This is a genomic window from Streptomyces sp. SAJ15, assembly GCF_007595705.1.
Taxonomy (GTDB): domain Bacteria; phylum Actinomycetota; class Actinomycetes; order Streptomycetales; family Streptomycetaceae; genus Streptomyces.
Genome location: NZ_NISY01000004.1, coordinates 461373 through 519043 on the forward strand (window position 1 = coordinate 461373; position 57671 = coordinate 519043).

The window sequence follows — 57671 nt, forward strand, 5'->3', positions numbered from 1 at the left end:
GAGGACGGGGTGCTGGCCGCCTGCCGCGGCTACACCCTGGAGGCGCGCCGGCTCTCCCACCCGGTGGAGTCCTACGGCTACCGCCTGGTCGAGCCCGACGGCCGCCGGATGCTGCCCGAGGCGCTGGCCGAGTACGGCATCGCCGGGCCGCGGATCGGACAGCTCCAGCGGGAGGGGGAGGTCCAGGGCGCCGACGGCCGTCTGGTCCGGCTGGAGAAGGTCAGCGAGGAGCGCCCCGGTCAGCGCTTCGCGTTCGTCATGGACACCCGGCTGTGCGCGGGGGTCCACGCGCTCGCCGAGGGGTGCGACATGCTCGTCATCGAGTCCACCTTCCTGGACGAGGACGAGTCGCTGGCCGTCGAGCACGGCCATCTGACGGCCGGCCAGGCGGCCGCGGTCGCCGTCGGGGCGGGGGTGCGGCACCTGGTGCTGACCCACTTCTCCCAGCGGTACGGCGACCCCGCCGAGTTCGAGCGTCAGGCGCGGGCCGCGGGCTTCGCGGGAGAGCTCACCGTGGCCCGTGATCTGATGCGGGTGCCGCTGCCCAAGCGTCGTCAGCCGCGTCCCGCGTCCGGTGGGTGACGAGGAAGGACACCACCTTCCCCGTCGGCGTGGGCTCCGACCGGAGCTCGGCCACCATCGCCTGGAGCAGGGAGAGTCCGCGCCCCGTCTCGGAGTCCCACGCCGCCTCGGCCGGCACCGCCATGCGCGGGCTGGTGTCGTGCACCATGACGACGACCCCCTCGGGGCGCTGGGCCAGCGTCAGGGTGCACGGCGCGCCGTGGCCGACGTGCTTGTGCACGTTGGTCAGCAGCTCGCTGATGCCCTGGGCGACCACCTGCCGGAGCTCCTTCGCATGACCCCAGTGACGCAGCCGCTCGTTCGCCAGCCGCCGCACATGCTGGATCTCCTCCGGGTGGGCGGTCACCGCCGTCACGCTGACGCGCAGACCGGAGGAGCTCTCAACCACGTGATCTGTCATGGGGGGGGACCCTTCGCACCGGGCACACGCGACCACCACCCGCCATGCGGTGTGCGCGGTCTTCGGCGGACGGGGGCCACAGCCTGACCCGCAAGGGCTGCCCCGCGCAAGCGTGTTGAGCACCACATGCGCGCCTTTATCACGCGGGGCCGGCGCGCGGGCCGGGTCGCGGGCCGGGACCGCCGGCCGGGGGGCCGCGACGGGGCGTTGTCAGTGACATGAGGCACACTGGCCAGACCACAGCACATCGGTGGCGTGACGCCTCGCTGACCCCTCACCGCGGCGCCATGCCGGCGCGGAGCGCGGAGCGACCCGGGGAGCGCACGGTGACGACACACAGCAGTGATCAGTTCGGGGCGGACAGCCCGCTGCTCGACCCGCTCGCCGCCCTGCGCACGCCCGCCGATCCGCCCCGGGACGTCTACCTCACCGGCACCGTCTTCCTCGACATCATCTTCACCGGCCTGGACTCCGCCCCGGTGCGCGGGACCGAGTCCTGGGCGCGCGGCATGGGGTCCAGCCCCGGCGGGGTCGCCAACATGGCCACCGCGCTGGCCAGGCTGGGCCTGCGCACCTCGCTGGCCGCGGCCTTCGGCGACGACCACTACGGGGAGTACTGCTGGGACGCCCTCGCCCAGGGGGAGGGCATCGACCTCTCGCTGTCCCGCACCGTCCCCGGCTGGCATTCCCCGGTCACCGTCTCCATGGCGTACGAGGGCGAGCGCACCATGGTCTCCCACGGCCATGAGGCACCCCCGCCGGAGCCCGCGCCGGACACCCCGCCGACGGCGCGGGCCGCCATCGCCTCGCTGGTGCCCGGCTGCCGCGAGGAGTGGATCGCCCAGGCCGCCCGCCAGGGCAGCCGGATCTTCGCCGACGTCGGCTGGGACGACACCGGCCGCTGGGACCCGGCCGACCTGTCCGACCTGGAGCACTGCGAGGCGTTCCTGCCCAACGCGGCCGAGGCGATGCGCTACACCGGCACCGACTGCCCGCGCGCCGCCGCCCGGGCGCTGGCGGACCTGGTGCCGCTGGCCGTGGTCACCCTCGGCGCCGAGGGGGCGTACGCGGTGGACGGGCGCACCGGCGAGACCGCCGAGGTCCCCGCCATCGCGGTCGAGGCGCTGGACCCCACCGGCGCCGGGGACGTCTTCATGGCGGGCTTCGTGACCGGCACCCTCGCAGACTGGCCGCTGGCCGACCGGCTGGCGTTCGCGGGGCTCACCGCCGCGCTCTCGGTTCAGGAGTTCGGCGGCTCCCTGTCCGCGCCCGGATGGGCGGAGATCGCGGCCTGGTGGGAGCGGGCGAAGGCGCTGCGCTCGGCGCGACCGATGGGCTCCGCGCCGTGCGCGCTGTCCCGCTACGACTTCCTGGACCGGATACTGCCCGCCACCCACCGCCCCTGGCCGCTCCGCAGGGCCGTGCCGACGATCGGCTTCCGCTCGTCCTGACCCCCCGGCCCCGCGGGTGCGCGGGAGGCGGAGACGGCGGGGCGGGGCCACGGGCGGCGGTGGCCCTGTTATGGCCAAAGCCCGGCGGGTGGGGAGCGGTGCTTGCCATCATGGGACGCCTTCGGGCATCGGGAGGCCCGAGCGGGGCCGTACGCGCCTGCGGATGTCGGCGCACTCATGGGGCGAGGTGGTCATACGGCATGGATGCGGCATGCGCACCGCCGGGTGGAGCGAGAGAAGGGGAGGAGGGGGCCGAAGGGGGAGCGGCGGGCGCGGGGGATCCGAGCGGCAGGGCCGAACAGGACGACGACCGAAAGCCCGGTGGCCGCGACGCGCGGCACACGATGGCCGAGCACTCGCCGGTCGCGCCGGCCGAGCATCCGCGGCTCGCGCTGGCCGAGCGGGTGGCCCTGCTCGCGGACCGCGCGGGAGCCGACGGCGCCGCCGAGCTCATCCGCCGGGCGGGTCGCCGCGCCGGTACGCCGGTGGCCCGGGTGTGCGTCGTCGGCAGCACCAATGCCGGCAAGTCGCAGCTGGTCAACCGGCTCGCGGGCGCGGCGCGGGTACCGGTCTCGGCGCTGCCGGTGGCGCGCCCGCCGACCGTGGTGCGATCGGAGGGCGGGGACGACTGGCTGGCCCGGTCCGGGCTGGAGCTGGTCGACACGCCGGGCTGGGACCTGACCGCGGAGGCGCCCGCCCACTGGGCGGACGGGGGCGAGCCGGCGCGGGTCGTCGCGGACTCCGACGTGGTCGTGGTGGCCACCGAGGCGCGTAGGGCCCTGCTGGGCACCGAGCAGGCCCGGATCAGGGGGCTGGCCGGCCAGCCGCACGCGCCGGCCATCGTCGTGGTCGTCACCAAGCTCGACGAGGTCGAAGACGAGCGGGACGAGGTGATGCGGCGGGTCAGACACCTGATGCGCACCCTCGCCCCCGAGGCGCATCTGCTGCCGGGCCCGCTCCCGGAGCGGGCACCGGACGCCTCCCCGGCGGACCGGCCCTCGCCGGCGGGCTCTCCGGCGGGCGGCGACCGCGAGAGCCGTGGGCACGAGTCGGGGGCGAGCCGGCCCGCGCGGGACGACGAGCACCTGGAGCTGTGCCGGTCGGTCCTCACCGCGCTCACCGGGGCCCGGCAGCGGATCGCGCTGCGCACCGTGCGCCGACTGCTGCTGCTCGCCGACGCCTGCGAGCTGGTGGCGGGCGCGGCCGAGCGGGGGCCGGCCGACGCGCGGCGCGACACCGAGCGGCAGGCGCGGGCGCTGGAGGTGTGGCACGCCGCCCACGAGAGCGCCCGGTTCGGCTGGATCGTGCTCGGGTCGGAGCTCGACCGGCGCCGGGGCGCGCTCATCGGGCGGGTGCGCGCCGAGGCGGGCCTGCGCCGGGCCCGCTGTGCCGCCGAGCTGTCCGCCACCCTGTCCGAGGCGCCCGAGCTCCCAGCCTTCCTGCGGCTGAGGGCCCTGCCCCGCGTCGAGCTGGCGCTCCAGGAGTTCGAGGGCTGGATCATCGGGACCGTCGAGGCCGCACTGGCCGAGGACACCGGCTGGCTGCGGGAGCGGCTGGCCGCCGGCCGGCCGGGTGAGGACCTCTTCGCGGAGCTCACGCCCGCCCCGCCGGCGACGCCGTACGAGGCTCCTCCGCCGCCGTGCTCCGGGGCCGGCGGAGGAGCCTTCGAGGGAGCGGCCGCCTGGCTCCCGGAGGCGGTCGGCGGCACCGTCGAACAGGCCCTCGCCCCGGTCGCCTCCGAGGCGATCGCGGCCGTGCTCGGGGCCGTGGTCACCGGGCTGGTGGAGGGCGCCCTGGCCCGCGGCCAGGAGCGGCGGCTGCTCGACACCGTCGACCAGGTCGACCACGCGGTCGACACCGCCTTCGAGGAGCACCTGGCCGCCGTCGAGCGCCGCGTCGCCGGGCTGTACGAGCGGCTTGAGGCCGGGGCCCGGGACCGGGACGAGCAGTGGTGGCGGCTGCACACCGCGGCCCTGGCCGCGCCCCCGGCCTCCCGCGAGCACTGGCGGAGCCTGCGCGACGAGGCGGCGCGGCTGCGTCGGGAGGTCGAAACCCATATGTCCGCACTGGGGATGGAAATGCCGCGACCAGGAGGGTCTTCGTGAGCCAGGAAATCCAGCAGGAATCCGGTCCGGCGGCCGCGAGGTTCGACGACTGGGCGAGCCGCGTCCGAGAACTGCGGGAGCTTTTCCACCGTCTCCAGGTCATCGCGGAGAACGCCGACGAGATCATCGGCGAAACCCGGGAGCTCGGCGCCGCCCAGCGACTGGAGAAGACCGAAAGCGTCTTCGAGCGCGAGACCTTCCGCATCATGGTCGTCGGCGAGTTCAGCAGCGGAAAGAGCACGCTGATCAACGCGATGCTGGGGAAGAAGCTGCTGCCGACCAAGGCGAACCCGGCCACCGCCTTCACCACCCTGCTGCAGTGGGGCGAGGCGGAGAAGGCCCGGCTCTACCGCGGCGTGGAGCGCCGGGGCTCCTCCACCGTGGTGAGCATCGACAAGTTCCAGGAGGAGGTCTCGCTGAAGATCGACGCCGAGGGGGCGCCGCGCGAGCCCTCCTTCGGCCTGGCCGTCGTCTCCCAACCGCTCGACCTGCTGCGCCAGTCGGTGGAGATCGTCGACTCCGCGGGCATCAACGAGAGCCCGGAGCGGGAGCTGATCACCCTCAGCTTCCTGGAGCAGGTGGACGCGGTCGTCTTCGTCACGGACGCCGGCCGCCCCTTCACCCTCAACGAGACCAAGAACTACCTCGACCACGTCCGGGAGCTCGGCCACCGGGACATCTTCTTCGTGGTCAACCAGTTCGACCGGATCGGCGAGGAGGACCGGGCCGAGGTCCAGAGCCGGTGTCGTAACGTCGTCACCCAGTTCAGTCGCGCATCGGGGTCCTCAAGCGGCACGAACATCTTCTTCGTGAGCGCCCTGACCGCCCTCAAGGCCCGGATCTCGCATGACGGCGCGGCGGAGCGGGAATCCGGGATCCTCGAGTTCGAGAAGGCCCTGGAGCTGTTCTGCCAGCGTGATATCGCCCGGGTGAAGTTCGTGCGCCTGGCGGAGTTCCTCCGCCACAACGTGGTGCTGCTCCGGCGGCGGCTCCAGGGCGAAAGCGCCATGCTGGCGAAGTCCGCCGAGGAGCTGCGCGCCATCCTGGACCGCAGCCAGGGCACCCGCGACCACCTCCAGCAGTCCCTGACCCAGATCCGGGACTGCGTCGACCGCTGGATCTCGGAGGTGGAGTCGGAGGTGAAGATGTCGTTCGCCGAGTTCCTGCGGGAGCTGGGCGAACAGGTCCCGCAGTGGGACGCCAAGGGCAAGGGGTCGCTCGGGCGGCTCTCCCGGGCCTTCACCCGGGACGGCCGGGTCGCCCTCTCCCGGGAGATCCAGCAGGGCTACGTCAGCGTCCTCCAGCGGGAGATGCAGATCTTCTGCACCCGCACCGTGGACCCGTTCATACGGCAGAAGCAGACGGAGCTGCTCCAGCGCATCGAACCGCTGCTGCAGTCGTACGCGAACACGCTGGAGGAGCTGCGCAGCGAGCTGACCGGCCTCCCGGCGGTGGCGGACCACGACTACCTCCAGCAGGCCCTGGCCCTGTCGGCGGACCGGGGCCGGGCCCCGGGGGAGGACCCCGACATCCCGCTCCACCTGCGGGCGGTGCCGATGATGGCGTTCGGGGCGGGCGCGGGCGCGGGGGCGGGCGGTGGCTTCGCCGCCGCGGCCAGCGCCGGAGCCGTGAGCCTGGGCGTGGCCATGCCGCCGCTCGGAGCCGCCATGGCCTTCGGGGCGGCACTCGGCGCGCTCAGCGCCGGCTTCGTGGCCGTCTTCTCGGTCGGCAAGCTGCGCGGCAAGGTGGCGGAGGACTTCGCGGCGCACCTGGTGCGCACCGCCGACGCCTCGGGCCAGCAGTACGCGCGCAACCGCGCCGCCGATCTGCGCGGCCACTGGCGCGGGGTCGCCGACGCCCTCGCGGACCGGCTCCAGGAGCTGATCGTCAGCGTGAAGCGGAACATCGACGGGGCGCGTGTGGACGAGCAGGAGAAGGTGCACCGGCGCAACGAGATCTCCCACCACGAGCGGTCCCTGACGGACATCGAGGACCTCATCGGCGCGTTCCTCAAGCCCTACGTCTCGGAGGTCCCGCGGGACTGAGCGGGCCGCCCCGGCCGGGCCGGGCCCCGGAAAAGGGCTCGGGCGATCTCGGCATACCGTCGTACCCTTGATATCCCAAGGAGGTCGAGCAGGGGCACCCTGCACGAGGAGGTAGCAGCAGGCCCGAGTGCCGGCCCATGACGCAGACACCCACAGAACGGCAGGCGCACGCCCAGTTCACCGTCCCGACCAAGCACCCCATGGTCATGGTCCTGGGCTCCGGTGACGTGCTGCTGCGCGTGATCGAGCAGGCGTTCCCGTCGACAGACATCCACGTCCGGGGCAACGAGGTCAGCGCGACCGGCGAGCCCGGCGAAGTGGCTCTGATCCAGCGGCTGTTCGACGAGATGATGCTGGTGCTCCGCACCGGTCAACCCATGACGGAGGACGCGGTGGAGCGCTCGATCGCCATGCTGCGAGCGGCGGACAACGGCGAGACGGGCGTTCCCGAGAGCCCGGCCGAGGTGCTCACACAGAACATCCTCTCCAACCGCGGTCGCACCATCCGGCCGAAGACGCTCAACCAGAAGCGTTACGTCGACGCCATCGACAAGCACACCATCGTGTTCGGCATCGGCCCGGCGGGCACCGGCAAGACCTATCTGGCCATGGCCAAGGCGGTCCAGGCGCTGCAGTCCAAGCAGGTCAACCGGATCATCCTGACCCGGCCGGCGGTCGAGGCGGGGGAGCGGCTGGGCTTCCTGCCCGGCACGCTCTACGAGAAGATCGACCCGTATCTGCGCCCGCTCTACGACGCCCTGCACGACATGCTCGACCCCGACTCCATCCCGCGGCTGATGGCCGCCGGGACGATCGAGGTCGCCCCGCTGGCGTATATGCGCGGTCGGACGCTGAACGACGCGTTCATCATTCTGGACGAGGCGCAGAACACCAACCCCGAGCAGATGAAGATGTTCCTCACCCGGCTCGGCTTCGACTCGAAGATCGTGATCACGGGGGACATCACCCAGGTCGACCTCCCCGGTGGCACCAAGAGCGGGCTGCGCCAGGTGCGGGAGATCCTCGACGGGGTGCAGGACGTCCACTTCTCGATACTCACCAGCACCGACGTGGTCCGGCACAAGCTGGTCGGCCGTATTGTCGACGCGTACGAGCAGTACGACAGCCGCAACGGGAAGCAGTAGTCACAGCACCATGGCGATCGACGTCAACAACGAGTCCGGCACCGACATCGACGAGCAGGCGATCCTGGACGTCGCCCGCTACGCCCTCGCCCGGATGCGTATCCACCCGCTCTCCGAGCTCTCGGTGATCGTCGTCGACGCCGACGCCATGGAGCAGCTCCACATCCAGTGGATGGACCTGCCCGGCCCCACCGATGTCATGTCCTTCCCGATGGACGAGCTGCGCCCGCCGGCCAAGGACGACGAGGAGCCCCCGCAGGGGCTCCTCGGCGACATCGTGCTCTGCCCGGAGGTCGCCAGGCGACAGGGCGAGGAGGCGCCGACCAACCACTCGATGGACGAGGAGCTCCAGCTGCTCACCGTGCACGGCGTGCTCCACCTGCTGGGATACGACCACGAGGAGCCGGACGAGCGGGCCGAGATGTTCGGGCTCCAGGCCGCCATCGTGGACGGCTGGCGCGCCGAGCGCGGTATCACCGGTCCCTCGCCGGCCCCCACCACCCGATGACCGCACAGCTGATCGCGGCGACCGTCCTGCTGGTGGTCGTCGCGTGGCTGGCGGCCTGCGCCGAGGCCGGCCTGGCGCGCACCACCCGCTTCCGCGCCGAGGAGGCGCTGCGCTCCGGACAGCGCGGCAGCGCCCGGCTGATGGCGGTGGCCGAGGACCCGACCCGCTATCTGAACGTCGCGCTGCTGGTCCGGGTGGCCTGCGAGGTGGCGGCCGGCGCCCTGGTGACCTACGCCTGTCTGCGCGAGTTCGACCAGACCTGGCAGGCGCTGACCGTGGCCATCGGCGTGATGGTCCTGGTCAGCTATGTCGCCGTCGGCGTCTCCCCGCGCACCATCGGTGCCCAGCACCCGCTGGGCACCGCCACCGCGGCCGCCTATGTGCTGCAGCCGCTGGCCCGGGTGATGGGCCCGGTGCCCGCGCTGCTGATCCTCCTGGGTAACGCGCTCACCCCCGGCAAGGGCTTCCGCAAGGGCCCGTTCGCCTCCGAGGCCGAGCTGCGCGCGATGGTCGACCTGGCGGAGAAGGAGTCGCTCATCGAGGACGATGAGCGGCGCATGGTGCACTCCGTCTTCGAGCTGGGCGACACGCTGGTGCGCGAGGTGATGGTGCCGCGCACCGACCTCGTCGTCATCGAGCGCTACAAGACCATCCGCCAGGCGCTCACCCTCGCGCTGCGCTCCGGTTTCTCCCGCATCCCGGTGACCGGGGAGAACGAGGACGACATCGTCGGTGTCGTCTACCTCAAGGACCTGGCCCGCAAGACGCACATCAGCCGGGACGCCGAGACGGAGCTGGTGTCCACGGCGATGCGGCCGGCGACCTTCGTCCCCGACACCAAGAACGCGGGCGACCTCCTGCGCGAGATGCAGCAGGAGCGCAACCACGTCGCCGTCGTCATCGACGAGTACGGCGGCACCGCCGGCATCGTCACCATCGAGGACATCCTGGAGGAGATCGTCGGCGAGATCACCGACGAGTACGACCGGGAGCTGCCGCCCGTGGAGGAGCTGGGCGCCGACCGCTACCGGGTGACCGCCCGGCTGGACATCGGCGACCTGGGCGAGCTCTACGGGCTGGAGCTGGACGACGAGGACGTGGAGACGGTCGGCGGGCTGCTCGCCAAGTCCCTGGGCCGGGTGCCGATCGCCGGCGCCTCCGGCCTGGTGGACCTCCCGGACGGCCGGTCGCTGCGGCTGACCGCGGAGGCCGCCGCGGGACGTCGGAACAAGATCGTCACGGTGCTGGTGGAGCCCATGCGCTCCGCCGAGCTGAGCGAGGAGGCGGGGCTGCCCGCACCGTCGTGACCTGGTGGTCCGCGGTGGGGGGACGGTCCCGTCCACCCACCCCGGACGCCCGCTTGAGACGCGAGCCGGCTCGTCAGGACCGGGCCGGCTTCCGCAGCCCCAGCGCCACCAGCAGACCCGCCGCCACGACGATCGCCGCGTCGACGCCCAGCACCAGACGGACGCCCGGCAGCAGCTCGGAGCCGGTGGTGGCCAGGACGCCCAGCAGCGGGATGCCGACGGTGAGGCCGACCTGCTGGGTGCTGGTGACCAGCCCGGTCGCCAGCCCCTGCTCCTCGTCCGGCACCCCGGAGGTGACGGTGAGCCCGTAGGAGATGATCGCGCCGAGGTGGCACATGCTGGCCAGCGAGACGGCGGCGGTCGCCAGCCACACCGACCGGCCGCCGGAGTCCAGGCCCAGCAGCGCGGCGACGAACAGGCCCTGCCCCAGCAGCGAGAAGACCAGCGTGCGCCGCGCGCCGAAGCGGCCGATCACCCTGGGCGCGTAGCCGCCGGCCACCGCCGAGAGCGCGCCCTGGACGCCGAAGACCAGACCGGTCTGGAAGGCCGACAGCTCCAGTACCTCCTGGAGGTACAGGGTCAGCACGAAGATCACCGTGCTCATCATGGAGAAGGTGACCAGCCCGCCCAGGTTGCCCCAGGCGATGGTGCGGCGTCGCAGCATCGGCAGCGAGACCAGCGGCTGCTCGGCGCGGGACTCCACGATCACGAAAGCCACCAGCAGGGCGATGCCCACCACCAGCGTGACGAGGACGTCGGCGCCGCCGAAGCCGCGCTCGCCCGCCGTCGACAGGGCGTAGATGACGGCCAGCAGACCACCGGTGACGGTCACGGCGCCCGGCACGTCCAGCCGCGGCCGGTCCGGGGTGCGCGACTCGGCCAGCAGGCCCGGCGCCGCCACCAGCACCAGCAGCGTGCACACCGCCAGCAGCCCCATGGTGGAGCGCCAGCCCAGGGTGTCGGTCATGGAGCCGCCGAGCACCATGCCGATGGTGAAGCCCAGCGACAGCAGGGTGCCGCTGATGCCCAACGCCCGCTCGCGCTCCGGGCCCTCGGCGAAGGTGGTGGTCAGCAGCGACATGCCGGTCGGCACGATGGCGGCCGCGGCCAGGCCCTGGAGCGCGCGCCCGGCCAGGAGGGCCGCCGGGTTCCAGGCCAGGGTGGCCACCACCGAGGCGGCGGTGAACAGCGCCAGCCCGGCGAGGAACAACTTCCGCCGCCCGTACAGGTCGCCGATCCGGCCGAACAGCAGCAGGAAGCCGCCGGACGGCAGCGCGAACGCGGTCACCGCCCATTGCAGATCGGCCTGGCTCATCCCCAGGTCGGCGCCCATCACCGGGAGCGCCACGTTCAGGATCGAGAAGTCCAGGGCCACGATGAACTGCGCGGCGCACAGCACCATCAGCACGAGCCTGGCGCGGCCGGACATGCGGGCGGGGGCGGGGGCGGGAGAGGTCGGCGCCTCGGGGTGGGTGGGGGTGTCGGACGGGGTGGGGCGTGTCGGGGAATCGATCGGCATGATCAAGAGGTTCATGCGAACCGAAGGGGTGTGGGGAGCGGGAGAATATCCTGTTGGCCCGACCACCAGGCAGTGCGAGAGCAGGGGGAAGCGTGGCACCGGCCACCGAGAGCAGCGCGAAGACCCGTCGTCGGCAGGAGCTGCGTGACTTCCTGATGAGCCGTCGGGCCCGGATCAGCCCCACCGACGCGGGTCTCCCGGACGGCGGGGCGCGGCGCCGCACGCCGGGGCTGCGCCGCGAGGAGGTCGCGGTGCTCGCCGGGGTCGGCGCCTCCTGGTACCAATGGCTGGAGCAGGGCCGGGACATCACGGTCTCTCCGCAGGTGCTGGACGCGGTCGCGCGGGTGCTCCGGCTGAGCGCCACCGAGCGCCGCCACCTGTACGTCCTGGCGGGGCTCAACCCGCCGCAGCCCGAGACCGACCTCCCCGACCCGGACTACCTGCGCGAGGGGCTGCACCGGCTGATCGACGCCTGGATGCCGTTCCCCGCGCACATCATGGACGCGTACTGGAACACCATCGTCCATAACGAGGCCGCCCGCCTGGTCATGGGCTACGGTCAGCCGGGCGTCTCGTCGAACTGCGTCGTCGCCTTCTTCACCGACCCCGTCTACCGTGCGCGCGCCAAGAGCTGGGAGCGGATCGCCCCCTGGGTCGTCGCCCAGTACCGAGCGGCCTGGTCGGAGCGGCCGCACGACGAGGGATACGCCGAGGTCGTACGGGAGGCGACCGAGCTCAGCGAGGAGTTCGCCGAGCTGTGGGCGCTCGGTGACGTACGGGCCGGTGGCCAGCTGGTCAAGGAGATGGAACATCCGCGGGTCGGAGCGCTGTTCTTCGAGTCCACCCAACTGCGGGTGCCGGCCCGTCCGGATCTGACGATCGTGCTGCACAACCCCGTGCCGGAGACCGACACGGCGGCGAAGTTGGAGCGGCTGATGTCCCCCGAGGACCGTCGCGACGGGATGTACTCGGTCGCGGGCTGAGCGGGGCGTGCGCATATCCTCGTCCCCATGAGCGACGCTGCACCGCTGGACCCCGAAGACCGCAAGATCATCACGCTCGCCCGCTCCGCGCGCGCCCGCAACGGGGTGCCGGAGGGCGCGGCCGTACGCGACGAGACCGGCCGGACCTATGTGGCCGGCACCGTCGCCCTCGACTCGCTGCGGCTGACCGCCCTGCAGACCGCGGTCGCCATGGCCGTGGCCAGCGGCGCCAGGTCCCTGGAGGCGGCTGCCGTGGTCACCGAGGCGACGGACGCCGCCGACCTCGACCTCGCCGCGGTGCGCGACCTCGGCGGCCCCGGCACGCCGGTGCTCCTGGCGGGGCCGGACGGTGAACTGCGGGTGACCGCCCGAACCTGAACGCCTGGCGGCGTGCGCGGTTGAGGGCTTCGCCCTCGTCTTCCTGGGTGTGGCTGGGGCTTTCCCCCTGTCCCCGCTCCCGGGGCGTCGACGGTGCCGTCGGTTGTGTTGGTGTCGTCGGTGTCGTCGGTGTCGTCGGTGTCGTTGGTTCTGTCGGTTCGGCACCGCCGGTCCGCGTCGTGGTGGTTGCGCGCCGTCGTGGCGGCATCGGAGTGCCGGTCCGGGGCGGGCTGAAGGTGCTGGTCCGCGGCGGGGCGAAGGTGCTGGTCCGCGGCGGCGTGAGGGCGCTGGGCCGTGGGGGAAACAAGCGCGCCGGTCCGTTCGGTGCCCGCCCCTTGGGGTGGGGTCAGCTGGGTGAGGCGACCCGGGGGTGTTCCGTGAGGGGCGGTTCGACGGCGGGCGTACGGGACTCCGCGCGGGACTCGGCGAGCCGGGCCCAGAGGGCGATGGCGGCGCCGGTCAGGCAGAGCGCGGCGGCGACGAGGAACGCGTTGTTCGCTCCGTCGGCCATGGCCTGGCCGGGGCCGGCGGCCGACTCGGGCTGGCTGACGACGGTGATCATGACGGCGACGCCGAGGGCGGAGCCCAGGTAGCGGGCGCTGTTGTTGGCGCCGGAGCCCATCGCGGCCCGGTGCGGGGGCACGCTGCTGACGGCGAGTCGGGCCAGGGCGGCGTTCAGGACGCCGCTGCCGATGCCGGCGATGACCAGGCCGGGCACCAGGTGGGCCCAGGAGTCGCCGGCGTCCAGCCCGTACAGCGCCGCCTCGCCGATGCCGCACAGCAGCAGCGAACCGGCGACCTGGGTGGCGGCGGCCACCTTGGCGGCCAGCCGGCGGGCCTGGAGCGCCGAGACCACCGAGAGGCCGGACCAGATGGCCAGCACGCCGGAGGCGGTCAGCGGGGACTCGCCGAGCGACTTCTGCACCACGGTGGGCAGATAGCTCATCAGGCCCACGATGGACATCCCGGTGAAGAAGGCGCCGCTGGTGGAGGCGATGAAGCCGGGCGTCCGGAACAGCCCCAGCTCCAGCATGGGTTCCGCCACCCGCGACTCGACCAGCACGAACGCGGCGAGCAGCAGCACCCCGGCGCCGAGCAGCGTCAGCACCTGGGTGCGCCCCCAGCCGTAGCGGCCCTCGGCGAGTCCGGCGATCAGACAGGAGGAGCCGGCGCCCAGGGTGAGCACGCCGAGCGGGTCGAGCCGGCGCGGGCGGTCGTTCTTGGACTCGTTCAGGGTCCACGCGGTGAGCGCGATCAGCAGGAGGGAGAGCGCGGACAGCACCCAGTAGATGGCGCGCCAGCCGCCGGCCCGCTCCACCAGGGCCGCGTAGACCGGGCCCAGCGCGATGCCCAGGCCGACCGAGGCGCCCCACATGCCCAGCGCCTTCACCCGCGCCGGGCCGACCGGGTAGGCGTTGCCGATCAGCCCGAGGCTCGGCGCCAGGACGGCCGCGGCGGCGCAGCCCTGGAGGATCCGCCCGGTCAGGAAGAGGCCCGTGTTCGAGGCGGCGGCGGAGAGCGCGGTCGACACCAGCAGCAGCCCGGCCCCGGCGCCGAACACCCGCTTGCGGCCATGGTCGTCGGCGACGCTGCCCATGGTGAGCAATAAGGCGGCCAGACCCACCAGGGTGCCGGTGAGCACCCAGGTCTGGGCGGAGGGGGTCATGTCCAGCGCGGTGGCGGTGGGGGAGAGCGTGGTCAGCGGCGAGGTGTAGTCGATCAGCACCAGCAGGGTGCCGAAGCTGGCGGTCAGCAGCGTGAGGCCGGGGCTGCGGAGCGCGGAGGGTGAGGCGTTGGGCGCCATGGCGGGTCCTCTGTCGGTCCTCGTACGCCGGTCGGGCCGACGGCGTAGCTCTGGGCAGGTAAGTCTGTTCAACGAACTTAGGTGAACGTACCACGGTTAATTCGTTCACCGAACCTGTTCGTTAGACTCATGTCATGGCGCTGGGTACGGATTACGCACAGCAGGACTGCTCGCTCGCACGCGCCCTGGAGGTGGTCGGCGAGCGCTGGAGCATGCTGATCGTGCGCGACGCCTTCTACGGGGTGCGGCGCTTCAACGACTTCCTCGCGCACCTGGACATCCCGCGCGCGGTGCTCACCCAGCGGCTCCAGTCGCTGGTCGCCGCGGGGGTGCTGCGCAAGGAGCCGTACCAGCGGGCGCCGGTGCGCCACGGCTATGTGCTCACCGACGCGGGGCGGGCGCTGTGGCTGCCGATCTACGCCCTGGCCCAGTGGGGCGAGCGGCACGCCTCCGACGGCCGGTCGCGGACCGTCTTCAGCCATGTCCCCTGCGGGACCCGGCTGGATCCGCTCGGCAACTGCCCCTCCTGCGCCGTACCGGTGGCCCCCGGGGACATCTCGATGCGGCCGGGCCCCGGCGCCGACGACGAACTGCGGCAGGACCCGGTCTCCCGAGCCCTGGCCCGGCCGCACCGCTTGCTGAGCCCCATCGAGCCGCAGGCCGGACGGGCCTGAGCCGCCCGCCGCGGCGCCCCGGCATCCCGGGGCGCCGTACGGCGGCGTCCGGACCCGCCCGGCCCCGCGGCGGACGGAGACGTCGGCTAGGCGTTCGCGGACCGCGTCCGCGGCACCGCCACCAACAGCTCGGTGTCCAGCGGCAGCCCGTGGACGACGGAGAGCGCGAAGCCCGACTGCTCCAGCAGCGCCGCGTACTCCGAGGCGGTGCGCTCCGAGCCGCCCGCGATCGCCAGCATGTGCACGTCGAACCAGGCGGCCAGCGACGGCGAACCGTCCTCCGGCACCACCCGCTCCACGATCAACAGCGCGCCGTCCTCCGGGATCACCTCCCGGATGCGCCGCAGCACCTCCAGGCACCGCTCGTCGTCGCGCCCGTGCAGCACCCGCGAGAGCAGGTAGACGTCCCCGCCCGCCGGGACCTTCTCGTAGTAGTCGCCCCAGGCGTAGTCCAGCCGGCCCGCCAGCTCGGTCCGCGCCAGCTCCGTGCGGGCCGCGTCCACCACGTGCTCGGTGTCGAACAGCACGCCCCGCAGGTGCGGATGGGCCCGCAACACGGTGGTCAGCAGCGAGCCGTTGCCGCCCGCGATGTCCACCACGGTCCGCGCCTCGCTGAAGTCGAAGAGGGTCGGGATCGGGTCGAAGAACGCCGAGCTGGCCGCCATCGCCCGGTCGAACTTGGCGGTCAGCTCCGGGGTCCGGCCGAAGTACGGGTACATCGCCGCCCCGTGCAGCGCGGTGAAGGCGTTCTCCCCCGTGCGCACGGTGTGCGTCAGATGGCCCCAGCCGGCGTAGAACTCCTCGCCGTACAGCAGCGCCAGATCGCGCATCGAGCCCTGCTCCTCGGTGCGCAGGGTCCGGCCCACCTCGGTGGTGCGGTAGGTGCCGCGCGCCGGGTCCCGTTCGACGACGCCCAACTCGGCCAGGAAGCGGAGCAGTCGGGCGAGGGAGGGCTCATGGGTGCCGGTGCGGTCGGCCAGTTGCGCGGGGGTGGCCGGACCGTCCGCCAGCTCGTCCGCGAGGCCCAGCTTGGCGGCGGTGTAGACGGCCTGGGAGGCCCAGTAGCCGATCATCAGGTCCATCAGTCTGCGCGAGGCCGCTGCGCCGTCGGTCATCCTGCGTCTCCTTGCGTGCGGAAGTCAGAAGGGAAGGGGGCCAAAGGGAAAGGGAGGGAAAGCGAAGGCGAAGGGGGCTCAGGCGACGGCCATGCGGCGCTGCCCGAGGTTCTCCAGCCCCGTGCGCAGACAGCCGCGGGTGATCGCGTCGCCCTGGAGCAGCGTGCGGGAGCCCACGTGCGGCCGGGCACCGATCGCGGTCACCCACTGCACCGACTCCACCGGGGGCCCGTACGAGAAGCGGCCGCGGTGCTGGGTGCCGGCGACGTCGATCAGCCGGAAGCTGGTCTCGGCGACATCCAGGCCGCCGGTCTCGTAGCCCGGGCCCTCCGCGTCGGGGATGGTGTGCGGCCGGCAGCCGCCCGTGGTGAGCAGGTGGCGTAGCAGCGGATCGGTGGCGCGGCGCACGTCGGTCAGCGCCAGGTGCGCCTCCAGCAGCGCCGTCACCTCCAGCGGCGCCTCGTCGACCTCGGGTGAGGAGACCAGGAAGCGGCCGCGCTCCGGGGCGCACTCCACCCGCATCCGGGGGCCGACCATGCGCACCACCCCGGCCGCGACCAGAGCCTCCAGCTCCTCGATCCGGGCCACCGGCGGACCGGAGGCCACATAGTTGTTCAACCCGCTGAACCAGCGGTCCACGTGCTCCCGGTACGACGCCCCGCGCAGCCCCTGGTGGGAGATGACCTGCCGGATCTCGTCGCGCAGGTCGCGCATGATGGCCGCGGTGGCCTTGAACGGGCTTGTCGCGGGGCCGGCCGCCGACTGCTCCAGGTCCCAGCGCAGCCGGCCGGCCACCCAGGCGTCGTACTCCGCGCGGTCGGCGAACCGTCGGCCGAGGCCGGGCCGGTCCACCCGCGCCCAGTCCCACCGCTCGGCGGGGTCCGGGACATGGCGCTCGATCAGCTCCCGCATCGCGGCGCTGTCCCAGTCGAGCCGGGAGTACTCCGCCAGGAACGCCTCCCGCTCCGCCTCCGGGGCCCGGCTCAGCAGGGCCCGGTAGTAGACGAACCCGACCTCCTTGGCCACGTACGGCCACAGGTGGTTCATGAAGTCGGTCTCGCCGCGCCCGGCCCCGTGCCGCAGCTCGGTGATCACCTCGGCGGTCAGGAAGCGCGGCTGGTAGCGCGGCACGACCTCCAGGTGGATCTCGGCCCGCGCGGTGTACGGCACGCCCCGGCCCGAGCCCGCGTAGATCAGCGGCTCCTTGCCGGAGGGCTCGTAGCGCAGCCGGCCGGCCTCGTCCCGGCGCAGCCGGCCGCCACGGCCCTGCGTCAGCAGCGTGACGTAGTCGAAGAAGCTCAGCCCCAGGCCGCGCAGCACCACCGGCTCGCCGGCGGGGAAGTCGGACAGATCGGCCTCGGCGGGGCTGACCGGCTCCTGGTAGACCAGGCCGTGCTCGGCCGCGAAGCGCCGCAGCCGCTGCTGGCCCTCGGTCGGCGCGACGTCGAAGTGGCCCTGGGCCAGCACCACCGCGTCCAGCAGCAGCTCCGTCTCCTCTCCCTCGCCGCGCTCCTCCAGCCGCAGCACCTGCCGGCCGCCGGGCACGTCGTCGAGCGCCACCGCGCGCGTGGCGTGGGTGCGCACGGAGATCTCCGCCGGCGCGGTGCGGACGATGTGGCCCAGCGCCCAGCGCAGATAGCCGCCGTTGAGCGCCCGGCTCCCGTACGACCAGGGCAGCATCCCGGCGCACTCGGCCCGGTCCGCCGCGCTCACGTCGTCGATCAGTCCCTCGGCCACCATCCGGGCCCACTGGTACTGGGTGGGCCCGGGGATGATCGGCCCCTCACAGGGCACGGAGTCGTCGGTGAACACGGTGACGTCCGAGGCGACGGTGTTCATCAGCAGCGAGCGGTCCTGGTCCTGCTGCCAGACCCGGCCGCCGCCCGGCGGGCAGGGATCGATCAGATGGACCTCCACCGTCACGCCGGGAGCCAGCAGCGGCGCGTTGGCACACAGCCGTTCGAGCGCGACGACGCCGCGCGGGCCGGCGCCCACTATGCCCACTCGTATGGTCGACTGGCTGGTAGCCACGGGTGCGTTCCTCTCGGTTGCGGGGTCTTTCGCGGGGCCGGGGCGGGTCACCGCGCCGACCCGCCGTCTCCGGCTTCGCTGAACAGGTGGGGGAAGTAGTCGATGTCGAACCGCAGCGCCTCGAAGAGGTCGCCGCCGGGGGTGCCGCCCGGGGCGGCGCCGGGCCCGGCCGCCAGCAGCCTCTGGTTGCGCGCCACGCTGGCCGGCGACAGCGGCAGCCGACCGTGCGAGTGGTAGCGGATCGCCCCGCTCGGGTCCCGCCGCGGGATGATCGCCGAGTGGGCGTGTCGGCTGGCGCTGAACGGGATGTCGAGGCGGCCCTCGGCGAACGCGGTGACGATGGCGCTGTGCAGCCGCGGGGCGGCCAGCACCGGCTCGACGATCTCCGCGACCTCCCGGCAGATCCACCGCTGCTCCTCGGACACCGCCTCCTCGTCGACCGTGACGAAGTCCAACAGCCGGGAGTTGGCGATGTCCGCCAGCCGCAGCCCGGCCACGTTGGCCGCCGCGTCCGGGATGCCGTGCGCCTCCTGGTACGTCTTGGTGATCATCTTTGAGGCGCCGCCGAGCCGGGCGGTCAACGCCCCGTAGAAGATCAGCTCCTCGGCGTGGTGCCGTTCCCTGGGGAAGACCCCCATGAACTCGTGGAGCACCGCGTGGGTGCGCACCCCGGCCGGCAGATAGCGGCCGGCCAACTCGGGGATGGCGCGCAGCGCCGCCACGTCCTGGGCGAGATGGCCGCTCTGCGGATACGAGACGGAGACGCAGCGCACGCCCTCGGCCGTCGCCGCGACCGCCTCCAACACGCTGATCGCCAGCGAGATCGACGGCGGCACGAGCACCGCGGTCAGCGTCCCGAACAGCTCCCGGTCCACCACGGTGCCCAGCCGCGCCAACTCCCCGCAGACCGCGTCCACCTCGGCCCAGGCGGTCAGCGAGTGCGCCAGCGGCACGTCCTTGGAGTACGGCAGGTTGTACGAGATCCCGCCGCCCTCGAAGGAGGTGATGCCGGCGGCCACCGAGGTGGCGAACAGGGCGCGCGGGTCCGGCGAGCCGTGTCGGATCTCCAACGGCACCGACACGCTCTCGTTCAGCTCCCGGCCCCGCCGCCAGCCGTGGGTGACCAGCGGATAGCCGTTCAGCCCGAGCGGGTCGGCGCGCAGCGCCCGCGCGGCGTGCTCCCAGCGGAGCAGCCGGGTGTGCGCGTCGATGGTCAGGGTCAGGATGTCCGGGCGGCCCTCGCGTTCCAACTCGGCCAGGAGCGCCGCCATCTCCCGGTGGCCGCCGACGCCGCAGCGCGGCTGGAGCGCCACCCGGCCCGTCGCCTGCGCGAGGTCCAGCACCTCGGCGGCGGTCGGCTTGCCCAACCGGCCGATGTAGGCGACCGACTCCCGGAGGGAGGGCAGCTCTTCCGGCCCGGCCGGTGCGTCGGTCATCGGGCCGCGGCACCGGCCAGCGCGCGGACGGCGGCGTCGGCACCGGCGCCCGCCCCGACCGGGGCGACGGCGGGCCGCAGGGTGTCCAGCAGCGGGGTCAGCCGCGCCGGACTGTCCAGCACATGGTCGACGCCCAGCGCGTACAGCCGGTCGATCGCCGAATCGTGCTTGACGCTGCCGACCGAGAGGTTGCCGCCGACGATCACGGGGCAGGGGATCCGCCCCGCCCGCTTGGCGTCCGCCAGGTCGTGCAGATCCGCGTGGATCTGACCGTTGAGGCTGCCGATGATGACGGCCTCCGCCCCGGGGTGGCGCGCGCAGGCGTCCGCGAACTCGGCGACCGGGGTGCAGGTGCCCAGGTTGATGACGGTGAAGCCGTCGGCGCGCAGCGAGTGGGCGATCAGATGGTTGGCGACGGCGTGCGCGTCGCTGGCCGCGACGCCCAGGATCACCAGGCGTTCGGGGGAGTCGGGGGTGGCGGACATGGTCATCCTGCGGAACCTCTCTGGCGGTACGGAGGGGGTGGGCGAGGCCGGCCGTCAGTCGTCGAAGGCGGCGAACAGCTCGCGGCGGCTGACCGACCGGAGCCGGGTGATGTCGAACTCCTCGGGGTCGGCCACCGACAGCGAGTCGAAGACCCGGTTGACGGCGGCCACCAGGCCCCACTCCGCGGTGTACGGGGGCCAGCCGCGATGGCCGTCGGCGATGTCCTGCTGGCGCACGAAGAGGTAGTCGTACCACTGGCGGCTGGCCGGATAGCGGTGGTGGTAGTCGTGCACCACGGTGTCCCCGGTGAGCACCAGGTAGCGGGTGGGGAAGTGGACCAGGGCCATGCGCAGCGTCCAGCGCGTCCAGGCGGCCGTCGCGCGTCCCGCCGAGAGCCCGGGCGCGGGGGCGGGCTCGCCGATGAAGATGGCGTTGGTGAGGCCGGCGAAGTACTCCTTGCCGCGCCGGACGGTGGCGTCGGGCGCGGGAAAGGTGTGCTTGACGCACAGCCGGAGGGTGTTGCTGATCTGGTAGAAGAAGATCAGCGGCAGAAACCAGACCACCAGCACCGGTACGACGAGACCGGTCCATACGGCGGTGACGGCGAGCGCTCCGTAGAGCAGGGGCGCCAGGACCTTCTCGGCGCGGGCGGAGTTCTTCCAGAAGGAGCGCACGCGCGCCACCGCGAAGGCCAGGTGGAAGCGGGGCGAGACCAGCTTGAGCAACACCCTGCGCCACATCTGGCGGCGCGTCATCCCGGGACGCAGGTCCAGGCTGACCAGGAACGCCTGCACGGTCGGGTCGCGCAGGGTCATGTGGTGCACGGCGTGGTGGTCGGCCACGTGCTCCTTGCTGTAGCGCTTGAAGTTCTGGATGACCAGCAGGCTGGAGACGGCGTAGCCGAGGGCGGCGTCCAGTCGACGGCGGCCGAACATGTTCCGGTGCGAGCACTGGTGATAGATCATCATGCGCAGATTGCGCTGGCCGTGCAGGGTCATCGCCCAGCCGGGGACCAGGAGTGTCAGCCAGCCGCCGCCGAGCAGGAGCGCGGAGCTGGAGAGCGCAATGCCGGCCAGCATGCTCAGGACGGCCGTTGTCAGGTGGAATCCGGGCGACAGGTTGACAGGACGCTGGCCCGCCAGCGGTTTGCCGGTCAGGAAGGTGAGGGGTAACTGGAGCGGGCCGGGTAAGACCCGCATGGACTCGCGTGTGGCATCCGCGGTCGACATGGACGCATTGCTGGCACTCATGGTGGGCGGGGGCCTTTTCTGCGTTGGCGGCATGGCCGAAGGGGGCGAACAGGCAGAACCAGGTGCGGAGAGCAGGGGGCCGTACAGCGGTGAAACCGGCGGAGCGGGGTACGGAACAGGCGCCGGAGATGGCGGGCCACGGCCAGCGGCACGGCGCTCTGGAGGCGCGACCTTGTGACGTGCCATCTGACTGGCGGGCGGTGCCAAGCTACTCAGGTCTGCCAGAGGTAGTCAAGCAGTGGTCATATGAAGTCACGACTAGTCAGTTGTCGCGCACATGGGCTAGGCTATTTAGGACTGTTGAACGAACCTGTGTACGTCACACATTGGTCCTGGACAGTGGGGGGAGTACCGGGATGCCGGAGGAGCGGGGCGTGACTGCGGCCGCGTTACGGCCGGGTGTCACCGCCGCGGCGCGAGGCGGTTCGGGAGGGCCGCGCCGGACGTCGCGGCAACAGCTTCCGCGGCAACAGCTTCCGCAAGGCGGGCAGGTGCCCCGTCGACCACCGCTCCGAGGATCCTCGGGCGCCCCGCGCCCCCGACGCCGGTGGTACGCCCCGCGCCCCGGAGCTCCATGGCGCGTCCCGCGCTCGCGGGGTCAGTCGCGCGCCGCGGGGCCCTCCGGCCGCCTGCCGCTGCCCCCGCTGCCGTTGACACCTCTGACAACGCCCTCCCTGGCCGAGGGTCGGGGCCCGTCCAGCGGCGTCCCCGCCCACTGGGTCTCGTCCAGCCGGGTCGCGTCCAACAGCGCCCCCTCCAGCGGAGTCATGTCCGTCTCGCCGGTGAGGTTCCCCCCGCGCGGGGCGCCGATCCTCCGGTCGCCCTCCGTCTGTGCCCCGTCCAGCGCCGAGGCCAGCGACTTCCACGCCTCGGTGGCCAGGTCGAGGTACCCCGAGTCCTCCGCCTGCATGGCCACGGACCGCATCTGCGTCCGCGCCTCGGCCTCGGAGCCGATCCGCAACAGGCACCGGCTGCGCAGCAGCCGGTTGCGCAGACCGTCATGAAACGCGAGCAGTCCGGTCTCCTCGGCCTGGTCGGCCGCCGCGATCGCCGCCCGGTAGTCGCGCTCGATCCACAGCAGCCAGGCCGTCAGGGACAGCAGCGCCGCGCTCTGACCGGGGCCGCCCACCAGATCGACCGCGCGGCGCGCCTCCTTGATCCAGCCCCGGACGTCGTCGGTGCGTCCACTGCGCAGCCGCAGCGCGCTGGCCGCCATCCGCAGCCGTGCCCAGGCCAGCAGGTCGTCCCGGCTGTCCAGGATGGCCAGGGCCTTGAGCATCAGCCGGTCGCTCTCCTCGGCCCGCCCCTGACGGCTGCGCACCCCGGCGCAGGTCCAGTAGATCTGGGCGGCCGTGCGGGGGGTGGTGGCGTCGGCCAGCGCCAGCAGCTCGGGCACCCGCTTGTCCGCGAGCCGCACCGCGCCCAGCTCGGTCTCGGCCGCGGCCACCGCCATCAGCGCGCGCGCCTGCTCGGGCGCTCCGGCTCCGCGGGCGGCCGCGACCGCCTGCTCGCCCGCCTCCAGAGCGGCCGGCAGATGGCCCAGGGCCCGCTCGTCGGCGGACAGGTCGGCCAGGATGCCGGCCCGGACCGCGGCCGCGTCCGGCCAGATGGCGCTGGTGTCGAGCATGGTGCGCAGCACGCGGACCCGCGCGGGCAGCTCCTGTCGGCGGCCGTACGCCTCGGCCAGCGTCCACAGCAGATGCCAGTGCCAGCCGAACGGGGCGGCCGCCTCCGCCCGGTCCAACTGCGGCTCCAGCAACTCGATGACGCGGGCGGTGTCGCCGTCGCGCAGCGCGGTGGCCGCCTCGGCCAGCAGCAGGCTGCGGGCGGAGTGCGGGTCGTCCGCGCCGCCGGCGCCCACGCCGCCCGGGCCGGCTTCCGCCCCCTTCGACGGCGCGCAGGTCGTCAGGGCCTCACTGGGCACGCCCAGCTTGTCCGCGAGGTAGCTGAGGGCGGCGGGAGAGGGAAGGCGGTTGCCCATCTCGAGCCGTGAGATGTAGCTGGCGGACACCGGTCCACCGGCCAACTCCGTCTGCTTGATCCCGCGCTCCAGCCGCAGTTGTCTCAGCCGCTGACCGAACTCGGGCTGGTTGACCACCGTCATGGCAAGCCCATTACTTCCTTGGAGAGAAATCCGGACATGTTAAGGCTTCTTGCTGCATTAGTCATGTCGCTCACGGTCCAGGCGGCGGCCCAGACCTGCGCCGTGCCGACCTTGACCGAGGATGAGCGATCGGGTGGCCGGTTCGTGGCCCGAGCGGTGTCGCGCCCGACGGGTCCGGGGAGCTCCACCGACCTGGAGTGGCCGTAGTCCGGGTGGTGGCGTCGACACCGCCCGTATGACAACGCTATGACACCGCCAGTCAACTGGCAAGCAACTCAGGTGCATCGGTATGGCGGCGCCGGCGGGCGCTCGGTGAGGACCAGGTCGAGCAGGCCGGGGAAGGCGGCGTCGAACTCCTCCCGGCGCAGCCGGTTGAGCCGCCGGGCGCCTTCGTCGCGCTGTTCGAGTAGTCCGGCGTGGCGCAGCACCGCGAAGTGGTGGCTCCGGGTGGCCTTGCTGACGCCCAGGTCGAAGGTGCCGCAGGCGCGGCTCCAGTCCGGGCAGTCGGCCAGCTCTCGGATGATGGCGCGGCGCACCGGGTCGCCCAGCGCGCCCAGCGCGTCCTGCAGCGTGGCCTGGGCCGGGTCCGTGTGGGTGAGGCGGCGGGTGCGCTGTGAGACGCGGGCGCGGGCGTCGCTCGGCCGAGGGTCGGCGGCCGGGAGGTGCTCGCACGGCCGTGCGTCGAGAGAGGGGTCGCCGAGAGAGGGGTCGCCGAGAGAGGGGCCGTCGGGAGAGGGGTCGTCGAGGGAGGCAGCCGTACTTGACTCGGTGTCAGGAGAACGGCTTTTATTCATGGTGATCGACCTCCATCGAACACTATAGACCGTGCGGGCGTCGCCGTGTCCGGCGATCGTCCCGGAAGTGGATGCGAGTTGTCAGGTGAGTGAAGCCATGGAGAGCGGCCCGGCGGCTCCGGCGCCGCGCGGCCAGGCGCCCTCGAAGGTACCGGACCCCGCGGACCCGGTCGGCGGAACTGCCCTGGCGGCGGTCTGTCTCGGCTTCTTCATGGTGCTCATGGACGCCAGCGCGCTCAATGTCGCACTGCCGCGACTCCGCGCGGAACTCGGCGGTGGACTGGCGCCGTTGGAGTGGACGGTCAACAGCTACACCATCGCCATGGCGGCCTGCCTGCTCGGCGGCGGCGCACTCGCCGACCGGCTGGGCGCCCGCCGCCTCTTCGAACTGTCCCTGCTGCTCTTCGTCGCCGCCTCGGCCGCCTGCGCCGCCAGCCCCGGACTCGGCACGCTGATCGCCGCGCGCACGGTGCAGGGCGTGGCGGCCGGCGGGCTGCTGCCCGCCTCGCTCGCGGTCATCGCGCACATGCACCCCGAACCGGCGCGGCGCGCCAAGGCGTTCACCATCTGGGGCGGTGTCAGCTCCCTCGCCCTGGTCATCGGCCCGGTGGCGGGCGGCGCCCTGACCGCGGCCGTCGGCTGGCGCGCCATCTTCCTCATCAACGTGCCCATCGGGCTGCTCGCCGTGGCCGGCTGCCGGCGGCGGCTGGCCCCCTCGCCGACCCGCGCGGTGCCCCTGGACCCGTGGGGCCAGTTGGCGGCCGCGGTGGTGGTGGGCTGCGGTATCGGGGCGCTGGTCGAGGGCGGCAGTCACGGTTGGTCCGCCCCGCTTCCGCTGACGCTGCTCGGCGCGGCGGCCCTGGCGGCCGTCGCCTTCGGGCTCGCCGAACGCGCGGCCCCCCACCCGGCGCTGCCGCTGGACGTGCTGCGCCGGCCCGGGTTCGCGGCCGGACTGGGGCTCGGGGCGCTGTTCCAGTTCGGTGCGTACGGCGGCCAGTTCGCCATCTCACTCCATCTGCAACACCGCTGGGGGCTGGGCGCGCTGGGCGCCGGGCTGGCCTTCGTGCCGTTCGCGAGCTGCTGGGCCTTCGCGTCGTTCGTGCTGGCCCGCGCGGTGACCCGTACCGGCCCCCGGCTGTTGCTGATCGCCGGCTCCGCCGGGGCCGCCGCCGGCGCCCTCGCGCTGCTCCCGCTCTCCGGCGGTCGGGACTGGCCGCTCTTCGCGGTCGGCAGCTGTCTGCTGGGGCTCGGCGCCGGGCTGATGGGTCCCAGCCTGCCCACGGTGGTGCTGCGCTCGCTCCCCCCGGACCAGTCGGGGCTGGCCTCCGGCTCGCTGAACGCGCTGCGGCAGGTGGGCGGCGCGATCGGCGTGGCGCTCTTCGGACCGCTGCTGGACGGGCGGGGCGACGCCGGCCTACGGGTGTGTCTGGCCCTGGTGGCCCTGGGGTTCGCGGCGGCCGCGCTGGTGGTGCGCCACAGCATGCCGGCCGTCACCCGCGCGAGGCCGGCGGACATCCGAGCGACCTGAGAACGCCGCGAACGCGCGAACCCGCGGACACCGAGAAAGCCGAGAACAACACCGAGAACGCCGAGAAGGCCGAGAACGACACGTCATGCGAGAAACACGAGAAACACCAGGAAGGGGAGGCGCCTGATGCGCGCTGTAGTGGTGGAGCGGGCCGGCGGCCCGGAGGTACTGGTCCCGACGGAGCTGCCGGACCCGGTGCCCGGCCCGGGTGAGCTGCTGGTGCGGCTCGCGGTGGCCGGCGTGAACTACAAGGACGTCTACGAGCGCCAGGCCGGCAACCGCGCGACGCCGCCCTTCGTCCCCGGCAGCGAGGGGGCCGGCACCGTCCTGGCGCTGGGCCCCGGGGCCGAGGGCTTCGCGGTCGGCGACCGGGTGGCGTGGTGGGCGGCACCCGGAAGCTATGCGGAACAGGTGATCGTCCCCGCCGCCGCGGCCGTGTCGGTGCCGGAGGACATCACCGCGGCGGACGCGGCGGCCGTGCTGCTCCAGGGCCTCACCGCGCACTACCTCACCACCTCCGTCCACCCGGCGGTCAAGGGCGAGACCGCCCTGGTCCACTCGGCGGCCGGCGGCCTCGGCCGACACCTCACCCGGCTGCTCACCGCGCAAGGTGTACGGGTCCTGGCCACCGTCTCCGCCCCGGAGAAGGTCGAGGCGGCCCGCGCGGCCGGCGCCCAGGAGGTCCTCATACGGGCCGAGGGCGGCGCGCTCGCCGACGGCGGTGAGCTGGCCGCCCGGGTCCGTGAGCTCACCGACGGTCGGGGCGTCGACGTGGTCTACGACGGCATCGGCCGCGACACCTTCGAGGCCGGCCTGGGCGCGGTGCGCCGACGCGGCCTCTTCGTCCTGGTCGGCTCCGCCTCCGGGCCCGCCCCCGCGTTCGACCCGCAGTCCCTGGCCTCCCGCGGCTCGCTCTTCCTCACCCGCCCCACCCTGGTCGACTACGCCACCGACCCCGACGAGCTGCGCTTCCGCGCGGCCGAGGTCTTCGACTGGCTCCGCGACGGCCGGCTGGAGCTCGCCGTCGGCGGCCGCTACCCCCTGGCGGAGGCCGCCCGCGCCCACACCGACCTCCAGTCCCGCCGCACCACGGGCAAGCTGCTGCTGCTCCCCTCCTGAGGGGACAGGGCCTGAGGCGGGGAAGCGTCCCGGTGTGGACCGCCCGGCCTTCCCCGCCCGGGCCCGCGGCCCGCCCCGCCCGACACCCCGGCCTTGCCCGCTCTCGGCCCCGCTGCCCCGGGCTGGTCGGCGTAGGGCGGCGCATCGGGGACAATGAGCGACATGAGCGATCGTTCCCCGTCCCCCGAGACCGCGCCGAAGACCACCCAGCAGTCGGCCCCGCACCGCGCGGGCTTCGCCTGCTTCGTCGGCCGGCCCAACGCGGGCAAGTCCACCCTCACGAACGCTCTGGTCGGCACCAAGGTGGCCATCACCTCGAACCGGCCGCAGACCACCCGGCACACCGTGCGCGGCATCGTGCACCGCCCCGACGCCCAGCTGGTGCTCGTCGACACCCCCGGCCTGCACAAGCCGCGCACCCTGCTCGGCGAGCGGCTCAACGACGTGGTCCGCACCACCTGGGCCGAGGTCGACGTGATCGGCTTCTGCCTGCCCGCCGACCAGAAGATCGGTCCCGGCGACCGCTACATCGCCACCGAGCTGGCCGGGATCAAGAAGACCCCCAAGGTCGCCATCGTCACCAAGACCGACCTGGTCGACTCCAAGCGGCTGGCCGAGCAGTTGATCGCGATCGACAAGCTGGGCCAGGACCTGGGCATCGTGTGGCAGGAGATCATCCCGGTCTCCGCGGTGGACGCGGACAAGCAGGGCGGCCGCGGCCCGGCGGTCGTGGGCGGCGGCGGACGCGGGGCCGGCCAGGTGGCGCTGCTCGCGGACCTGCTGGTGCCGCTGCTGCCGGAGAGCCCGCCGCTGTACCCGGAGGGCGACCTCACCGACGAGCCCGAGCAGGTCATGGTCGCGGAGCTGATCCGCGAGGCCGCGCTGGAGGGCGTGCGCGACGAACTGCCGCACTCCATCGCCGTCGTCGTCGAGGAGATGCTGCCCCGCGAGGGCCGCCCGGCCGACCGCCCGCTGCTGGACATCCACGCCAACGTCTACATCGAGCGGCCCAGCCAGAAGGGCATCATCATCGGCCCCAAGGGCGCCCGCCTGAAGGAGGTCGGCACCAAGTCCCGCAAGCACATCGAGGCCCTGCTGGGCACGCCGGTCTTCCTGGACCTGCATGTGAAGGTCGCCAAGGACTGGCAGCGGGACCCCAAGCAGCTGCGCAAGCTCGGATTCTGAGCGCCTTGCCGGGAGCGCCTTGCCGGGAACGACCTCCCGGGAACGACCTCCGGGCGCGCTCCCGCGCGGGCCCTCCCGGGGACCTTCCCGGGGCGCTCCGTCACGGGCCCCGGCCGGGCCCGGGCACACCCTTCAGGGCACTCCCTCAGGCCCCTTCCCTGAGCACCGCGCGGACCAGCTCGCGCTGGGCGTCGCTCAGGTGCGGGTCGGCGCAGTGCGCGGTGCGCCCGTCGACCGTGATCTCGTAGGAGAAGCCGTCCGGCACCCCCCGGACCGCGGTGGCCTCGGCCGGGCTCGCCGACACGGCCTGATGGGCCAGGGCCTCCAGGTGTCGGGCGTCGGGCCGGCCGGAGGTGTCCAGCTCGGCCCGGCGCTCGATGCCGGCGAAGCCGCCGGAGCGGATCACAGAGATGCGCATGGCTCCATCCTTACGACCCGCGGCCCGGAGTGCTACCCCGATCCGCCCCCGGCGCGCCGCCTGCCGGCGTGCCGTCCCCCGGCGTGCCGTCCCCCGGGCTGACGCTCCGCGGCGGTCGCTCGCTACTCCACCGGGACGCCGACCTGGCTCCACGCCTTGTCGACCGCCTCCAGCTCCGCCCCCTCGCCGAAGCGGGCGCGGGTCGCGGCCACCGACAGCCGGGCGAAGTCCGCGAAGGTGGCGTCGGTGGACAGCTCGCCGCCGGTCAGCGTGTCGTACCAGATCCGGCCCGCCCGCTCCCAGGCGTTGCCGCCGAGGGCCGTGGCGACCAGGTAGAAGGCGTGGTTGGGGATACCGGAGTTGATGTGCACGCCGCCGTTGTCGCGGCTGGTCTTGACGTAGTCGTCCATGGTCGCGGGCTGCGGGTCCTTGCCGAGGACGTCGTCGTCGTAGGCGGTGCCCGGGGCCTTCAGCGAGCGCAGCGCCTCGCCGGTGACGCCGGGCGCCAGCAGCCCCGCGCCGATCAGCCAGTCGGCCTGGTCGGCGGTCTGACCGAGGGTGTACTGCTTGATCAGCGAGCCGAAGACGTCGGACATGGACTCGTTGAGCGCCCCGGACTGGCCCCAGTACTCCAGGTTGGCGGTGTACTGGGTGACACCGTGGGTCAGCTCGTGGCCGATGATGTCGACCGAGACGGTGAAGTCGAGGAAGATCTCGCCGTCGCCGTCCCCGAAGACCATCTGTTGGCCGTCCCAGAAGGCGTTCCCGTAGTCCTGGCCGAAGTGGACGCTGGCGTCGAGCGGCAGCCCCGAGTCGTCGATCGAGTGCCGGCCGTACGCCTTCAGGAACAGCTCGAAGGTGGCGCCGAGCCCGTCGTAGGCGCGGTTGACCGTGGTGTCGGCGGTGGCCTGGTCGCCCTCGCCGCGGACCTTCCTGCCCGGCAGCCGCTCGGCGCCCTGGGCGTCGAAGATGGTGCGGTTCGGCTTGTCGGAGGGGGTGCCGGCGGGCGTGGCGAGGGCGCGCACGGTGGTGATGCGGCGGCGGGTGCGCTGGAGGGCGTCGTGTTCCAGGGTGCGGCTGGCCTTGTCGGCGATCCGGGAGTCGCCGTGGCGGGCGAGTTTGTCCAGGATGTGCGGTGGCACGATCGTGCAGAAGAGGTTTTCAGCCATGCCGGGCAATGTGGCAGCGCGTCACGGGCTTGTCACTACTTGGCGCCATGATTGATGAAATCGAGTGGTTGATTCCCATTCGCACGCGACGGCGGCGCCGACCCCCACTCGTCCCGCATAGTGAAACGGGGGCTACACATCCGGTACGCCTCCGTTATGGTCGTTTCCATCATGCGTTTCGGGCTGCTTCTTCTTAGCTGCCGCGGCGAGGGCCTGTTGTCGTAGGTCGACCCCCTCCCCGCGGAGTGCGGTGTCGCGCCATACGCGCCCCGTCGGCCGTCCCAGTGCATCCCATGAATCCACGCGGACACCACAGGAGCCCCACGCAGATGTCGGTCCCTTCCACTCCCGAGCATTCCGTCGGCCGTCCCACGCCCGTCACGGCGGCGACCGTCACCCAGCGGCCGTCCGGGATGCCGATCCACAAGTACGGCCCCTACGAGGCGGTGGACCTGGCCGACCGCACCTGGCCGAACCAGCGCATCACCGCCGCGCCGCGCTGGCTCTCCACCGACCTGCGGGACGGCAACCAGGCGCTGATCGACCCGATGTCCCCGGCCCGCAAGCGGGAGATGTTCGACCTGCTGGTCCGGATGGGCTACAAGGAGATCGAGGTCGGCTTCCCCTCCTCGGGCCAGACGGACTTCGACTTCGTACGGTCGATCATCGAGGAAGGCGCCATCCCGGAGGACGTGACGATCTCCGTGCTGACCCAGGCGCGCGAGGAGCTGATCGAGCGCACCGTGGAGTCGCTGCGCGGCGCGCACAAGGCGACCGTGCACCTGTACAACGCCACCGCGCCGGTCTTCCGCCGCGTCGTCTTCCGCGGCTCGCGCGAGCAGGTCAAGCAGATCGCCGTCGACGGCACCCGGCTGGTGATGGAGTACGCCGAGAAGATCCTGGGTGACGAGACCGTCTTCGGCTACCAGTACAGCCCGGAGATCTTCACCGACACCGAGCTGGACTTCGCGCTGGAGGTCTGCGAGGGCGTCATGGACGTCTGGCAGCCGGAGGCCGGGCGGGAGATCATCCTGAACCTGCCCGCCACCGTCGAGCGGTCGACCCCCTCCACCCACGCCGACCGCTTCGAGTGGATGTCGCGGAACCTGTCGCGGCGCGAGCACGTGTGCCTGTCGGTCCACCCGCACAACGACCGGGGCACCGCCGTCGCCGCCGCCGAGCTGGCGATCATGGCGGGCGCGGACCGGATCGAGGGCTGCCTGTTCGGCCAGGGCGAGCGCACCGGCAACGTCGACCTGGTGACGCTGGGCATGAACCTGTTCTCCCAGGGCGTGGACCCGCAGATCGACTTCTCGCAGATCGACGAGATCCGTCGCACCGCTGAGTACTGCAGCCAGATGGAGGTCCACCCGCGCCACCCGTACGCGGGCGACCTGGTCTACACCGCCTTCTCCGGCTCCCACCAGGACGCCATCAAGAAGGGCTTCGAGGCGATGGAGGCCACCGCCTCGGCCGCCGGCAAGACGGTGGACGAGATCGAGTGGGCGGTTCCGTACCTGCCCATCGACCCCAAGGACGTGGGCCGCTCCTACGAGGCGGTCATCCGGGTGAACTCGCAGTCCGGCAAGGGCGGAATCGCCTACGTCCTGAAGAACGACCACAAGCTGGACCTGCCGCGCCGGATGCAGATCGAGTTCTCCAGGACGATTCAGGCCAAGACCGACGCCGAGGGCGGCGAGGTCACGCCCAAGGACATCTGGGCCGTCTTCCAGGACGAGTACCTGCCCAATCCGGCCGACCCGTGGGGCCGCATCCAGCTGCGCGCGGGCCAGACCACGACCGACAAGGACGGCATCGACACCCTCACCGTCGACGCGGTCGTGGACGGCGCGGAGACCGTGCTGACCGGCTCCGGCAACGGTCCGATCTCCGCGTTCTTCGAGGCCTTGGCCGCGATCGGGGTGGACGCCCGACTGCTGGACTACCAGGAGCACACGATGAGCGAGGGCGCGAGCGCCCAGGCCGCCTCGTACATCGAGTGCGCGATCGACGGCAAGGTGCTGTGGGGCATCGGCATCGACGCCAACACCACCCGTGCCTCCCTGAAGGCCGTCGTCTCGGCGGTCAACCGGGCGCACCGCTGATCCAGGCCCCGCCCGGTGCCCCGCTCACCCGTGTGGTGGGTGGGCCACCGGGTTTGGCCTGTTGTCTCCGTACGGGGTACTGACGACACATTGGCGATGTGGCTAACATCACGTCAACGCGGCGAGGTTGCCGGAGCGTGATGGAGGTGTGACGTGGTGCACACGGAGAGCCGCGGCGGCGGCGACGGCCGGAGCGGCCGGGAGCTGTGCGTCGTGGGTGTGCGCACGCTCTGGAAGACCGTCGGCGACGGCGAGTTCTTCTGCACCGAGTGCGGCGGCGACCGCAACTACCGCCGGCGCACCGGCCGCCGGCGCGTCGTGCTGTTCGGCCTCCCGCTCCCGCTGCTGCCGCGCAGCCAGGTCGCGCCCGTCCTCGAATGCGCCTCCTGCCGGGGCCGCTTCGGCATGGAGGCCCTGGACCACCCCACCACCACCCGCCTCTCGGCGATGCTGCGCGACGCCGTGCACACCGTCACCCTCGCCGTCCTCGCCGCCGGCGGCACCGAGGCCCGCCCGGTCCGCGACGCCGCCGTCGGCACGGTCCGCAACGCCGGCTTCGACGACTGCGACGAGGAGCAGCTGCTCACCCTGATCGAGGCCCTGGCCGCGGACACCGGCCGCCTCCCCGACACCTGCGCCTCCCGCGACGGACTGGACCCCTGCGGCACCGCGCTCGCCATAGAGCTCCACGAGGCGCTCGAACCCCTCGCCCCCCACCTCGCCCCCGCCGGTCGCGAGGCGATCCTGCTCCAGGGCGCCCGCATCGCCGTCGCCGACGGCCCCTACCGCCCCGCCGAGCGCGCCGTCCTCGAAACCGTCGGCCGTGCCCTGATGATCGGCCCGGACGACACGGCGCGGCTGCTGGCGACCACACGCACCTCGCCCTGACGCGCCCTTCGTCCTGACGCGCCCCTCGGCCCGAGCGCACCTCGTCCTGACGCGCCCCTCGTCCCGAGCGCACCTCGTCCTGACGCGCCCGCGGGCCGGAGCGTGAGGGCTCCGGGTGTCGGGGTGCTCGAAGGAGGGGCGGTGGCACGCGGGCCGACGCGGCCGTCCAGGGGCGCTCCAGGGCGCGGACGCGCTGCGTCAAGGGAGGCGAGCGGCCGTCCACGGGCCGGCGCGGCGTCCACGGGCCGACGCGGCCGCCTGTGGTGCGCGGGCGTGGCCGTGGCGCGAGAGTAGGGTGCGACACGGAGGCACCTCCCCCCGTTGAACAACCGGTACCTCCGTGCCGCGTAACCAGACTGGATGGCAGGCGAGGCCACGTCGACGTGTTTCGGCGAGGCCCGAAGGACGGCGAATCGGGAGGATCAGCCCATGGTGCTGCGCATCCACTTCACGGCCGAGGATCTGGCGCGCACCCGGCTGGCCGACCGGCCGCGGCCGCTGCTCGAACTGGGCAGCGCGATCCGGCTGTTGCAGAAGCCCACGCACACCTCGACGCATCCGGTCTGCTTCGACGCCTGGCGGAACCGGGCGTTCACCCGGCTGAGCCCGCGGGTGCGGACGCTCTTCGAGCTGATCCCGGCGTCCGGCTGGTCGTTGGACTTCCTCACCCCCGAGGCGTACGGCGACCCCGCGGAGCTGCTGGAGGAGGTGCGCCGCACCCCGAGCGCCCGATTACGCGCCGACCTGGCCGAGTGGGCGGAGCAGCGACCGCGAATACCGCGGTGGACCCGCCGGCTCATGGACGAACCCCGGCAGCTGCAACGGCTGGTCGACACCATGGAGCACGCCTACGACCAGGTGATCGCGCCGTACTGGACGCAGATCGAGCAGCATGCCCGCACCGACCGGGCCGTCCGCATGCGCCAGCTCACCGAGGAGGGGCTCGCGGGGCTGCTGGGCGGGCTCAACCCGCGCTACATCCGGTGGGACCCGCCCGTCCTGGAGGTGACCCTGGCCTCGGGCCTCAGCGGCGACCTCCCGCTGTGCGGCCGTGGGCTGCTGCTCGTCCCCTCCTACTTCGAGTCGACCTTCCCGGTGGTCAACGACGCCGATCCGCAGCCCTGGATCGTCTTCCCCATCTGCGTCGACGAGAACATCCTGGTCCCGCTCGCCGCCACCACCGAGTCCGCCCGCGCGGGGGTGCCCCAGTCCCTGACCGCCCTCCTCGGCCGCACCCGCGCCACCGTCCTCCGCGCCATCGCCGACCACCCCGGCTGCACCACCAGCGAACTCGCCGACCACGCGCGGATCGCCACCGCCAGCGCCAGCGAGCACGCCACGATCCTGCGCGGCGCCGGCCTCACCACCAGCAGCCGCCACCGCAACTCCGTGCTGCACACCCCCACCGCGGCCGGGATCTCCCTGCTCAACGCGGCCACGTACTGACGTGCGAGGATCATGGGCCGGACCCACGCCACCACCCCACCGAAGCGAGGAGACGGCATGCCCGCGCGCACCGTACTGATCCTGCAGCATGTCGAGGCCGAGAAGCCGGGCATGATCCTTGACGCGCTGGCCGGCTGCGACGCCGAGGTCGACATCCGCAACCTGCTCACGGCGGCTCCGGGCGCCCCGGTCGGTGAGCTGCCCGCGGTGGCCGAGTTGGCCGGGCTGGTCGTCATGGGCGGCCCCATGAACGCCGACGACACGGCCGCACACCCCGGGCTCGCCCGGGAGCGGGAGCTCCTGGCGGACGCCGTGGCGGCCGGTGTGCCGACGCTCGGCGTCTGCCTGGGCGCCCAACTGCTCGCCCGCTCGCAGGACATGAAGGTGCTGCCCGGTGCCGCCCTGGGCCAGGGCCCCGAGATCGGCTGGGCCCCACTCCACGACGTCGACCGCCGTGACCCGGTCGTCGGTCCGCTCGCCGACGCCCCCGGCGTGCTCCACTGGCACGGCGACCGCATCGTCGTGGACGGGCCCGCCCTGGCCCGCACGGAGACCACCTCCTGCCAGGCGTTCCGCGTCGGGCCCGCGGCCTGGGGGCTCCAGTTCCACCTGGAGGTCACCCCCGCCCTGCTGGACGAGTGGCTGGCCGAGCCCGGCTTCGTCGCGGAGGCGCGGGACGCCCTCGGCCCCGGCGCCCTGGACCGACTGCGGGCCGACGCCCGCACCGTCGCCCCGGCGCTGCGCCCCCTGGCCGAACAGAGCCTGAGCCACCTGCGCCGGCTGGTCCAGGAGCGGTCGGCACGCTGACGGCGAGCACCGCCGCCGAACCCCGAAAGGGGAGGTCGCCCCGGCCGGGTGCGTGGCACGCCGGGGCGTCGCCGTACGGAACAATGGCTCCATGAGTCTGTTCCGCGACGACGGCATCGTGCTGCGCACCCAGAAGCTCGGTGAGGCGGACCGGATCATCACGCTGTTGACCCGGGGCCATGGGCGGGTGCGGGCCGTCGCCCGGGGGGTGCGACGGACCAAGTCGAAGTTCGGGGCCCGGCTGGAGCCGTTCTCACATGTGGACGTGCAGTTCTTCGCGCGCGGCAGCGACCTGGTCGGCCGCAGCCTGCCGCTGTGCACCCAGAGCGAGACCATCGCTCCGTACGGCAGCGGTATCGTGACCGACTACGCGCGCTACACCGCCGGGACCGCGATGCTGGAGACAGCGGAGCGGTTCACGGACCAGGAGGGCGAGCCCGCCGTACAGCAGTATCTGCTGCTGGTCGGCGGGCTTCGCACGCTTGCGGCGGGGGAGCACGCTCCGCATCTGGTGCTCGACGCGTTCCTGCTGCGCTCGCTCGCCGTCAACGGCTACGCGCCGAGCTTCGGCGACTGCGCGAAGTGCGGCATGCCGGGGCCGAACCGGTTCTTCTCGGTCGGCGCCGGCGGTGTGATCTGCGGTGAGTGCCGGGTGCCCGGAAGCGTCGTACCCTCCTCGGAGACGCTGACGCTGCTCGGGGCGCTGCTCACGGGGGACTGGGAGACGGCGGACGCGTGCGAGGCGCGGCACGCCCGCGAAGGCAGCGGGCTCGTCGCGGCGTACCTGCACTGGCACCTCGAGCGGGGACTCCGGTCCCTGCGGTACGTAGAGAAGTAAGCAGCACCAGCCACGAAGGAGACGTGACACCGCATGGCACGACGCGGGATTCTGGGCCGGAGGCGACGTGACTACCGGGCCCCGGACCCACACCCCTCCGGTGCCCGGCCGCCGAAGATCCCCGGCGAGCTGGTCCCCAACCACGTGGCGATCGTCATGGACGGCAACGGCCGCTGGGCCAAGGAGCGCGGGCTGCCGCGCACCGAAGGGCACAAGGTGGGCGAGGGCGTGGTGCTCGACGTCCTCAAGGGCTGCCTGGAGATGGGCGTCAAGAACCTCTCCCTCTACGCCTTCTCCACCGAGAACTGGAAGCGCTCGCCCGACGAGGTCCGCTTCCTGATGAACTTCAACCGCGACGTCATCCGCCGCCGCCGCGACGAGATGGACGAGCTGGGCATCCGCATAAGGTGGACCGGCCGGATGCCCAAGCTGTGGAAGTCCGTGGTGCAGGAGCTCCAGATAGCGCAGGAGCAGACCAAGGACAACGACGCCATGACGCTGTACTTCTGCGTCAACTACGGCGGTCGCGCGGAGCTCGCCGACGCCGCGCAGGCGCTGGCCCGGGACGTCGCGGCGGGGCGGCTCGACCCGGACAAGGTCAACGAGAAGACGCTGGCGAAGTACCTGTACTACCCGGACATGCCGGACGTGGACCTGTTCCTGCGGCCGTCCGGAGAGCAGCGGACCTCGAACTACCTGATATGGCAGAGCGCCTACGCCGAGATGGTCTACCAGGACGTGCTGTGGCCCGATTTCGACCGCCGCGACCTGTGGCGGGCCTGCCTGGAGTACGCCTCCCGGGACCGCCGCTTCGGCGGAGCGATCCCCAATGAGGAGATCCTCCGCAAGGAGGGGTGACAGGGCGGACAAGGGTGCGGGGCCGGCTGTGACAGCCGGCCCCGCACCCTTGTGTCGTTCTCGCCGCCCGTGACCGGCGCTACGCCTCGGCCGCCGCGGCGCAGTCGCCGCAGGTGCCGAAGATCTCGATCGTGTGGGCCACGTCCACGAAGCCGTGCTCCGCGGCGATGGAGTCCGCCCACCGCTCCACGGCCGGACCCTCCACCTCGACGGCCTTGCCGCAGGAGCGGCAGACCAGGTGATGGTGGTGGTCGCCGCTGCTGCACCGGCGGTAGACGGCCTCGCCTTCGGTCGTGCGCAGCACGTCGACCTCGCCCGCGTCGGCGAGCGACTGCAGCGTGCGGTAGACCGTGGTCAGCCCGACCGAGTCACCGCGGTGCTTGAGCATGTCGTGGAGTTCCTGCGCACTACGGAACTCGTCCACCTCGTCCAGCGCTGCCGCCACCGCCGCGCGCTGCCTGGTGGACCGGCCGCGTACTGGGGGACCCGCGGTCGCCACAGTTTGCCTCCTCAAGCTCGGCTGCTCGAACTCACCCGTCCGGACTCGCATGGTCATTGTGCCAGGTAACACATGGCGGCCGGGCGAGGCCCGTACAGCAGGGCGAGAGCCGGGAGGGCGGCGCCGGGGCTAGACCTGGACGTCGTCCCGCTTCGTCGGCTCCAGAGTGCACTCCGCGCCGGCCTCCTCGGCCCGCCGGGCGCGCTTTCTGGCCAGCGGCGCGGCGAGGACGGTGATCGCGGCGAAGACGGCGATGGCGAAGACGACGATGGTGGCGCCGGGGGGCACGTCCTCGTAGTAGGAGTAGACGGTGCCGGAGAGGGTGACGGTGACGCCGATGCCCATCGCGGCCGCCAGCGTCATGGCGAAGCCGCGGGTGGCCTGCTGGGCGGCGGCCACCGGGACCACCATCAGCGCGCTGACCAGCAGCAGGCCGACGACCCGCATGGCGACGGTGACGGTGATGGCGGCGGTGACGGCCAGCAGCAGGTTCAGCAGCCGCACCGGCAGCCCGGTGACGCGGGCGAACTCCTCGTCCTGGCAGACCGCGAACAGCTGGCGGCGCAGCCCGACGGTGACCAGCACCACGAAGCCGGCCAGGCAGCTGATCGCGGTGACGTCCTCCGGCGAGACCGTGGTGATCGAGCCGAAGAGGTAGGTCATCAGCTTGCCGTTGCCGCCGTCGGGGGCGAGGTTGATCAGCAGCACGCCGCCGGCCATGCCGCCGTAGAAGAGCATGGCCAGCGCGATGTCGCCGCGGGTCTTGCCGTACCAGCGGATCAGCTCCATCACGATCGCGCCGAGCGCGGACACGGCGACCGCCGTCCACACCGGGTTGGCGCCGGTCAGGAAGCCGAGGGCGACGCCGGTGAGGGCGACATGGCCGATGCCGTCGCCCATGATCGCCTGGCGGCGCTGGACGAGGTAGATGCCGACGGCGGGGGCGGTGACGCCGATGAGGAGGGCGGCGATCAGCGCCCGCTGCATGAACGCGTAGTTCAGGAATTCCATCAGCTCAGCAGCCCCGTCCGGATCGGCTCGGCGTCGGGCGCCGCATGCGGGTGTACGTGGTCGTGGCCGGGCAGCGCGTGCTGGCCGACGGCCTCCGGCGGGGGCCCGTCGTGCACCACGCAGCCGTCACGCAGCACCACGGCGCGGTCGATGAGCGGCTCCAGCGGGCCCAGCTCGTGCAGCACCAGCAGCACGGTGGTGCCGGCGTCGACCTGCTCGCGCAGGGTGGCGGCCAGCACCTGCTGGCTGGCCAGGTCCACCCCGGCCATCGGCTCATCCATGATCAGCAGCTCCGGCTCGCCGGCCAGGGCGCGGGCGATCAGCACCCGCTGGTGCTGGCCGCCGGAGAGCGCGTTGACCGAGTCCCGGGCCCGGTCGGCCATGCCGACCAGCTCCAGGGCGCGGTCCACCGCGGCCCGGTCGGCGCGGCCCAGCAGCCCCAGCCGGGAGCGGCCCAGCCGGCCCGCGGAGACGACCTCCCGGACGGTCGCGGGGACGCCGCTGGCGGCGGTGGTGCGCTGCGGCACATAGCCGATCCGCGCCCAGTCGCGGAAGCGGCGGCGCGGGGTGCCGAAGAGCGTGAGCTCACCCTCGGTGAGCGGCACCTGGCCGACGACGGCGCGCACGGCCGTCGACTTGCCCGAGCCGTTCGCGCCGAGCAGGGCCACCACCTCGCCGCGGTGCACGGTGAGGTCGACGCCGCGCAGCACGGGGCGCGAGCCCAGCGAGGCCCTGGCCCCGCTGAGGGATATGACCGGCTCCTGCATCTCTGTCGCCTCCGTCACTGTGCGCCCAGGGCTCCCTGCAGGGCCCGCAGGTTCGCCCGCTGGACCGCGAAGTAGTCGTCGCCCCGGGAATCGTCGGCGATGCTCTCCAGCGGGTCCAGCACATCGGTCTTGAGCCCGAGGTCCCCGGCCAGCGTCTTGGCCGTCTTGTCGCTCGCGAGCGTCTCGAAGAAGACGGTATTCACCTTGTCCTCTTCCGCCACCTGGTGCAGCTTCTTCATCCGGGCCGGGCTGGGCTCGGCCTCCGGGTCGAGCCCGGCGATGGCCTCCTGCTCCAGGCCGTAGCGCTCGGCGAGGTAGCCGAAGGCGGCGTGGGCGGTGATGAAGGTGTCGGTGGTGCGGTTCTTCAGTCCGGTGCGGAACTCGCGGTCGAGCGCGTGCAGCTCCTCGACCAGCTTGGCGGTGTTGGCGCGGTAGTCGGCCGCGTGCTTCGGGTCGGCCTTCTCCAGGGCCTTCCCGACGCCCTTGGCGACCTCGGCGTACTTCACCGGGTCCAGCCAGACATGGGGGTCGGCGCCGGCGTCCTCGCCGTGGTCGTGGCCCTCGTGGTCGCCCTGCGGCTCGTCGTGGTCCTCGGCGTGGTCGCCGTGGCCCTCGTCGGCGTGGTCCTCGTCGGCGTGGTCCTCGCTGCCCTCGCCGTGGCTCTCGGCGCCGTGGTCGTGGCCGTCGACCTCGGCCCCGTGGTCTTCGAGGGGGGTGTACGAGGCGGCGTCGGCGATGTGCTCGGGGCCGTTCTGGTCGATGGCCTCGTCGACGGCGGGCTGCAGGCCCTTGAGGTAGATCACCAGGCCCGACTCGGAGAGCTGGGCGGTCTGCTTGGGGCTGATGTCCAGGTCGTGCGGCTCGGCGCCCGGCTTGGCGAGCGTGGTCACCCGTATGTGGTCGCCGCCGATCCGCTCGGCCAGGAACTCCATCGGATAGAACGACGCCATCACCCGGAGTCTGCCGTCCCCGTCCCTGCCGTCCGAGTCGGTGGCGGAACAGGCGGTGAGGGCCGCCAGGCCGAGAGCGAGGGCCCCCGCCACGGCGGCCGAGGGTATGAGGCGACGTGCGACGTTCATGACTCTCATTTTCAACAAAACTGGAAACCATTGTCAACAACGGTGGTCGCGGTGCTCAGGGGCCGATCGATTTGATCGAAGGGGTGCACGCGCCGGTAATCTGAGGCATTCGCTTCGTCGTCTTCAATGAAGAGAGCACCGTGGCCGCCGACAAGATCGAAACCATCGTCAGCCTGAGCAAGCGCCGTGGCTTCGTTTACCCCTGCAGCGAGATCTACGGCGGCCAGCGCGCCGCCTGGGACTACGGACCGCTCGGTGTCGAGCTGAAGGAGAACATCAAGCGCCAGTGGTGGCGCTCCATGGTCACCTCGCGTGACGATGTCGTCGGTCTCGACTCCTCGGTGATCCTGGCCCGTGAGGTCTGGGAGGCGTCCGGCCACGTCGCCACCTTCACCGACCCGCTGACCGAGTGCACCTCCTGCCACAAGCGGTTCCGCGCGGACCACCTGGAGGAGGCGTACGAGGCCAAGCACGGCCACGCCCCGGCGAGCCTGACCGAGCTGAACTGCCCGCACTGCGGCACCAAGGGTTCCTTCACCGAGCCCAAGCAGTTCTCCGGCCTGCTCTCCACCCACCTCGGCCCGACCCAGGACACCGGCTCGGTCGCCTACCTGCGCCCCGAGACCGCCCAGGGCATCTTCACCAACTTCATGCAGGTCCAGCAGACCTCGCGGCGCAAGCCGCCGTTCGGCATCGCCCAGATGGGCAAGTCGTTCCGCAACGAGATCACGCCGGGCAACTTCATCTTCCGCACCCGTGAGTTCGAGCAGATGGAGATGGAGTTCTTCGTCAAGCCGGGCGAGGACGAGCAGTGGCACGAGTACTGGATGGAGCAGCGCTGGAACTGGTACCGCGACCTCGGCATCCGCGAGGAGAACATCCGCTGGTACGAGCACCCGAAGGAGAAGCTGTCCCACTACTCGAAGCGCACCGCTGACATCGAGTACCGCTTCAACTTCGGCGGCACCGAGTTCTCCGAGCTGGAGGGCGTGGCCAACCGCACCGACTACGACCTCAAGGCGCACTCCGCCGCCTCCGGCCAGGACCTGTCGTACTTCGACCAGGAGGCCGGCGAGCGCTGGACCCCGTACGTCATCGAGCCGGCGGCCGGCGTCAACCGCGCCATGCTCGCCTTCATGCTCGACGCCTACATCGAGGACGAGGCGCCCAACGCCAAGGGCAAGATGGAGAAGCGCACCGTGATGCGCCTCGACCCGCGCCTGGCGCCGGTCAAGGTCGCGGTGCTGCCGCTGTCCCGCAACCCGCAGCTGTCCCCGAAGGCCAAGGGCCTCGCCTCGGACCTGCGCAAGCACTGGAACATCGAGTTCGACGACGCCGGCGCCATCGGCCGCCGCTACCGTCGCCAGGACGAGATCGGCACGCCGTTCTGCGTCACCGTCGACTTCGACACCCTTGAGGACAACGCGGTCACCGTGCGCGAGCGCGACACGATGAAGCAGGAGCGCGTCTCGCTGGACCAGATCCAGAGCTACCTGGGCGGCCGCCTGATCGGCTGCTGACGGCTCGGCCTGCCGGCCCGGCCTGAGCGCGGCGAGGCCCCGGTTTCCGTACGGAGCGTACGGAGGCCGGGGCCTCGTGCGTGTGGCGCGGTGCGGTGGCCTACGCCTCCCAGCCGGCGGTGTCGAGCTCGAAGTCGAAGGGGGCGGGGATGTGGACGGTCTCGCCGAACTTGACCTGGGTGTGCATGCGATAGCCGCGGTCAGGTGTCGGGTCGTGGTACACCGTGACATCGCCCTGGAGCATGTCCACCAGGACGTATACCGGCACTCCCGCCACGCCGTAGACCTTGACCTTGTCGTCACGGTCGAAGTCCGCGGTGGACTCCGAGGTCAGCTCCGTGACGAGGGACAGCGCCTCGCCGGGGAGCCGGATGCCACGGACTCGGGTGGCATCGGCATCGGCGACATGGAGATCCGGGCCATAAGCGCGGCTCTGGCCGGGGAAGACGAAGAGGCAGGGGGCCTGGCTCACCCGGTGGCCTTCGGGAGCATGAGGTTTGAGTTGCTCGGACAGCGACTCCATGATGTCGAGGTAGTACCCCCGCGACCACGGCGACATGACGATGTTCCCCCCGATGATTTCCGCGCTGAAACCCGTGGGCACGGCTTCGTTGATCGCTTCCAGCGCGCGGCACAGCTCTTCGAACGTGCTGACAGCGCCTATCGTGTGGGGTTTCTCGACCATGAGTGTCATGATGCTCCTCCGCGTCGCCGTAGGCGTTTCACCACTCAGCGTAGCCATCTGTCCCTGGCGCCGTGGGGCTACGCCCGAAGCCCCCGCAGCGCCAGCTCGCACACCGCCTCGAACGCTTCCTCGATCCCCTGCCCCGACCACTCCGCCGCGTACGCCGGGTCGTGGAAGCGGTTGGTGGCGTCCCAGACCGCGCGGGCGGCGCGGCGGGGGTCGGTCGCGGCGAACTCGCCGCGCTCCACGCCGCTCTCCACGATGGCCGCGAGCTGCCCGACCATCGTGTCGATGTGGTGCTCCACCGTGGCGCTGTTCTCGCCGACCAGCGCCATGTAGGTGGCGAAGAGCTCCGGGTCGTCGCCGGCCTTGCGCCGCTTGGCGGCGAACAGGGCGGCGAGCCAGGCGCGCAGTCGGTCCGCCGCCGGCTCGGACCCCGCGGCGATCGCGGACAGCTCCGCGTGCGACTGGTCCAACCACCGCTCGGTGACCGCCTCGCGCAGCGCCGCCTTGGTGCGGAAGTGGCGGTAGACGCTGCCGTGGCTGACCCCCAGCGCCCGGGCGACGTCCACCACGGTGGCCTTCGCCGGGCCGAAGCGTCGCAGCACCTCCTCGGTGGCTTCGAGGATGCGGTCGGGGGTCAGCTGCTCGGGCGGCATCGGGTCCCTTACTTCTCGCTGTCGAGGTGCGCCATCTGGGCCTCCGGGTAGCGCGCGCCCGCGGCGGCGCCCGCCGGAACGGCCGCTTCGATCGCGGCCAGGTCGTCGCCGTCGAGCGTAACGTCCAGCGCGCCCACCGCCTCGGCCAGGCGGTCCCGACGCCGCGCGCCGACCAGCGGCACGATGTCCTCGCCGCGGGACAGCACCCAGGCGATGGCGATCTGAGCGACGGTCACGCCCTTCTGCTCGGCGATCTCGCGCAGCGCGTCCACCAGGTCCAGGTTGCGGCCGAGGTTCTCCCCCTGGAACCGCGGGCTCATGCCGCGGAAGTCGTTCGCGGCGAGCTTGCGGTCGCGGGTGAAGTGGCCGCTGATCAGGCCGCGGGAGAGCACGCCGTACGCGGTGACGCCGATGCCCAGCTCGCGCGCGGTGGGCAGGATCTCCCGCTCGATCTCCCGCGAGATCAGCGAGTACTCGATCTGGAGGTCGGCGATCGGGGCCACGGCGGCGGCCCGGCGCAGGCTCTCCGCGCCCACCTCCGACAGCCCGATGTGCCTCACATAGCCGGCCTCCACCAGCTCGGCGATGGCGCCGACGGTCTCCTCGACCGGGACGGAGTGGTCGAGCCGGGCGATCCGGTAGATGTCGATGTGGTCCGTGCCCAGGCGCTGCAGCGAGTACGCGGCGAAGTTCTTCACCGCCGCCGGGCGGCCGTCGTAGCCGAGCCAGCTGCCGTCGGGGCCGCGCAGGGCGCCGAACTTGACGCTGATCAGGGCCTGCTCGCGCAGCGCCGCGGGGGCGGTGCGCAGCGCCTCGTTGAGCAGCAGCTCGTTGTGGCCCATGCCGTAGAAGTCGCCGGTGTCCAGCAGCGTGATGCCGGCGTCGAGGGCGGCGTGGACGGTGGCGATGGACTCCGAGCGGTCGGCTTCGCCGTAGAGGGCGGACATGCCCATCGCGCCGAGACCGAGGGAGGAGACCTGGGGGCCGGTGGTGCCGAGGGTGCGGGTCTGCACGGGGTGCTCCTGGGGGTGGGAGAGCGGCTGACGTCATCGAGCATGACATGTGCGATGACAGATTTCAATATTTGTCATCGAGATTATGTTCGGCGCTGCTCAAGCTCGCGCCGCCGCTCCTGCCGTGCCGTTCGGAGCCGTGCCGTCCGGATGCCGGGGCGGCGCTCTCCGGCCGCAGGCCGCTCCCCCCGTCAGCCCACCGCGCGCGGCAGCCGCAGGCTCAGCAGCGCCGTCAGCGCGATGGCCGCCACCTGCACCGCGAGCGTCGTCACCAGCGCGTCCCGCATCCCCGCCACGGACTCCACGGAGAGGAAGAGCGTGCCGAGGGTGGCCACGCCCAGGGCCATCGCGGACTGCTGCGTGGTGACCATGACCCCGCTGCCCACCCCGGCCCGCTCGGCCGGCACCTCCGCCAGCACGATCCGGAACAGCAGCGGCAGCTGGAGCCCCTGGCCGAAGCCGGCCAGCGCGATGCCCGGCGGCAGCGCCCACACGTCCAGGTCCGGCCAGCCGCGCAGCACCGTCACGGCGAGCACCGTCAGGCCCAGGCCCTGCACCACCGCGCCGACCGTGATCAGCCGGCTGCCGAACCGGGCCGCCAGCCGCGGGCCCGCGAGCGAGACGCAGAAGAAGGCCACCGCCATCGGCACCAGCGCCACCCCGGCGGCCACCGGCCCGAACCGCAGGCCCTCCTGGAGCGCCACCGCCACCACGAACATGAAGCCGCCGAAGCCGGTGGAGAACGGCACCACCAGCGCCAGGCCGCGCCGCAGCCCCGGCAGCGCGAACAGGCTCGGCGGCACCAGGGGGACCCGGTCGGGCCGGCCCGCGGCGTCGAGGCGCCGCTCCACCACGAAGAACGCGGCCGCGGCCGGCGGGAACAGCGCAAGCAGCACCCAGGTCCACAGCGGCCATCCCGCGGCCCGCCCCTCCGTCAGCGGCAGCAGCAGTGTGACCAGCGACAGCGCCAGCAGCACCGTGCCGGCCACGTCGACCGGCGCCGGGCGGTCGGAGCGGGTCTCCGGGACGGTACGGGCGGCGAGCGCCAGCCCCAACAGCGCGACCGGCACGTTGACCAGGAACACCGCGCGCCAGCCGGTGCCCGCCAGGTCCGCCGCGACCAGCACCCCGCCCAGGATCTGGCCGGCGACCATCGACAGACCGCCGGTGGCGCCGTACAGGCTCAGCGCCCGGGCCCGGTGTGGGCCGGAGGTGGTGGCCTGGATGGTGGCCAGCACCTGGGGGAGCAACAGCGCGGCGGCCGCGCCCTGCGCCACCCGCGCCCCGACCAGCGTCCAGGCGTCCGGTGCCAGCCCGCAGGCCAGCGAGGTCACGCCGAAGGCGGCCATGCCGACGAGGAACAGCCGGCGTCGCCCGAAGGTGTCGCCGAGCCGGCCGCCGAGCACCAGCAGCACGGCGTACGCCACGCCGTACCCGGCCACCACCAGCTCCAACACGGCCGGGCTCGCGTCGAGGTCGCGGCCCATCGCGGGCAGGGCGACGTTGACGATGAAGAAGTCGATCATCGGCAGGGCGGAGCCCAGCAGGATGGTGATCAACCCGGGCGCGGTCAGCCCGGCCGGGTCCTTGCCCGGGGCCTGGCCCCGGACGGTGGTCGAGGTCGAGGTCGAGGTCGAGGCCGTGGTCGTGGTCGTGGTCGTGGCCGTGGTGGGTGGGGTCGAGGTCGTGGTGGGTGGGGTCGAGGTGGGGAGAGCCTGCGCTCGTATCCGGGTATCGCTCACGCCGACGAGCCTGGCCGCCGCCCCAGCCTGGTACCAGAGTCTCTTTATCCTGGTACAAGAGGTACCTGGCAACCGGCTGGGCGCTCCGGCAGGCTGAGATCATGAGCACGACGATCATGCGGCCCGCGGGCACCGACACCGAGACCCGGCGCTCCGAACTCGCCGCCTTCCTGCGCAGCCGCCGTGAGCGGATCACCCCCGAGCAGGTCGGGCTGCCCCGCGGCGCCCGGCGCCGCACCCCCGGTCTGCGCCGCGAGGAGGTCGCCCAGCTCTCCGCCGTCGGCGTGACCTGGTACACGTGGCTGGAGCAGGGCCGCGACATCAAGGTCTCCGCCCAGGTGCTGGACGCCATCGCCCGCGCGCTGCTGCTCGACCGCAGCGAGCGCGCCCATCTCTTCGCCCTGGGCGGGGCCACCGACCCGGCCCCGAGCGGCGAGTGCAGCGGGGTGCCGCGGTCGCTGCGGCTGCTGATGGACGAGTTGGAGCCCTTGCCGGCCTGCGTGCAGAACAGCCGGTCCGACATCCTCGCCTACAACCGCGTCTACGGGCGGATGATGTGCGACCTCGACGCCCTGCCGCCGGAGGACCGCAACTGCCTCTGGCTGGCCTTCACCAACGCCGCCTGGCGCGCCAGCCTGGTCGACCCGCATGAGGCGGTCCGCGCGATGACCGCCAAGTTCCGCGCCGCCATGGCCGAGCACGTCGCCGATCCGGCCTGGAAGGCCCTGGTCAGGCGGCTGCACGAGGCATCGCCGGAGTTCCGGGAGATCTGGCGGCGGCACGAGGTGCTGCGGCCCGGCGAGAAGACCAAGGTCTTCCGCCAGTCGAGGGTCGGCCTGTTGCGCCTGAACTACACCCCTCTCTGGACCGCCCAGACCCCGGGCGTCGGGACCAGGCTGCTGACGTACGTCCCCGCCGACGCGGAGTCCCGCGAGCGCCTGGAGCGGCTGCACGCCCTGAGCCTGACCCCGGCCTGATCCGGCCGGCGCCGGGCCTGACCGGCAACGCGGGGCCGTCGTGACCTCCCGCGGAGCGCTGAGGTCACGACGGCCCCCCGCCGGGCGGCGGACAGGTGACGGCGTTGGCCGGGGGTCGGCCCGGTGGGGCGGGCTCGTCGAAGAGGGTGGCGGCGCGGCGGGCGGTGCGGTCGGCCCAGGGGGTGGTGGTGAGGGCGCCCAGCAGCAGGATGACGGCGCCGCAGCCGGCGATGATCCACCAGGCGGGGCGGCTGGCGGCGGCGAAGTCGGCGGCGGAGGCGGCGCCGTGCAGGGAGGCGACGCCGCCGACGATGCCCGCCGCCAGGACCGAGCCGATCACGGCGACGCCCAGCGAGGTGCCGATCTGCCGGCTGGTGGAGGCGACGGCGGCGGCCACCCCCGCCTGGGCGCGGGGCATACCCGAGACGGCGGTGTTGGTGATCGGGGCGTTGACCAGGCCGAAGCCGATGCCGAAGAGCACATAGCCGGTGATCAGCGTGGCGTTGTGGGCATGGGCGTCGAAGCCGGCGAAGAGGACCCCGCAGCCGCCCATCGCCAACCCCGCCAGCAGCAGCGGCAGCCGTGGCCCGCGCCCGCCGACCATCCGGCCCGACAGCGGCGCGAAGACCAGGCACATGGTCGCCATCGGCAGCATCCACAGCCCGGCGTCCAGGGGGGACAGCCCGCGCACCTCCTGGAGGTACAGGGCGTTGACGAACAGGAAGCCGCTGAGCGAGGCGAAGGCGCACACCGCGTTGACGGTCGCCCCGCTGAACGGGACGCTGCGGAAGAAGCGCAGTTCGATCAGCGGGTCCACCCGGCGCCGCTCGTAGCGGAGCAGCGCCACCAGCGCCAGCACGGCGATCGCGGCGCAGATCGGGATCAGCGGCCCGTCCAGCCCCACGCCCGGCGCCTCGATGATCGCGTAGGTGACGGAGCCGAGCAGCGCGATGACCAGGAGCTGGCCGACCACGTCGACCCGGCGCGGGCGAGGGGCCCGGGACTCCGGCACGTACCGCTCGGTGAGCGCCATCGCGAGGACGCCGACCGGGAGGTTGACCCAGAAGATCGAGCGCCAGCCGACCGACTCCACCAGCACCCCGCCGATCACCGGCCCGGCCGCCATGCTGATGCCGACCACCCCGCCCCACACCCCGATGGCGCGGGCGCGCTCGCGGGGGTCGGTGAAGGTGTTGGTGATGATCGACATCGCCACCGGGTTGAGCATCGAGCCGCCGACGGCCTGCACCATCCGGAAGACCACCAGGAGCTCCAGGTTCGGGGCGAGGCCGCACAGCCCGGAGCCCACCGTGAAGATCACCAGTCCGAGTTGGAAGACCCGCTTGCGGCCGATCCGGTCGGCGGTCGACCCGGCCAGCATCAGCAGGGAGGCCAGCACCAGGGCGTAGGCGTCGATGGTCCACTGCATGCCGGAGACCGAGGTGTCCAGGTCCCGTCGCATCACCGGCAGTGCGACGTTGAGAACGGTGTTGTCCAGGCTGACGAGCAGCAGGCTCATACAGCAGACGGCGAGCACGAGCAGGCGCCGCCGTTGGCTCAGCTCAGGCATGATCTGAACGCTACAGCGGCCGCGCCGCTCCGGCGCTGGCGATGCGTCCGCGTGGGTGCGGGACAATGGGAGGTCGTCCCTCCTGCCCGCGCATCCCGAGGAAGCCGCCCATGACCCTGACGCAGCAGTTGCAGATCGGCCCGCACACGGTCCAGCCGCCGGTGGTGCTGGCGCCGATGGCCGGGATCACCAACGCGCCGTTCCGCACCCTGTGCCGCGAGTTCTCGGGCGGTAAGGGCTTGTTCGTCAGCGAGATGATCACGACGCGGGCGCTGGTCGAGCGGGACGCCAAGACCATGCGGCTGGTCCACTTCGACGGGACCGAGAAACCGCGTTCCATCCAGCTGTACGGGGTGGACCCGGTCACCGTCGGCAAGGCCGTCCGGATGATCGTGGAAGAGGACCTCGCCGACCACATCGATCTGAACTTCGGCTGCCCGGTGCCGAAGGTGACCCGTAAGGGCGGCGGCTCGGCGCTGCCGTTCAAGCGCCATCTGCTGCGCGCGATCCTGCGTGAGGCGGTGACCGGCGCGGGCGATCTGCCGGTGACCATGAAGATGCGCAAGGGCATCGACGACGACCACCTCACCTACCTGGACGCGGGCCGGATCGCGGTCGAGGAGGGGGTGACGGCCATCGCCCTGCACGGTCGCACCGCGGCGCAGCACTACGGCGGCACGGCCGACTGGGAGGCCATCGCGCGGCTGAAGGAGGCCGTGCCGGAGATCCCGGTGCTGGGCAACGGCGACATCTGGTCGGCGGACGACGCCGTGCGGATGATGCGCGAGACCGGCTGCGACGGGGTGGTCGTGGGGCGCGGCTGCCTGGGGCGCCCCTGGCTCTTCGGCGACCTGGTCGCCGCGTTCGAGGGCGGCGGGAGCCCCGCGCGACCCACGCTGCGCGAGGTGGCGGCGGTGATGCGGCGCCACGCCGAGCTGCTGGGGGAGTGGCTGGAGGACGAGGCGCGCGGTGTCATCGACTTCCGCAAGCACGTCGCCTGGTACACCAAGGGCTTCTCGATCGGCTCCGAGCTTCGGAAGAAACTGGCGATCGCCTCATCGCTGGACGAAATGGACGCTCTTATGAGCGAGCTCGACCTCGACCAGCCCTGGCCGATGGGCGCCGACGGCCCGCGTGGACGCACGTCGGGGAGGAACCGGGTCGTCCTGCCGGACGGCTGGCTCAATGATCCGTATGAGCAGGCATCCGTCGACGTCGACGCGGAGTTGGACACCTCGGGGGGATGACGCCCTCGCGGCGCGGCCGTAACGGGTCCGGATGATGGGATCCGGCCACTGGGCGGTGCGTGATTCTCGCCACGCTTGATGCAGGGTTTGCTCATATGAGCGTTTTCGAGGCGGGTCTACCTTTCCAAGGGGTGGCACTGGGTGCCACCCCTTTGGCGTTCGTTCCCTTCGGGCTGTCCTCACGTTCCGTATATATGACCCCGCGTGGTGCTGGCGTACGGTAGTCATGTGTTCGACTCTTGAAGACGGCCTTCGGTGAGGCAACCCAGGGCGAGGACTTTCGATCTAGTGGCGGACGGGTGGTTACGGCCGCATGACGGCCAAGTGGACGTACCCAGGAACCTTCGATCTGGGTACGCTCCCCGCCGTCAGGGCAGCCGTCCGGAGGAGATCGAGTCCCGTGTCGGATACACAAGGTCAGCAGAAGTTCGTTTACGACTTCACCGAGGGCAACAAGGATCTGAAGGACCTGCTCGGCGGGAAGGGTGCCAACCTCGCCGAGATGACCAACCTGGGTCTTCCCGTCCCTCCCGGCTTCACGATCAGCACCGAAGCGTGCCGTGTGTACCTCGAGAGCGGCTCCGAGCCCACGGCACTGCGTGACGAGGTGAGCGCCCACCTCACGGCGCTCGAAGAGACCATGGGCAAGCGCCTCGGCCAGGCGGACGACCCGCTGCTGGTATCGGTGCGCTCCGGCGCCAAGTTCTCCATGCCCGGCATGATGGACACCGTCCTGAACATCGGGCTCTCCGACGAGTCGGTCACCGGGCTCGCGACGCAGGCCGGCGACGAGCGGTTCGCCTGGGACTCCTACCGCCGACTGATCCAGATGTTCGGCAAGACCGTGCTCGGCGTCGACGGCGAACTGTTCGAGGACGCCCTGGAGGAGGCCAAGCGCGCCAAGGGCGTCACCGTCGACGTCGACCTGGACGCCGCCGACCTGACCCGGCTGGTCGCCGTCTTCAAGGACATCGTGGCCAAGGAGACCGGCCGCGCGTTCCCGCAGGACCCGCGCGAGCAGATGGACCTCGCCATCAAGGCGGTCTTCGACTCCTGGAACGGCGAGCGCGCCAAGCTCTACCGCCGTCAGGAGCGGATCCCCAGCGACCTGGGCACCGCGGTCAACATCTGCTCGATGGTCTTCGGCAACCTCGGCCCCGACTCCGGCACCGGCGTCGCCTTCACCCGCGACCCGGCCAGCGGCCACCAGGGCGTCTACGGCGACTACCTGCAGAACGCCCAGGGCGAGGACGTCGTCGCCGGCATCCGCAACACGGTCCCGCTCGCCGATCTGGAGCGGATCGACAAGGCGTCGTACGACCAGCTGATGCAGATCATGGAGACGCTGGAGACGCACTACAAGGACCTGTGCGACATCGAGTTCACCATCGAGCGCGGCAAGCTGTGGATGCTCCAGACCCGCGTCGGCAAGCGGACGGCGGGGGCCGCCTTCCGCATCGCCACCCAGCTGGTCGACCAGGGCCTCATCGACGAGGCCGAGGCGCTCCAGCGGGTCAGCGGCGGCCAGCTGGCGCAGCTGATGTTCCCGCGCTTCGACGAGAACGCCAAGGTCGAGAAGGTCGGCCGCGGCATCGCCGCCTCGCCGGGCGCGGCCGTCGGCAAGGCGGTCTTCGACTCGTACACCGCCGTCAAGTGGTCCCGCTCGGGCGAGAAGGTCATCCTGATCCGCCGTGAGACCAACCCGGACGACCTGGACGGCATGATCGCCGCGGAGGGCATCCTCACCTCCCGCGGCGGCAAGACCTCGCACGCGGCGGTCGTCGCCCGCGGCATGGGCAAGACCTGTGTCTGCGGCGCCGAGGAGCTGGAGGTCGACACCAAGCGCCGCCGAATGACCACCGCCTCCGGCGTGGTCGTCGAGGAGGGTGACGTCGTCTCCATCGACGGCTCCACCGGCAAGGTCTACCTGGGCGAGGTCCCGGTGGTCCCGTCCCCGGTCGTCGAGTACTTCGAGGGCCGCATGCACGCGGGCGCCGACGACGCCGACGAGCTGGTCAAGGCCGTGCACCGGATCATGGCGTACGCGGACCGGGTGCGCCGGCTGCGGGTGCGCGCCAACGCCGACAACGCCGAGGACGCCGCCCGCGCCCGCCGCTTCGGCGCCCAGGGCATCGGGCTGTGCCGCACCGAGCACATGTTCCTCGGCGAGCGGCGCGAGCTGGTGGAGCGGCTCATCCTCGCGGACACCGAGGAGGAGCGCGGCCAGGCGCTGGAGGCCCTGCTGCCGATGCAGAAGGGCGACTTCGTCGAGCTCTTCGAGGCCATGGACGGGCTGCCGGTGACGGTCCGCCTGCTCGACCCGCCGCTGCACGAGTTCCTCCCGGACATCACCGAGCTGTCGGTGCGCGTCGCGCTCGCCGAGGCCCGCGAGGAGACCCACGAGAACGAGCTGCGGCTGCTCCAGGCCGTGCACCGGCTGCACGAGCAGAACCCGATGCTGGGCCTGCGCGGCGTCCGCCTCGGCCTGGTCATCCCCGGCCTGTTCACCATGCAGGTCCGGGCGATCGCCGAGGCCGCGGCGGAGCGGAAGAACGCCAAGGGCGACCCGCGCGCCGAGATCATGATCCCGCTCGTCGGCACCGTGCAGGAGTTGGAGATCGTCCGCGAGGACGCCGAGAAGGTCATCGCCGAGGTCGAGGCCGCCACCGGCGTCGAGCTGAAGCTGGCGCTGGGCACGATGATCGAGCTGCCGCGCGCCGCGGTGACCGCCGGTCAGATCGCCGAGGCCGCCGAGTTCTTCTCCTTCGGCACCAACGACCTCACCCAGACCGTGTGGGGCTTCTCCCGGGACGACGTGGAGGCGAGCTTCTTCACCGCCTACCTCGAGAAGGGCATCTTCGGCGTCAGCCCGTTCGAGACGATCGACAAGGACGGCGTCGGAGCCCTGGTCCGCAGCGCCGTGCAGGCCGGCCGGGCCACCCGCCCGGACATCAAGCTCGGTGTCTGCGGCGAGCACGGCGGCGACCCGGAGTCGGTTCACTTCTTCCACGAGGTGGGTCTGGACTACGTCTCCTGCTCCCCGTTCCGGATCCCGGTGGCGCGCCTGGAGGCGGGCCGCGCGGCGGCCCAGAGCACGGGCAGCGACAGCCGCTGACGCGCCGCTGACGCAGCGGCCCTCGCCGGCCCGCGCGAGCGGGCCGGCAGGGGCGCGACCCCGGTGGGCCGTCCGTCCCGAAGACGGCGGCCTCGACCTTCCGCGGCCGGCCTTGAGACGGCTCGACGGCGGGTCGCCGGCTTGATGCGTTGAAGGCGGTCTCGACGGTCGACAGACGACCGGAGTCCCGTTATGCCGGGCACCACCCTCAGCCCGGCCGTGGTTCCGGCTTACAAGGGGGCGGCACCTGTGCGGAGGTGCCGCCCCCGCTCTCTTGGCCTGCGTGAACGGCGAGTAGCGACGCTTCACCTGGGAAAATCACTCTCAGTGATTCCCGTCGGTTCCCCGCGTTTCGTGCCCTCGTGTGCCCTCGTTGTGCCCTGTAGGGCACGCGGGTAAGGGCAACGTCACCCGCTGCGGGCAGCGATGAGCCCCTGCCGCTCTTCATGGAGCGGCAGGGGCTCAGTCGTAGAGCATCGCTGATGGCGAGCCCGGTCGCTTCAGCCCTCATCGTGCCGCGATGGCCTTCTCCAGCGCGCTGCGGTGCTCCCACGTCCATACGGCGCCTCGCAACTCCTCTGGCAGGCCCGCCAGGCCCGCCGAGAGGTGATCGGCGGCTTCGTCGTGGCGCCCCAGTGCCAGGGTGCACAGACCCATGTTCAGCCGGTTGAACTCCGGCGTCAGCCAGTAGGCCGTCTCGGGCGGTGGCATGGTTGCGGCAACGTCGGCCAGCTGCTCCGCGTCTTCCACCATCCGCAGGGCGCGATCAGCCTCTCCCATGGAGGCCAGCCCCGCTGCCGCTTGGAGCGTGTCTCCGAGCCGCTGAGCGGGGTGCGCCCCTGGCGTCTGGGCGGCAGCTGAGAACCAACGGGCCACGCCCTGCTGGCGTCCCTGCTGACGCGCGAGATACCCCCGGAAGTTCAGCGCCTGGGCAGCGAGCGTGCCGTCTTCGATCTCATCGGCAAGTTCCAGTGCTTGCGTCAGCAGCGACACGGCTTCCGTGTCCCGGCGCACCTGGGCGAGCATCCACCCGCCGAACTGAGCGAACTCCGATGCCACGGCGGTCAGCGCGTCCCGATGCCGTCCCCGGGCACCCTTGAGCATGTGCGTGACCTCCCGTACCTGCACAAGAGTCGCGGGGATGACCGACTTGGGATCCACGGCATCATCCAAGCGCCGGTAAGCGGCCAGGACACCAGCAAGGGCATCAACGGTTCCGGCGTCCACTCGTGACGGCTGATCAGTGCTTCGGCTGACTCGGGCCTGCTCGTCAACGTCGAGCAGCACCCCGGACAGTGCTCCACCAGCCTCAACGAGATCGTCAAGGGCGTCCGCCAGTTTGCGAGAAGGGCGCTGTTTCCCGTTCAAGACCCGGGAGAGGTAGGCCAGGTCGTAGTTGATCGCCTGCGCGGCGGCACGCATCGAGTAGCCGCTGTCCCGCAGCGCCCGAGAGGCAAGGTCGGCGAAGTCCTTCACGGTGACTCCAGGGGGTTGACCGGTGCTCCCAGAGTAGTCAATGACCGGTCAACTCCCCAGTGACCACTGATGACCTCAACGATTGCTCCGAAGAAAGGACCCCGGCGACCGTGTCAGCGGCCCCGGGGCGTGGCCATCAACCCCGGGAGGTTGACGACATGCACGACCTTATCCGAACGATCTTCGAACCGCTGCTGCGGTTACTACTTCCCGGGGCCGGTCGGCATCGGGTGAGCGCCCCTGCTCCCGCCGTCCAGCGGGAGGGGGCGCCGACGGCGGCCGCGCCCCGCCCGCCCGCTCCGCACCACGGGCTGCCCGAGGCGGACGGTGTGGCGTTCGTGCGCCCCTACGTGGTCGCTCACGAGGAACGGGTACGGCGTGAACAGCGTCGGCGTCGACGGTCGTTGTGGCTGGCCGTGCACGGGATCGACATCGGTCCGCGTCGGATCCACGGGGTGGAGGTGGCCCGGTGAGCGAGCAGACACCCCCGGCCCCGGGTCTGGAGAACAACGGCAAGGAGGCGCCGAGTCTGGCGGAGTTGGGGCGGCGCGGGGATGACCTGGCCGCGCAGATCCGTGCGCATCTGGGAGCGCGGGGGCCGGTGCGGCGCTCTGTCTACCGGTTCCGGGACTACACCATCCAGCCGGATCGGCGGCTGGAGGCTGAGCCGTACTCCTTCACGATGCAGTGCGCGGAGTGCGGAGACTTCAGCGAACCCTTCACCAGCGGTGCGGACGGCACCGCGTGGGCCGTGACGCATCTGAAGGCGAACACGAGCCACCTCGCCTACCGGGAGATCATCACTCGCCCGTACCGCTTCGAGCCGGGAGCGTGGCAGTGAGCCCGGCACGCGCCAGCACGCCATGGCTGATCAGTCCCGTACCCGAACGGCGCTGTAGCTGGACGGACGATGGGGAACTCGTGCTCTCGCTCCAGATCAGCAAGAGCGGCAAGCACATCGCCGTGGGTTCGCTGCGGTTGACCGTCGCGGAAGCCGAGCAACTGCACGCTGTGCTGTGTCACGCTCTGGCCGGGCAGCGGCCGCCGTGGGACGCGCCCGGCTGCCGTCAGCCGAGCCAAGGGCCAGTGGTCCGCTGGCCGTAGGCCCTGATAGACAGCCGCCCACCTCTCACTCCTCTGAGAGGTGGGCGGCTCCATGTCGCGCTCACGGTCCCGGCGTCGCGCTTGGGCGGTGGAGCACCCGGTGCGGTGCCTCCCGAATGGTGCGGCGGTACTCCTCGTAGGTCATCCCGGATATCGGCCACGCGATCACGTCGCGGTCGGCGAGCCACCGATCACGCGCCTCGCGCCACCGCGCCCGCGCCGCGCAGTACTCCGCCAGCGCCACCGGGCGCCCCTCTCCGGGCGGCCAGTGCGGCACGCCCCAATCGGTGGGGCGGAAGCGCCACATCCACGCCGGCACCTCGCCGACCGGCGCGGCCGGCTCCGACGGGCGCCTACGCCGCGCCACCGCCGGCCCCCCGCGCCAGGGCCCAGCGCACCTGGGCCGCGTGCCGCGCCCGTGCCTGCGCGGGGGTGTCGCCCTCCTCCTGGTCCTCCCCCGGTAGCGCGAGTTCGGCCAGCAACCGCGCCAGGGCCAGCCGGTGTGCACGCGCCTCGGCGAACAGCGGCGAGACCTTCGGCTGCCCCCGCGACCCGGGCACCACCACCGGGCCCGCTCCGATCGCCTCATGGAGCGCTTGCAGTTCATCGGCGGTCCGGCACGCCTCCACCAACAGCGCGCACTCGTCCGCGTCCAGCTCGTACCCGCTCTGGATCTCCCGCCACAGTCGGCGGCCCGCCGGACCCAGTCCGCGCGGCGGTCGGTCAGTGGCCACAAGGTCACCTCACTGCGTGTGTTCGGGCAGGGTGCAAAACCGGGCCCTGAGCAATGCGTCTCCCCGCAGAGCCCTCCCAGGCGTCTGAGCACCCCTGGTCGTTGGGGATCGCCCCCCAGGGTGGGCACGCCATACGGCCGTGGCCAGTGGCCATGATGGTCGTATGGCGTGCCTGTGCCCGTGCGGGGGGCGTGGCTGTGGGCTAGTACCGGGGGACGACGGGACCGAGTGTGATCTCCTCGCCGAGCACCGTGGGGGCGGCGGGGCGGCGGGGGTCGCGTGGCTTGGGGGAGCGCTGGCGCGGTGCCCCGTAGTGGTCGCGCATGGAGGAGAGCACGCTGCGCGCCGCCTGTCCGGTGGCGCCCGCCAGCCCTGCTACGGAGTCGGCTGCAAGGGCTCCGCGTGCGGCTGCGGCCCGGCCGCTGTCGCCTCCCTGCTGGGCGCCGTTGAGTGCCATGCCGATGATGGCGGCTTGCGCGTTCTTCAGCTCATGGTCGTCATGGCCTCGGGCGCGCAGGTAGTCGGCGCCCCACTGGGTGACGACCAGAGCGCCCACGTCGTCCTGGCGCTGCGCCAGGTGGGTGATCATGCTGATGGGGTCTTTGCTGGCGTCGAGGATCAGGCGGGCGTCTTCGCGGGCGATCAGGTCGCGGCCCTTGCTCATCTGGGGCATGGCTCCGACGACGAACGAGGCGCGGGCGATGGTGGCGTTCGCGTCGGCGGTGCTCACCTTCTGGTTGATCTTCTCCTCGGCGTCGTCAAGGAGTTCGGTCATCATGCGCTTCCGCCCCTCGGGGTAGAGGGTGTCGTTCAGGCGCAGCTTCTCCAGTTCGTCATGGGCCGAGTTCAAGATCGTGCGGACGGCGCGGATCGCGGTCAGTGCGGTGCTGATCTGGCTCCGACCGTCGGCAGGGAGTTGCCCAGTGGGGTGCTCCTCGTTGTGCCGGGTCATGGCCTGATCGACCCCATTCAAGATGATCTCGATCTCTTCGCTGATCTTCAGCATCATGCTTCCTTCCGTGGTCGTGCTGCCGGATCGCAGCCGGGGTGTGTGGTCTCGCCCTGTGCGGCGTGGACCGGGTCGAGTGGTCCGCCGCATCCGATACAGGGCGCCTCGTTCGGTTCTGACACTTCTGACGGTTCTGACACGGGTACGTCGGCGGCGGCATACAGCCCGCGGACGAGCCGGATCAGGCGCCCGCTCTCCATGAGGCGTTTCAGGTACTGGTGTGCGTCGCCTCCGAACTCCTCGGCCACGTCCCTGGCGCGCACGCCTTCGTGGTGCTGGCGGACGTAGTCGAGGATGGCGACGGACTTCTCGCCCAACTCGGCCGCGTCCGCGCGCTGCCGCACCTGAGCAGCGGCATCGGTGAGGGTGGAGCCATCCAGCGTCCATACGCCGTCGCGCATCTTCAGCGCGTACTCCTCCTCCGGCACATCCCGCCCCGTCACCTTGAGCACGGCGTCATCGGATTGCCGCTTGCGGGCCAGGACGATGATCGTGTCGGCTGCTCCGGCCAGCCCGTGCGTGCCAGAGACGGAGTCGATGAAGTCTTCGGATGCGGCTTTGCGGTCGTGGTGGATGACCGTGACGGACAGACCAGGGTGATCGTCGGACACCCCCTTCAGGTGGCCCATCACGCGGTAGTCACGGCTGTACGCCGACTCACCCGGCCGTGCCGGCGGCATCACCTTCCCCAGCGTGTCCACCACCACAAGGACCGTGTCCGGGTACCGGTCAAGGAACGCGTCCAGCAAGGGGCGGACGAGCATCGGTTCCACGTCCGTCACGTAGTGGAACCGCTCGGGGATCGGATCGTCGCCAAGAAGGGTGCGGCAGCGGTCCTGCATGCGGCGGTCACCATCTTCCATCGCCAGGTAGAGCACCCGGCGCGGTGCGCCGACCGCCAACGCGCCGAGCGCGCGGCCGCCGCTGGCGACGGCCAGGAGCACGTCCAGCACGAGCCAGGACTTCCCGGCCTTCGGCGGGCCGAT

General features: G+C 72.2%; 51 protein-coding genes (2 of these 51 cut by a window edge). 25 read left to right on the forward strand and 26 right to left on the reverse strand.

All coding sequences use genetic code 11. The annotated features are described in order from the left end of the window. Positions 1-582: the 3' portion of a ribonuclease Z gene (locus tag CD790_RS14575; RefSeq protein ID WP_144383627.1), read on the forward strand. It extends 363 nt beyond the left edge of the window; the window shows 582 of its 945 coding nt (coding positions 364-945); its start codon lies beyond the left edge, outside the window; its stop codon occupies positions 580-582. On the opposite strand, the gene CD790_RS14580 is transcribed toward CD790_RS14575, so the two are convergent. Next, a complete protein-coding gene (locus CD790_RS14580) occupies positions 509-982 on the reverse strand; it encodes an ATP-binding protein (protein ID WP_144383628.1) in 474 nt (157 codons plus the stop codon). The genes CD790_RS14575 and CD790_RS14580 overlap by 74 nt on opposite strands. 326 nt (positions 983-1308) lie before the next feature. On the opposite strand from CD790_RS14580, the gene CD790_RS14585 reads away from it, so the two are divergent. The 6 genes from CD790_RS14585 (at position 1309) to CD790_RS14610 (ending at position 9543) form a co-directional block, all read left to right on the forward strand. Further along, entirely contained in the window at positions 1309-2433 is a 1125-nt protein-coding gene (locus CD790_RS14585; RefSeq protein ID WP_260867575.1) for a carbohydrate kinase family protein, read from the forward strand. Positions 2434-2777: 344 nt separating this feature from the next. After that, positions 2778-4538 carry a GTPase gene (locus tag CD790_RS14590; protein ID WP_186319016.1) on the forward strand — a complete coding sequence of 587 codons (1761 nt, stop codon included), beginning with the start codon at positions 2778-2780 and terminating at the stop codon, positions 4536-4538. After that, positions 4535-6583, forward strand: a complete 2049-nt coding sequence (locus tag CD790_RS14595) for a dynamin family protein (RefSeq protein ID WP_144383631.1) — start codon at positions 4535-4537, stop codon at positions 6581-6583. Before CD790_RS14590 ends, CD790_RS14595 begins: the two co-directional genes overlap by 4 nt. Before the next feature lie 137 nt (positions 6584-6720). After that, complete coding sequence (locus CD790_RS14600; RefSeq protein WP_144383632.1) at positions 6721-7728, forward strand: PhoH family protein; 1008 nt, start codon at positions 6721-6723, stop codon at positions 7726-7728. Positions 7729-7738: 10 nt separating this feature from the next. Then, complete coding sequence (gene ybeY / locus CD790_RS14605; protein ID WP_144383633.1) at positions 7739-8236, forward strand: rRNA maturation RNase YbeY; 498 nt, start codon at positions 7739-7741, stop codon at positions 8234-8236. Beyond that, on the forward strand, positions 8233-9543 hold the full coding sequence (locus CD790_RS14610; protein ID WP_144383634.1) for a hemolysin family protein: 1311 nt from the start codon (positions 8233-8235) through the stop codon (positions 9541-9543). Before ybeY ends, CD790_RS14610 begins: the two co-directional genes overlap by 4 nt. Before the next feature lie 73 nt (positions 9544-9616). On the opposite strand, the gene CD790_RS14615 is transcribed toward CD790_RS14610, so the two are convergent. After that, on the reverse strand, positions 9617-11062 hold the full coding sequence (locus CD790_RS14615) for an MFS transporter (RefSeq protein WP_144383635.1): 1446 nt from the start codon (positions 11060-11062) through the stop codon (positions 9617-9619). Positions 11063-11154: 92 nt separating this feature from the next. On the opposite strand from CD790_RS14615, the gene CD790_RS14620 reads away from it, so the two are divergent. Both CD790_RS14620 and CD790_RS14625 read left to right on the forward strand, forming a co-directional pair. Beyond that, a complete protein-coding gene (locus tag CD790_RS14620; protein ID WP_399217529.1) occupies positions 11155-12045 on the forward strand; it encodes a helix-turn-helix transcriptional regulator in 891 nt (296 codons plus the stop codon). Between the two features lie 27 nt (positions 12046-12072). Then, positions 12073-12423, forward strand: a complete 351-nt coding sequence (locus CD790_RS14625; RefSeq protein ID WP_144383636.1) for a cytidine deaminase — start codon at positions 12073-12075, stop codon at positions 12421-12423. Between the two features lie 346 nt (positions 12424-12769). Here CD790_RS14625 and CD790_RS14630 read toward each other — a convergent pair whose 3' ends face one another. Beyond that, positions 12770-14227, reverse strand: a complete 1458-nt coding sequence (locus tag CD790_RS14630) for an MFS transporter (protein WP_144383637.1) — start codon at positions 14225-14227, stop codon at positions 12770-12772. A 134-nt stretch (positions 14228-14361) separates the two neighbouring features. Here CD790_RS14630 and CD790_RS14635 point away from each other — a divergent pair, with 134 nt between their 5' ends. After that, a complete protein-coding gene (locus tag CD790_RS14635; RefSeq protein WP_144383638.1) occupies positions 14362-14901 on the forward strand; it encodes a helix-turn-helix domain-containing protein in 540 nt (179 codons plus the stop codon). Between the two features lie 86 nt (positions 14902-14987). Here the strand turns inward: CD790_RS14635 and CD790_RS14640 are convergent, their stop codons facing one another. The 7 genes from CD790_RS14640 to CD790_RS35755 form a co-directional block, all read right to left on the reverse strand. Beyond that, positions 14988-16016: a methyltransferase gene (locus CD790_RS14640; RefSeq protein WP_144383639.1), complete on the reverse strand. Its 1029-nt coding sequence runs from the start codon at positions 16014-16016 to the stop codon at positions 14988-14990. Between the two features lie 78 nt (positions 16017-16094). Further along, positions 16095-18047, reverse strand: coding sequence for an FAD/NAD(P)-binding domain-containing protein (locus tag CD790_RS14645; RefSeq protein WP_186319017.1), 1953 nt, complete (start codon positions 18045-18047; stop codon positions 16095-16097). Between the two features lie 47 nt (positions 18048-18094). Further along, the gene (locus CD790_RS14650) at positions 18095-19483 is read right to left on the reverse strand and encodes a methylaspartate mutase (protein WP_144383641.1); all 1389 of its coding nucleotides are present in this window, start codon (positions 19481-19483) and stop codon (positions 18095-18097) included. Next, positions 19480-19974 (reverse strand): cobalamin-dependent protein, encoded by a 495-nt coding sequence (locus tag CD790_RS14655; RefSeq protein WP_222108246.1) that lies wholly within the window; start codon positions 19972-19974, stop codon positions 19480-19482. The genes CD790_RS14650 and CD790_RS14655 overlap by 4 nt, the downstream gene beginning before the upstream one ends. Positions 19975-20022: 48 nt before the next feature. Then, positions 20023-21198 carry a fatty acid desaturase gene (locus CD790_RS14660; RefSeq protein ID WP_260867576.1) on the reverse strand — a complete coding sequence of 392 codons (1176 nt, stop codon included), beginning with the start codon at positions 21196-21198 and terminating at the stop codon, positions 20023-20025. A 619-nt stretch (positions 21199-21817) separates the two neighbouring features. After that, positions 21818-23323 (reverse strand): helix-turn-helix domain-containing protein, encoded by a 1506-nt coding sequence (locus tag CD790_RS14665; protein WP_144383643.1) that lies wholly within the window; start codon positions 23321-23323, stop codon positions 21818-21820. Between the two features lie 275 nt (positions 23324-23598). After that, positions 23599-23892, reverse strand: coding sequence for a helix-turn-helix transcriptional regulator (locus CD790_RS35755; RefSeq protein WP_144383794.1), 294 nt, complete (start codon positions 23890-23892; stop codon positions 23599-23601). A gap of 310 nt (positions 23893-24202) precedes the next feature. On the opposite strand from CD790_RS35755, the gene CD790_RS14675 reads away from it, so the two are divergent. From CD790_RS14675 to CD790_RS14685, 3 genes are all read left to right on the forward strand, one after another. After that, positions 24203-25645, forward strand: a complete 1443-nt coding sequence (locus CD790_RS14675) for an MFS transporter (protein WP_144383644.1) — start codon at positions 24203-24205, stop codon at positions 25643-25645. A 126-nt stretch (positions 25646-25771) separates the two neighbouring features. After that, positions 25772-26764, forward strand: a complete 993-nt coding sequence (locus CD790_RS14680) for a quinone oxidoreductase (RefSeq protein ID WP_144383645.1) — start codon at positions 25772-25774, stop codon at positions 26762-26764. 162 nt (positions 26765-26926) lie between these two features. Then, complete coding sequence (locus CD790_RS14685) at positions 26927-27949, forward strand: GTPase Era (protein ID WP_144383646.1); 1023 nt, start codon at positions 26927-26929, stop codon at positions 27947-27949. 145 nt (positions 27950-28094) lie between these two features. On the opposite strand, the gene CD790_RS14690 is transcribed toward CD790_RS14685, so the two are convergent. Together CD790_RS14690 and CD790_RS14695 are read right to left on the reverse strand one after the other, a co-directional pair. Then, positions 28095-28367, reverse strand: a complete 273-nt coding sequence (locus tag CD790_RS14690) for a protealysin inhibitor emfourin (RefSeq protein ID WP_144383647.1) — start codon at positions 28365-28367, stop codon at positions 28095-28097. Between the two features lie 122 nt (positions 28368-28489). Further along, positions 28490-29536: a M4 family metallopeptidase gene (locus CD790_RS14695; protein ID WP_144383648.1), complete on the reverse strand. Its 1047-nt coding sequence runs from the start codon at positions 29534-29536 to the stop codon at positions 28490-28492. Between the two features lie 329 nt (positions 29537-29865). On the opposite strand from CD790_RS14695, the gene leuA reads away from it, so the two are divergent. The 6 genes from leuA to CD790_RS14725 all read left to right on the forward strand — a co-directional run bounded on the left by leuA (position 29866) and on the right by CD790_RS14725 (position 36478). Then, positions 29866-31641 (forward strand): 2-isopropylmalate synthase, encoded by a 1776-nt coding sequence (gene leuA, locus CD790_RS14700; RefSeq protein WP_144383649.1) that lies wholly within the window; start codon positions 29866-29868, stop codon positions 31639-31641. A 153-nt stretch (positions 31642-31794) separates the two neighbouring features. Then, a complete protein-coding gene (locus CD790_RS14705; protein ID WP_260867577.1) occupies positions 31795-32529 on the forward strand; it encodes a TerB family tellurite resistance protein in 735 nt (244 codons plus the stop codon). Between the two features lie 429 nt (positions 32530-32958). Next, positions 32959-33975, forward strand: coding sequence for a helix-turn-helix transcriptional regulator (locus CD790_RS14710; protein ID WP_144383650.1), 1017 nt, complete (start codon positions 32959-32961; stop codon positions 33973-33975). 57 nt (positions 33976-34032) lie between these two features. Then, on the forward strand, positions 34033-34782 hold the full coding sequence (locus CD790_RS14715) for a type 1 glutamine amidotransferase (RefSeq protein ID WP_186319018.1): 750 nt from the start codon (positions 34033-34035) through the stop codon (positions 34780-34782). A 91-nt stretch (positions 34783-34873) separates the two neighbouring features. Next, on the forward strand, positions 34874-35620 hold the full coding sequence (gene recO, locus CD790_RS14720; protein WP_144383652.1) for a DNA repair protein RecO: 747 nt from the start codon (positions 34874-34876) through the stop codon (positions 35618-35620). Between the two features lie 33 nt (positions 35621-35653). Beyond that, positions 35654-36478 (forward strand): isoprenyl transferase, encoded by an 825-nt coding sequence (locus CD790_RS14725; RefSeq protein ID WP_144383653.1) that lies wholly within the window; start codon positions 35654-35656, stop codon positions 36476-36478. Positions 36479-36557: 79 nt separating this feature from the next. Here the strand turns inward: CD790_RS14725 and CD790_RS14730 are convergent, their stop codons facing one another. The 4 genes from CD790_RS14730 to CD790_RS14745 form a co-directional block, all read right to left on the reverse strand. After that, entirely contained in the window at positions 36558-36977 is a 420-nt protein-coding gene (locus tag CD790_RS14730) for a Fur family transcriptional regulator (protein ID WP_144383654.1), read from the reverse strand. Positions 36978-37106: 129 nt separating this feature from the next. Further along, positions 37107-37988, reverse strand: a complete 882-nt coding sequence (locus CD790_RS14735) for a metal ABC transporter permease (protein ID WP_186319019.1) — start codon at positions 37986-37988, stop codon at positions 37107-37109. Next, a complete protein-coding gene (locus CD790_RS14740; protein ID WP_144383656.1) occupies positions 37988-38755 on the reverse strand; it encodes a metal ABC transporter ATP-binding protein in 768 nt (255 codons plus the stop codon). Before CD790_RS14740 ends, CD790_RS14735 begins: the two co-directional genes overlap by 1 nt. A gap of 14 nt (positions 38756-38769) precedes the next feature. After that, positions 38770-39834: a metal ABC transporter substrate-binding protein gene (locus CD790_RS14745; protein WP_144383657.1), complete on the reverse strand. Its 1065-nt coding sequence runs from the start codon at positions 39832-39834 to the stop codon at positions 38770-38772. Positions 39835-39974: 140 nt separating this feature from the next. Here CD790_RS14745 and CD790_RS14750 point away from each other — a divergent pair, with 140 nt between their 5' ends. Beyond that, positions 39975-41354 carry a glycine--tRNA ligase gene (locus tag CD790_RS14750; protein WP_144383658.1) on the forward strand — a complete coding sequence of 460 codons (1380 nt, stop codon included), beginning with the start codon at positions 39975-39977 and terminating at the stop codon, positions 41352-41354. A 100-nt stretch (positions 41355-41454) separates the two neighbouring features. Here CD790_RS14750 and CD790_RS14755 read toward each other — a convergent pair whose 3' ends face one another. The 4 genes from CD790_RS14755 to CD790_RS14770 form a co-directional block, all read right to left on the reverse strand. After that, complete coding sequence (locus CD790_RS14755) at positions 41455-42039, reverse strand: Uma2 family endonuclease (RefSeq protein ID WP_313956508.1); 585 nt, start codon at positions 42037-42039, stop codon at positions 41455-41457. Between the two features lie 77 nt (positions 42040-42116). After that, positions 42117-42698, reverse strand: coding sequence for a TetR family transcriptional regulator (locus tag CD790_RS14760; RefSeq protein ID WP_144383660.1), 582 nt, complete (start codon positions 42696-42698; stop codon positions 42117-42119). Positions 42699-42706: 8 nt separating this feature from the next. Then, positions 42707-43711 (reverse strand): aldo/keto reductase, encoded by a 1005-nt coding sequence (locus CD790_RS14765; RefSeq protein ID WP_144383661.1) that lies wholly within the window; start codon positions 43709-43711, stop codon positions 42707-42709. Positions 43712-43902: 191 nt separating this feature from the next. Further along, complete coding sequence (locus CD790_RS14770) at positions 43903-45453, reverse strand: MFS transporter (RefSeq protein ID WP_399217540.1); 1551 nt, start codon at positions 45451-45453, stop codon at positions 43903-43905. A 101-nt stretch (positions 45454-45554) separates the two neighbouring features. On the opposite strand from CD790_RS14770, the gene CD790_RS14775 reads away from it, so the two are divergent. Further along, positions 45555-46430, forward strand: coding sequence for a helix-turn-helix transcriptional regulator (locus CD790_RS14775; protein WP_144383662.1), 876 nt, complete (start codon positions 45555-45557; stop codon positions 46428-46430). Between the two features lie 64 nt (positions 46431-46494). Here the strand turns inward: CD790_RS14775 and CD790_RS14780 are convergent, their stop codons facing one another. Further along, on the reverse strand, positions 46495-48000 hold the full coding sequence (locus CD790_RS14780; RefSeq protein ID WP_144383663.1) for an MFS transporter: 1506 nt from the start codon (positions 47998-48000) through the stop codon (positions 46495-46497). Positions 48001-48110: 110 nt separating this feature from the next. Between CD790_RS14780 and dusB the strand changes: the two genes are divergently transcribed. Next, complete coding sequence (gene dusB / locus CD790_RS14785) at positions 48111-49247, forward strand: tRNA dihydrouridine synthase DusB (RefSeq protein WP_144383664.1); 1137 nt, start codon at positions 48111-48113, stop codon at positions 49245-49247. A 313-nt stretch (positions 49248-49560) separates the two neighbouring features. Beyond that, positions 49561-52362: a pyruvate, phosphate dikinase gene (gene ppdK, locus CD790_RS14790; RefSeq protein WP_399217543.1), complete on the forward strand. Its 2802-nt coding sequence runs from the start codon at positions 49561-49563 to the stop codon at positions 52360-52362. A 507-nt stretch (positions 52363-52869) separates the two neighbouring features. Here ppdK and CD790_RS14795 read toward each other — a convergent pair. Further along, the gene (locus CD790_RS14795; RefSeq protein WP_144383666.1) at positions 52870-53838 is read right to left on the reverse strand and encodes a helix-turn-helix transcriptional regulator; all 969 of its coding nucleotides are present in this window, start codon (positions 53836-53838) and stop codon (positions 52870-52872) included. 230 nt (positions 53839-54068) lie between these two features. Here CD790_RS14795 and CD790_RS14800 point away from each other — a divergent pair, with 230 nt between their 5' ends. Both CD790_RS14800 and CD790_RS35760 read left to right on the forward strand, forming a co-directional pair. After that, positions 54069-54311 (forward strand): hypothetical protein, encoded by a 243-nt coding sequence (locus CD790_RS14800; RefSeq protein ID WP_313956509.1) that lies wholly within the window; start codon positions 54069-54071, stop codon positions 54309-54311. After that, entirely contained in the window at positions 54308-54679 is a 372-nt protein-coding gene (locus tag CD790_RS35760; RefSeq protein WP_260867578.1) for a hypothetical protein, read from the forward strand. The genes CD790_RS14800 and CD790_RS35760 overlap by 4 nt, the downstream gene beginning before the upstream one ends. 324 nt (positions 54680-55003) lie before the next feature. On the opposite strand, the gene CD790_RS14815 is transcribed toward CD790_RS35760, so the two are convergent. From CD790_RS14815 to CD790_RS14830, 4 genes are all read right to left on the reverse strand, one after another. After that, positions 55004-55249 (reverse strand): hypothetical protein, encoded by a 246-nt coding sequence (locus CD790_RS14815; protein WP_144383668.1) that lies wholly within the window; start codon positions 55247-55249, stop codon positions 55004-55006. A 46-nt stretch (positions 55250-55295) separates the two neighbouring features. Then, the gene (locus CD790_RS14820; RefSeq protein ID WP_144383669.1) at positions 55296-55676 is read right to left on the reverse strand and encodes a hypothetical protein; all 381 of its coding nucleotides are present in this window, start codon (positions 55674-55676) and stop codon (positions 55296-55298) included. 202 nt (positions 55677-55878) lie between these two features. Beyond that, on the reverse strand, positions 55879-56685 hold the full coding sequence (locus CD790_RS14825; protein WP_144383670.1) for a hypothetical protein: 807 nt from the start codon (positions 56683-56685) through the stop codon (positions 55879-55881). After that, positions 56682-57671, reverse strand: partial view of an AAA family ATPase gene (locus CD790_RS14830; protein ID WP_144383671.1) — the 3' portion only. Its footprint extends 207 nt past the window's final position; 990 of the gene's 1197 nt are visible here — the last part of the coding sequence; its start codon lies off the right edge, out of view; the stop codon is at positions 56682-56684. The genes CD790_RS14825 and CD790_RS14830 overlap by 4 nt, the downstream gene beginning before the upstream one ends.

Bases quoted from the DNA above. Each gene is read 5' to 3' on its own strand.
- CD790_RS14580 (WP_144383628.1), bottom strand. From the start codon at position 982: ATGACAGATCACGTGGTTGAGAGCTCCTCCGGTCTGCGCGTCAGCGTG.
- CD790_RS14590 (WP_186319016.1), top strand. From the start codon at position 2,778: ATGGCCGAGCACTCGCCGGTCGCGCCGGCCGAGCATCCGCGGCTCGCG.
- CD790_RS14600 (WP_144383632.1), top strand. From the start codon at position 6,721: ATGACGCAGACACCCACAGAACGGCAGGCGCACGCCCAGTTCACCGTC.
- ybeY (WP_144383633.1), top strand. From the start codon at position 7,739: ATGGCGATCGACGTCAACAACGAGTCCGGCACCGACATCGACGAGCAG.
- CD790_RS14610 (WP_144383634.1), top strand. From the start codon at position 8,233: ATGACCGCACAGCTGATCGCGGCGACCGTCCTGCTGGTGGTCGTCGCG.
- CD790_RS14615 (WP_144383635.1), bottom strand. From the start codon at position 11,062: ATGCCGATCGATTCCCCGACACGCCCCACCCCGTCCGACACCCCCACC.
- CD790_RS14625 (WP_144383636.1), top strand. From the start codon at position 12,073: ATGAGCGACGCTGCACCGCTGGACCCCGAAGACCGCAAGATCATCACG.
- CD790_RS14630 (WP_144383637.1), bottom strand. From the start codon at position 14,227: ATGGCGCCCAACGCCTCACCCTCCGCGCTCCGCAGCCCCGGCCTCACG.
- CD790_RS14635 (WP_144383638.1), top strand. From the start codon at position 14,362: ATGGCGCTGGGTACGGATTACGCACAGCAGGACTGCTCGCTCGCACGC.
- CD790_RS14640 (WP_144383639.1), bottom strand. From the start codon at position 16,016: ATGACCGACGGCGCAGCGGCCTCGCGCAGACTGATGGACCTGATGATC.
- CD790_RS14650 (WP_144383641.1), bottom strand. From the start codon at position 19,483: ATGACCGACGCACCGGCCGGGCCGGAAGAGCTGCCCTCCCTCCGGGAG.
- CD790_RS14655 (WP_222108246.1), bottom strand. From the start codon at position 19,974: ATGACCATGTCCGCCACCCCCGACTCCCCCGAACGCCTGGTGATCCTG.
- CD790_RS14660 (WP_260867576.1), bottom strand. From the start codon at position 21,198: ATGTCGACCGCGGATGCCACACGCGAGTCCATGCGGGTCTTACCCGGC.
- CD790_RS14665 (WP_144383643.1), bottom strand. From the start codon at position 23,323: ATGACGGTGGTCAACCAGCCCGAGTTCGGTCAGCGGCTGAGACAACTG.
- CD790_RS14680 (WP_144383645.1), top strand. From the start codon at position 25,772: ATGCGCGCTGTAGTGGTGGAGCGGGCCGGCGGCCCGGAGGTACTGGTC.
- CD790_RS14685 (WP_144383646.1), top strand. From the start codon at position 26,927: ATGAGCGATCGTTCCCCGTCCCCCGAGACCGCGCCGAAGACCACCCAG.
- CD790_RS14690 (WP_144383647.1), bottom strand. From the start codon at position 28,367: ATGCGCATCTCTGTGATCCGCTCCGGCGGCTTCGCCGGCATCGAGCGC.
- CD790_RS14695 (WP_144383648.1), bottom strand. From the start codon at position 29,536: ATGGCTGAAAACCTCTTCTGCACGATCGTGCCACCGCACATCCTGGAC.
- leuA (WP_144383649.1), top strand. From the start codon at position 29,866: ATGTCGGTCCCTTCCACTCCCGAGCATTCCGTCGGCCGTCCCACGCCC.
- CD790_RS14710 (WP_144383650.1), top strand. From the start codon at position 32,959: ATGGTGCTGCGCATCCACTTCACGGCCGAGGATCTGGCGCGCACCCGG.
- CD790_RS14715 (WP_186319018.1), top strand. From the start codon at position 34,033: ATGCCCGCGCGCACCGTACTGATCCTGCAGCATGTCGAGGCCGAGAAG.
- recO (WP_144383652.1), top strand. From the start codon at position 34,874: ATGAGTCTGTTCCGCGACGACGGCATCGTGCTGCGCACCCAGAAGCTC.
- CD790_RS14725 (WP_144383653.1), top strand. From the start codon at position 35,654: ATGGCACGACGCGGGATTCTGGGCCGGAGGCGACGTGACTACCGGGCC.
- CD790_RS14735 (WP_186319019.1), bottom strand. From the start codon at position 37,988: ATGGAATTCCTGAACTACGCGTTCATGCAGCGGGCGCTGATCGCCGCC.
- CD790_RS14740 (WP_144383656.1), bottom strand. From the start codon at position 38,755: ATGCAGGAGCCGGTCATATCCCTCAGCGGGGCCAGGGCCTCGCTGGGC.
- CD790_RS14745 (WP_144383657.1), bottom strand. From the start codon at position 39,834: ATGAACGTCGCACGTCGCCTCATACCCTCGGCCGCCGTGGCGGGGGCC.
- CD790_RS14755 (WP_313956508.1), bottom strand. From the start codon at position 42,039: ATGGTCGAGAAACCCCACACGATAGGCGCTGTCAGCACGTTCGAAGAG.
- CD790_RS14760 (WP_144383660.1), bottom strand. From the start codon at position 42,698: ATGCCGCCCGAGCAGCTGACCCCCGACCGCATCCTCGAAGCCACCGAG.
- CD790_RS14775 (WP_144383662.1), top strand. From the start codon at position 45,555: ATGAGCACGACGATCATGCGGCCCGCGGGCACCGACACCGAGACCCGG.
- CD790_RS14780 (WP_144383663.1), bottom strand. From the start codon at position 48,000: ATGCCTGAGCTGAGCCAACGGCGGCGCCTGCTCGTGCTCGCCGTCTGC.
- dusB (WP_144383664.1), top strand. From the start codon at position 48,111: ATGACCCTGACGCAGCAGTTGCAGATCGGCCCGCACACGGTCCAGCCG.
- ppdK (WP_399217543.1), top strand. From the start codon at position 49,561: ATGACGGCCAAGTGGACGTACCCAGGAACCTTCGATCTGGGTACGCTC.
- CD790_RS14815 (WP_144383668.1), bottom strand. From the start codon at position 55,249: ATGTGGCGCTTCCGCCCCACCGATTGGGGCGTGCCGCACTGGCCGCCC.
- CD790_RS14825 (WP_144383670.1), bottom strand. From the start codon at position 56,685: ATGATGCTGAAGATCAGCGAAGAGATCGAGATCATCTTGAATGGGGTC.